Annotated in this window: 74 protein-coding genes and 1 other RNA gene (2 of these 75 running past the window's edge); 34 read left to right on the top strand and 41 right to left on the bottom strand. The window is 57.7% G+C overall.

Going from position 1 to position 47,961, the window contains the following annotated elements:
- The 3 genes from FZX13_RS03805 to FZX13_RS03795 form a co-directional block, all read left to right on the top strand.
- A protein-coding gene (locus tag FZX13_RS03805) for a DUF3303 domain-containing protein (RefSeq protein ID WP_115022096.1) crosses the window boundary here: on the top strand, positions 1–6 show its 3' end. The gene continues 312 nt to the left of window position 1, outside the view; only the last 6 of its 318 coding nucleotides appear in the window; its start codon lies beyond the left edge, outside the window; the stop codon is at positions 4–6.
- A 30-nt stretch (positions 7–36) separates the two neighbouring features.
- Positions 37–1,230: a glycosyltransferase family 2 protein gene (locus FZX13_RS03800; protein WP_226407405.1), complete on the top strand. Its 1,194-nt coding sequence runs from the start codon at positions 37–39 to the stop codon at positions 1,228–1,230.
- Positions 1,231–1,671: 441 nt separating this feature from the next.
- The gene (locus FZX13_RS03795) at positions 1,672–1,917 is read left to right on the top strand and encodes an RNA-binding protein (RefSeq protein ID WP_115022097.1); all 246 of its coding nucleotides are present in this window, start codon (positions 1,672–1,674) and stop codon (positions 1,915–1,917) included.
- 96 nt (positions 1,918–2,013) lie between these two features.
- On the opposite strand, the gene FZX13_RS03790 is transcribed toward FZX13_RS03795, so the two are convergent.
- Positions 2,014–2,271 (bottom strand): hypothetical protein, encoded by a 258-nt coding sequence (locus FZX13_RS03790; RefSeq protein ID WP_226398552.1) that lies wholly within the window; start codon positions 2,269–2,271, stop codon positions 2,014–2,016.
- A gap of 111 nt (positions 2,272–2,382) precedes the next feature.
- Here FZX13_RS03790 and FZX13_RS03785 point away from each other — a divergent pair, with 111 nt between their 5' ends.
- On the top strand, positions 2,383–2,553 hold the full coding sequence (locus FZX13_RS03785) for a hypothetical protein (protein WP_170951181.1): 171 nt from the start codon (positions 2,383–2,385) through the stop codon (positions 2,551–2,553).
- A 221-nt stretch (positions 2,554–2,774) separates the two neighbouring features.
- Here the strand turns inward: FZX13_RS03785 and sodC are convergent, their stop codons facing one another.
- Positions 2,775–3,311: a superoxide dismutase family protein gene (sodC, locus tag FZX13_RS03780; RefSeq protein ID WP_226407403.1), complete on the bottom strand. Its 537-nt coding sequence runs from the start codon at positions 3,309–3,311 to the stop codon at positions 2,775–2,777.
- An 85-nt stretch (positions 3,312–3,396) separates the two neighbouring features.
- On the opposite strand from sodC, the gene FZX13_RS03775 reads away from it, so the two are divergent.
- Positions 3,397–3,633, top strand: coding sequence for a hypothetical protein (locus FZX13_RS03775; protein ID WP_115021878.1), 237 nt, complete (start codon positions 3,397–3,399; stop codon positions 3,631–3,633).
- Positions 3,634–4,098: 465 nt separating this feature from the next.
- Positions 4,099–4,452 carry a hypothetical protein gene (locus FZX13_RS03770; protein ID WP_226407401.1) on the top strand — a complete coding sequence of 118 codons (354 nt, stop codon included), beginning with the start codon at positions 4,099–4,101 and terminating at the stop codon, positions 4,450–4,452.
- Here the strand turns inward: FZX13_RS03770 and FZX13_RS03765 are convergent, their stop codons facing one another.
- On the bottom strand, positions 4,453–4,863 hold the full coding sequence (locus tag FZX13_RS03765) for a YccF domain-containing protein (RefSeq protein WP_226407399.1): 411 nt from the start codon (positions 4,861–4,863) through the stop codon (positions 4,453–4,455).
- A gap of 65 nt (positions 4,864–4,928) precedes the next feature.
- Here FZX13_RS03765 and FZX13_RS03760 point away from each other — a divergent pair, with 65 nt between their 5' ends.
- Both FZX13_RS03760 and FZX13_RS03755 read left to right on the top strand, forming a co-directional pair.
- On the top strand, positions 4,929–5,789 hold the full coding sequence (locus FZX13_RS03760) for an SDR family oxidoreductase (protein ID WP_226398548.1): 861 nt from the start codon (positions 4,929–4,931) through the stop codon (positions 5,787–5,789).
- A 313-nt stretch (positions 5,790–6,102) separates the two neighbouring features.
- Complete coding sequence (locus FZX13_RS03755; RefSeq protein ID WP_115021885.1) at positions 6,103–6,396, top strand: hypothetical protein; 294 nt, start codon at positions 6,103–6,105, stop codon at positions 6,394–6,396.
- Here FZX13_RS03755 and FZX13_RS03750 read toward each other — a convergent pair.
- Positions 6,381–6,746 carry a hypothetical protein gene (locus FZX13_RS03750; protein ID WP_226398547.1) on the bottom strand — a complete coding sequence of 122 codons (366 nt, stop codon included), beginning with the start codon at positions 6,744–6,746 and terminating at the stop codon, positions 6,381–6,383. The genes FZX13_RS03755 and FZX13_RS03750 overlap by 16 nt on opposite strands.
- A gap of 4 nt (positions 6,747–6,750) precedes the next feature.
- A complete protein-coding gene (locus tag FZX13_RS03745; protein ID WP_226407397.1) occupies positions 6,751–7,137 on the bottom strand; it encodes a DUF393 domain-containing protein in 387 nt (128 codons plus the stop codon).
- On the opposite strand from FZX13_RS03745, the gene FZX13_RS03740 reads away from it, so the two are divergent.
- Positions 7,137–7,505, top strand: coding sequence for a hypothetical protein (locus FZX13_RS03740; protein ID WP_226398545.1), 369 nt, complete (start codon positions 7,137–7,139; stop codon positions 7,503–7,505). The two genes, FZX13_RS03745 and FZX13_RS03740, sit on opposite strands and share 1 nt — an antisense overlap.
- A gap of 488 nt (positions 7,506–7,993) precedes the next feature.
- On the opposite strand, the gene FZX13_RS03735 is transcribed toward FZX13_RS03740, so the two are convergent.
- On the bottom strand, positions 7,994–8,281 hold the full coding sequence (locus tag FZX13_RS03735) for a hypothetical protein (protein WP_226407395.1): 288 nt from the start codon (positions 8,279–8,281) through the stop codon (positions 7,994–7,996).
- 286 nt (positions 8,282–8,567) lie between these two features.
- Here FZX13_RS03735 and FZX13_RS03730 point away from each other — a divergent pair, with 286 nt between their 5' ends.
- Positions 8,568–8,783 (top strand): hypothetical protein, encoded by a 216-nt coding sequence (locus tag FZX13_RS03730; RefSeq protein WP_136987689.1) that lies wholly within the window; start codon positions 8,568–8,570, stop codon positions 8,781–8,783.
- 16 nt (positions 8,784–8,799) lie between these two features.
- Here the strand turns inward: FZX13_RS03730 and FZX13_RS03725 are convergent, their stop codons facing one another.
- Together FZX13_RS03725 and FZX13_RS03720 are read right to left on the bottom strand one after the other, a co-directional pair.
- A complete protein-coding gene (locus FZX13_RS03725; RefSeq protein ID WP_226407393.1) occupies positions 8,800–10,185 on the bottom strand; it encodes a serine hydrolase in 1,386 nt (461 codons plus the stop codon).
- A 63-nt stretch (positions 10,186–10,248) separates the two neighbouring features.
- Positions 10,249–10,491 (bottom strand): hypothetical protein, encoded by a 243-nt coding sequence (locus FZX13_RS03720; protein ID WP_170951180.1) that lies wholly within the window; start codon positions 10,489–10,491, stop codon positions 10,249–10,251.
- 170 nt (positions 10,492–10,661) lie between these two features.
- On the opposite strand from FZX13_RS03720, the gene FZX13_RS03715 reads away from it, so the two are divergent.
- Positions 10,662–11,252, top strand: coding sequence for a uridine kinase (locus FZX13_RS03715; RefSeq protein WP_226407391.1), 591 nt, complete (start codon positions 10,662–10,664; stop codon positions 11,250–11,252).
- Complete coding sequence (locus FZX13_RS03710; protein WP_226407389.1) at positions 11,245–11,613, top strand: hypothetical protein; 369 nt, start codon at positions 11,245–11,247, stop codon at positions 11,611–11,613. The genes FZX13_RS03715 and FZX13_RS03710 overlap by 8 nt, the downstream gene beginning before the upstream one ends.
- A 657-nt stretch (positions 11,614–12,270) precedes the next feature.
- Here FZX13_RS03710 and FZX13_RS03705 read toward each other — a convergent pair.
- The 8 genes from FZX13_RS03705 to FZX13_RS03675 form a co-directional block, all read right to left on the bottom strand.
- Entirely contained in the window at positions 12,271–12,438 is a 168-nt protein-coding gene (locus FZX13_RS03705) for a DUF4278 domain-containing protein (RefSeq protein ID WP_226407377.1), read from the bottom strand.
- A gap of 182 nt (positions 12,439–12,620) precedes the next feature.
- Positions 12,621–12,767 carry a hypothetical protein gene (locus FZX13_RS03700; protein WP_166017001.1) on the bottom strand — a complete coding sequence of 49 codons (147 nt, stop codon included), beginning with the start codon at positions 12,765–12,767 and terminating at the stop codon, positions 12,621–12,623.
- Between the two features lie 54 nt (positions 12,768–12,821).
- On the bottom strand, positions 12,822–13,124 hold the full coding sequence (locus FZX13_RS03695) for a hypothetical protein (protein WP_226407375.1): 303 nt from the start codon (positions 13,122–13,124) through the stop codon (positions 12,822–12,824).
- Between the two features lie 327 nt (positions 13,125–13,451).
- Entirely contained in the window at positions 13,452–13,685 is a 234-nt protein-coding gene (locus FZX13_RS03690) for a DUF1651 domain-containing protein (protein WP_255617929.1), read from the bottom strand.
- 263 nt (positions 13,686–13,948) lie between these two features.
- Positions 13,949–14,149 carry a hypothetical protein gene (locus FZX13_RS03685; RefSeq protein WP_226407373.1) on the bottom strand — a complete coding sequence of 67 codons (201 nt, stop codon included), beginning with the start codon at positions 14,147–14,149 and terminating at the stop codon, positions 13,949–13,951.
- A 2-nt stretch (positions 14,150–14,151) separates the two neighbouring features.
- The gene (locus FZX13_RS12895) at positions 14,152–14,280 is read right to left on the bottom strand and encodes a hypothetical protein (protein ID WP_370630774.1); all 129 of its coding nucleotides are present in this window, start codon (positions 14,278–14,280) and stop codon (positions 14,152–14,154) included.
- A 90-nt stretch (positions 14,281–14,370) separates the two neighbouring features.
- On the bottom strand, positions 14,371–14,631 hold the full coding sequence (locus FZX13_RS03680; RefSeq protein WP_226407372.1) for a hypothetical protein: 261 nt from the start codon (positions 14,629–14,631) through the stop codon (positions 14,371–14,373).
- 77 nt (positions 14,632–14,708) lie between these two features.
- Positions 14,709–14,969 carry a DUF3104 domain-containing protein gene (locus FZX13_RS03675; protein WP_226407370.1) on the bottom strand — a complete coding sequence of 87 codons (261 nt, stop codon included), beginning with the start codon at positions 14,967–14,969 and terminating at the stop codon, positions 14,709–14,711.
- Positions 14,970–15,119: 150 nt separating this feature from the next.
- Here FZX13_RS03675 and FZX13_RS03670 point away from each other — a divergent pair, with 150 nt between their 5' ends.
- Positions 15,120–15,404, top strand: coding sequence for a 2Fe-2S iron-sulfur cluster-binding protein (locus tag FZX13_RS03670; protein WP_115094102.1), 285 nt, complete (start codon positions 15,120–15,122; stop codon positions 15,402–15,404).
- Here FZX13_RS03670 and nth read toward each other — a convergent pair whose 3' ends face one another.
- Positions 15,405–16,058 carry an endonuclease III gene (nth, locus tag FZX13_RS03665; RefSeq protein WP_226407368.1) on the bottom strand — a complete coding sequence of 218 codons (654 nt, stop codon included), beginning with the start codon at positions 16,056–16,058 and terminating at the stop codon, positions 15,405–15,407.
- Positions 16,059–16,257: 199 nt separating this feature from the next.
- On the opposite strand from nth, the gene FZX13_RS03660 reads away from it, so the two are divergent.
- Positions 16,258–17,148, top strand: a complete 891-nt coding sequence (locus FZX13_RS03660; protein WP_226408242.1) for a metal ABC transporter substrate-binding protein — start codon at positions 16,258–16,260, stop codon at positions 17,146–17,148.
- Positions 17,148–17,903 carry a metal ABC transporter ATP-binding protein gene (locus FZX13_RS03655; RefSeq protein ID WP_115094097.1) on the top strand — a complete coding sequence of 252 codons (756 nt, stop codon included), beginning with the start codon at positions 17,148–17,150 and terminating at the stop codon, positions 17,901–17,903. Before FZX13_RS03660 ends, FZX13_RS03655 begins: the two co-directional genes overlap by 1 nt.
- A 45-nt stretch (positions 17,904–17,948) precedes the next feature.
- Here FZX13_RS03655 and FZX13_RS03650 read toward each other — a convergent pair whose 3' ends face one another.
- The gene (locus FZX13_RS03650; RefSeq protein ID WP_226407366.1) at positions 17,949–19,286 is read right to left on the bottom strand and encodes a 1-acyl-sn-glycerol-3-phosphate acyltransferase; all 1,338 of its coding nucleotides are present in this window, start codon (positions 19,284–19,286) and stop codon (positions 17,949–17,951) included.
- Between the two features lie 32 nt (positions 19,287–19,318).
- Between FZX13_RS03650 and FZX13_RS03645 the strand changes: the two genes are divergently transcribed.
- On the top strand, positions 19,319–20,143 hold the full coding sequence (locus FZX13_RS03645; RefSeq protein ID WP_115021916.1) for a metal ABC transporter permease: 825 nt from the start codon (positions 19,319–19,321) through the stop codon (positions 20,141–20,143).
- 8 nt (positions 20,144–20,151) lie between these two features.
- Here FZX13_RS03645 and FZX13_RS03640 read toward each other — a convergent pair whose 3' ends face one another.
- The 5 genes from FZX13_RS03640 to FZX13_RS03620 are packed head-to-tail and all read right to left on the bottom strand — an operon-like array spanning position 20,152 to position 22,268.
- A complete protein-coding gene (locus FZX13_RS03640; RefSeq protein ID WP_226407364.1) occupies positions 20,152–20,340 on the bottom strand; it encodes a hypothetical protein in 189 nt (62 codons plus the stop codon).
- Positions 20,321–20,521, bottom strand: a complete 201-nt coding sequence (locus FZX13_RS03635; RefSeq protein WP_115021918.1) for a hypothetical protein — start codon at positions 20,519–20,521, stop codon at positions 20,321–20,323. Before FZX13_RS03635 ends, FZX13_RS03640 begins: the two co-directional genes overlap by 20 nt.
- 55 nt (positions 20,522–20,576) lie before the next feature.
- Positions 20,577–21,365 carry an ABC transporter ATP-binding protein gene (locus FZX13_RS03630; RefSeq protein ID WP_226407360.1) on the bottom strand — a complete coding sequence of 263 codons (789 nt, stop codon included), beginning with the start codon at positions 21,363–21,365 and terminating at the stop codon, positions 20,577–20,579.
- On the bottom strand, positions 21,355–21,786 hold the full coding sequence (locus tag FZX13_RS03625; protein ID WP_226407358.1) for an NUDIX hydrolase: 432 nt from the start codon (positions 21,784–21,786) through the stop codon (positions 21,355–21,357). The genes FZX13_RS03630 and FZX13_RS03625 overlap by 11 nt, the downstream gene beginning before the upstream one ends.
- Complete coding sequence (locus FZX13_RS03620) at positions 21,783–22,268, bottom strand: hypothetical protein (protein WP_226407356.1); 486 nt, start codon at positions 22,266–22,268, stop codon at positions 21,783–21,785. Before FZX13_RS03620 ends, FZX13_RS03625 begins: the two co-directional genes overlap by 4 nt.
- Before the next feature lie 50 nt (positions 22,269–22,318).
- Here FZX13_RS03620 and FZX13_RS03615 point away from each other — a divergent pair, with 50 nt between their 5' ends.
- The gene (locus FZX13_RS03615; RefSeq protein ID WP_115094066.1) at positions 22,319–22,510 is read left to right on the top strand and encodes a hypothetical protein; all 192 of its coding nucleotides are present in this window, start codon (positions 22,319–22,321) and stop codon (positions 22,508–22,510) included.
- Here the strand turns inward: FZX13_RS03615 and FZX13_RS03610 are convergent.
- Positions 22,494–22,679 (bottom strand): hypothetical protein, encoded by a 186-nt coding sequence (locus FZX13_RS03610; protein ID WP_114989374.1) that lies wholly within the window; start codon positions 22,677–22,679, stop codon positions 22,494–22,496. The two genes, FZX13_RS03615 and FZX13_RS03610, sit on opposite strands and share 17 nt — an antisense overlap.
- Before the next feature lie 65 nt (positions 22,680–22,744).
- Between FZX13_RS03610 and FZX13_RS03605 the strand changes: the two genes are divergently transcribed.
- The 6 genes from FZX13_RS03605 (at position 22,745) to FZX13_RS03580 (ending at position 25,476) form a co-directional block, all read left to right on the top strand.
- Complete coding sequence (locus FZX13_RS03605; RefSeq protein WP_226407354.1) at positions 22,745–23,239, top strand: hypothetical protein; 495 nt, start codon at positions 22,745–22,747, stop codon at positions 23,237–23,239.
- A complete protein-coding gene (locus FZX13_RS03600) occupies positions 23,236–23,457 on the top strand; it encodes a chlorophyll a/b-binding protein (protein ID WP_226398529.1) in 222 nt (73 codons plus the stop codon). The genes FZX13_RS03605 and FZX13_RS03600 overlap by 4 nt, the downstream gene beginning before the upstream one ends.
- Before the next feature lie 3 nt (positions 23,458–23,460).
- Entirely contained in the window at positions 23,461–24,117 is a 657-nt protein-coding gene (locus FZX13_RS03595; RefSeq protein WP_226407352.1) for a methyltransferase domain-containing protein, read from the top strand.
- 77 nt (positions 24,118–24,194) lie between these two features.
- Positions 24,195–24,377: a hypothetical protein gene (locus FZX13_RS03590; RefSeq protein ID WP_226407350.1), complete on the top strand. Its 183-nt coding sequence runs from the start codon at positions 24,195–24,197 to the stop codon at positions 24,375–24,377.
- Positions 24,378–24,393: 16 nt separating this feature from the next.
- Positions 24,394–25,101 (top strand): triacylglycerol lipase, encoded by a 708-nt coding sequence (locus FZX13_RS03585; RefSeq protein ID WP_226407338.1) that lies wholly within the window; start codon positions 24,394–24,396, stop codon positions 25,099–25,101.
- 159 nt (positions 25,102–25,260) lie between these two features.
- Complete coding sequence (locus FZX13_RS03580) at positions 25,261–25,476, top strand: hypothetical protein (protein WP_370630773.1); 216 nt, start codon at positions 25,261–25,263, stop codon at positions 25,474–25,476.
- 6 nt (positions 25,477–25,482) lie between these two features.
- Here FZX13_RS03580 and FZX13_RS12890 read toward each other — a convergent pair whose 3' ends face one another.
- The 7 genes from FZX13_RS12890 to FZX13_RS03550 all read right to left on the bottom strand — a co-directional run bounded on the left by FZX13_RS12890 (position 25,483) and on the right by FZX13_RS03550 (position 29,227).
- The gene (locus FZX13_RS12890; protein ID WP_255613912.1) at positions 25,483–25,605 is read right to left on the bottom strand and encodes a hypothetical protein; all 123 of its coding nucleotides are present in this window, start codon (positions 25,603–25,605) and stop codon (positions 25,483–25,485) included.
- A gap of 787 nt (positions 25,606–26,392) precedes the next feature.
- Positions 26,393–26,647: a hypothetical protein gene (locus FZX13_RS03575; RefSeq protein ID WP_226407335.1), complete on the bottom strand. Its 255-nt coding sequence runs from the start codon at positions 26,645–26,647 to the stop codon at positions 26,393–26,395.
- A gap of 17 nt (positions 26,648–26,664) precedes the next feature.
- Positions 26,665–27,000: a hypothetical protein gene (locus tag FZX13_RS03570; RefSeq protein WP_226407333.1), complete on the bottom strand. Its 336-nt coding sequence runs from the start codon at positions 26,998–27,000 to the stop codon at positions 26,665–26,667.
- Positions 27,001–27,372: 372 nt separating this feature from the next.
- Positions 27,373–27,921, bottom strand: coding sequence for a DUF1543 domain-containing protein (locus tag FZX13_RS03565; RefSeq protein ID WP_115094052.1), 549 nt, complete (start codon positions 27,919–27,921; stop codon positions 27,373–27,375).
- Positions 27,921–28,301: a hypothetical protein gene (locus tag FZX13_RS03560; RefSeq protein ID WP_226407331.1), complete on the bottom strand. Its 381-nt coding sequence runs from the start codon at positions 28,299–28,301 to the stop codon at positions 27,921–27,923. Before FZX13_RS03560 ends, FZX13_RS03565 begins: the two co-directional genes overlap by 1 nt.
- Before the next feature lie 40 nt (positions 28,302–28,341).
- The gene (locus FZX13_RS03555; protein ID WP_115022121.1) at positions 28,342–28,542 is read right to left on the bottom strand and encodes a hypothetical protein; all 201 of its coding nucleotides are present in this window, start codon (positions 28,540–28,542) and stop codon (positions 28,342–28,344) included.
- A gap of 484 nt (positions 28,543–29,026) precedes the next feature.
- Entirely contained in the window at positions 29,027–29,227 is a 201-nt protein-coding gene (locus tag FZX13_RS03550) for a hypothetical protein (protein ID WP_115021953.1), read from the bottom strand.
- Between the two features lie 596 nt (positions 29,228–29,823).
- Here FZX13_RS03550 and FZX13_RS03545 point away from each other — a divergent pair.
- Positions 29,824–30,006 carry a hypothetical protein gene (locus FZX13_RS03545; protein WP_226407329.1) on the top strand — a complete coding sequence of 61 codons (183 nt, stop codon included), beginning with the start codon at positions 29,824–29,826 and terminating at the stop codon, positions 30,004–30,006.
- A gap of 409 nt (positions 30,007–30,415) precedes the next feature.
- On the opposite strand, the gene FZX13_RS03540 is transcribed toward FZX13_RS03545, so the two are convergent.
- The 3 genes from FZX13_RS03540 to FZX13_RS03530 form a co-directional block, all read right to left on the bottom strand.
- Positions 30,416–30,628, bottom strand: a complete 213-nt coding sequence (locus FZX13_RS03540) for a hypothetical protein (RefSeq protein ID WP_115021957.1) — start codon at positions 30,626–30,628, stop codon at positions 30,416–30,418.
- A gap of 608 nt (positions 30,629–31,236) precedes the next feature.
- Complete coding sequence (locus FZX13_RS03535) at positions 31,237–33,714, bottom strand: ligase-associated DNA damage response DEXH box helicase (protein WP_226407319.1); 2,478 nt, start codon at positions 33,712–33,714, stop codon at positions 31,237–31,239.
- Positions 33,714–35,369 (bottom strand): ATP-dependent DNA ligase, encoded by a 1,656-nt coding sequence (locus FZX13_RS03530; RefSeq protein WP_226407317.1) that lies wholly within the window; start codon positions 35,367–35,369, stop codon positions 33,714–33,716. Before FZX13_RS03530 ends, FZX13_RS03535 begins: the two co-directional genes overlap by 1 nt.
- Before the next feature lie 119 nt (positions 35,370–35,488).
- Here FZX13_RS03530 and FZX13_RS03525 point away from each other — a divergent pair, with 119 nt between their 5' ends.
- Positions 35,489–35,749: a hypothetical protein gene (locus FZX13_RS03525; protein WP_226407315.1), complete on the top strand. Its 261-nt coding sequence runs from the start codon at positions 35,489–35,491 to the stop codon at positions 35,747–35,749.
- Here FZX13_RS03525 and FZX13_RS03520 read toward each other — a convergent pair.
- Positions 35,746–36,732: a ligase-associated DNA damage response exonuclease gene (locus FZX13_RS03520; RefSeq protein WP_226407313.1), complete on the bottom strand. Its 987-nt coding sequence runs from the start codon at positions 36,730–36,732 to the stop codon at positions 35,746–35,748. The two genes, FZX13_RS03525 and FZX13_RS03520, sit on opposite strands and share 4 nt — an antisense overlap.
- A gap of 66 nt (positions 36,733–36,798) precedes the next feature.
- On the opposite strand from FZX13_RS03520, the gene FZX13_RS03515 reads away from it, so the two are divergent.
- Positions 36,799–37,032 (top strand): hypothetical protein, encoded by a 234-nt coding sequence (locus FZX13_RS03515; protein WP_115021967.1) that lies wholly within the window; start codon positions 36,799–36,801, stop codon positions 37,030–37,032.
- On the opposite strand, the gene FZX13_RS03510 is transcribed toward FZX13_RS03515, so the two are convergent.
- The 3 genes from FZX13_RS03510 to nadA are packed head-to-tail and all read right to left on the bottom strand — an operon-like array spanning position 37,033 to position 38,728.
- Positions 37,033–37,455, bottom strand: coding sequence for a hypothetical protein (locus FZX13_RS03510; RefSeq protein ID WP_226407311.1), 423 nt, complete (start codon positions 37,453–37,455; stop codon positions 37,033–37,035).
- Positions 37,456–37,493: 38 nt separating this feature from the next.
- The gene (locus FZX13_RS03505; protein ID WP_226407309.1) at positions 37,494–37,799 is read right to left on the bottom strand and encodes a hypothetical protein; all 306 of its coding nucleotides are present in this window, start codon (positions 37,797–37,799) and stop codon (positions 37,494–37,496) included.
- Positions 37,796–38,728, bottom strand: a complete 933-nt coding sequence (gene nadA, locus FZX13_RS03500; RefSeq protein WP_255617926.1) for a quinolinate synthase NadA — start codon at positions 38,726–38,728, stop codon at positions 37,796–37,798. Before nadA ends, FZX13_RS03505 begins: the two co-directional genes overlap by 4 nt.
- 113 nt (positions 38,729–38,841) lie before the next feature.
- Between nadA and FZX13_RS03495 the strand changes: the two genes are divergently transcribed.
- From FZX13_RS03495 to FZX13_RS03485, 3 genes are all read left to right on the top strand, one after another.
- Positions 38,842–39,630 carry a TIGR04168 family protein gene (locus FZX13_RS03495; RefSeq protein ID WP_370630789.1) on the top strand — a complete coding sequence of 263 codons (789 nt, stop codon included), beginning with the start codon at positions 38,842–38,844 and terminating at the stop codon, positions 39,628–39,630.
- Positions 39,624–40,721 (top strand): hypothetical protein, encoded by a 1,098-nt coding sequence (locus tag FZX13_RS03490; RefSeq protein ID WP_226407305.1) that lies wholly within the window; start codon positions 39,624–39,626, stop codon positions 40,719–40,721. The genes FZX13_RS03495 and FZX13_RS03490 overlap by 7 nt, the downstream gene beginning before the upstream one ends.
- A gap of 194 nt (positions 40,722–40,915) precedes the next feature.
- On the top strand, positions 40,916–41,632 hold the full coding sequence (locus FZX13_RS03485) for a glycoside hydrolase family 104 protein (protein WP_226407303.1): 717 nt from the start codon (positions 40,916–40,918) through the stop codon (positions 41,630–41,632).
- A gap of 16 nt (positions 41,633–41,648) precedes the next feature.
- On the opposite strand, the gene FZX13_RS03480 is transcribed toward FZX13_RS03485, so the two are convergent.
- Positions 41,649–42,458, bottom strand: a complete 810-nt coding sequence (locus tag FZX13_RS03480) for a TPM domain-containing protein (RefSeq protein WP_115021980.1) — start codon at positions 42,456–42,458, stop codon at positions 41,649–41,651.
- Here FZX13_RS03480 and FZX13_RS03475 point away from each other — a divergent pair.
- Complete coding sequence (locus tag FZX13_RS03475) at positions 42,457–43,689, top strand: class I SAM-dependent methyltransferase (RefSeq protein WP_226407301.1); 1,233 nt, start codon at positions 42,457–42,459, stop codon at positions 43,687–43,689. The genes FZX13_RS03480 and FZX13_RS03475 overlap by 2 nt on opposite strands.
- Here the strand turns inward: FZX13_RS03475 and aroB are convergent.
- The gene (aroB, locus tag FZX13_RS03470) at positions 43,643–44,758 is read right to left on the bottom strand and encodes a 3-dehydroquinate synthase (protein WP_226407299.1); all 1,116 of its coding nucleotides are present in this window, start codon (positions 44,756–44,758) and stop codon (positions 43,643–43,645) included. The genes FZX13_RS03475 and aroB overlap by 47 nt on opposite strands.
- 61 nt (positions 44,759–44,819) lie before the next feature.
- Between aroB and FZX13_RS03465 the strand changes: the two genes are divergently transcribed.
- The 3 genes from FZX13_RS03465 to ssrS all read left to right on the top strand — a co-directional run bounded on the left by FZX13_RS03465 (position 44,820) and on the right by ssrS (position 47,096).
- Entirely contained in the window at positions 44,820–45,692 is an 873-nt protein-coding gene (locus tag FZX13_RS03465) for a carbohydrate ABC transporter permease (protein ID WP_226408238.1), read from the top strand.
- 52 nt (positions 45,693–45,744) lie between these two features.
- On the top strand, positions 45,745–46,905 hold the full coding sequence (locus FZX13_RS03460) for a 5-(carboxyamino)imidazole ribonucleotide synthase (protein ID WP_226407288.1): 1,161 nt from the start codon (positions 45,745–45,747) through the stop codon (positions 46,903–46,905).
- A gap of 7 nt (positions 46,906–46,912) precedes the next feature.
- Positions 46,913–47,096, top strand: a non-coding RNA gene (gene ssrS, locus FZX13_RS03455) — 6S RNA.
- Positions 47,097–47,494: 398 nt separating this feature from the next.
- On the opposite strand, the gene FZX13_RS03450 is transcribed toward ssrS, so the two are convergent.
- Positions 47,495–47,707, bottom strand: coding sequence for a hypothetical protein (locus FZX13_RS03450; protein WP_226407286.1), 213 nt, complete (start codon positions 47,705–47,707; stop codon positions 47,495–47,497).
- 127 nt (positions 47,708–47,834) lie between these two features.
- On the opposite strand from FZX13_RS03450, the gene FZX13_RS03445 reads away from it, so the two are divergent.
- A protein-coding gene (locus FZX13_RS03445) for a hypothetical protein (RefSeq protein WP_226407284.1) crosses the window boundary here: on the top strand, positions 47,835–47,961 show its 5' portion. The gene runs 26 nt beyond the window's last position; 127 of the gene's 153 nt are visible here — the first part of the coding sequence; its start codon is at positions 47,835–47,837; the stop codon falls past the right edge of the window.

Here is a 47,961-nt window from a genome sequence, read left to right as displayed (position 1 = left end):
GACTGAGACGGCTCTCCTTCACACCGTTGTCTGGCCGTGACGCTCGCCTTGCTTGAGCCTGTGCTGCTCCTCGTTACGGCCACAGCAGCTTCAGCGGGATTGTTGATCCTTCAGTTGGGTCTGCGACGGGTGTTTGCTGTTGCACCGCGATTAAAGCCGGCCCAGGAGGCTCCCGCCCCAGACATGTCTCTGACGGTGGTCATCCCCGCCTTCAACGAAGCCCACAACATCGCTGACTGCCTGGGCAGCGTGCTGGCCAGTGCGCCCCCTTGCCGGGATTGGTCGGTGGTGGTGGTGGACGACGAGTCAACAGATGCGACCGTCGAGAACGCCATCCGGGCCGGTTCCACCGCTTCACGGTTCCGCCTGATCAAGGCGGGCCCCCGACCTGCCGACGAGCGCTGGGTCGGCAAGAACTGGGCCTGCAGCAGGGCCGTCGAGCAGGTCTCCAGCGATTGGCTCTTGTTTATTGATGCAGACGTTCGACTGAAGCCGGATGCTCTTCAGCGGTCCCTGGCGCAAGCTGTTGATGAGCATGCCGATCTGCTGAGCCTGGCCCCTCGACTGAGCTGCGGATGCCTGGCGGAGTGGATGGTGCAGCCGATCATGGCCAGCCTGCTGGGCCTTGGCTTCCCCATCCTTGAAACCAACGATCCGGAATCGCCGGTGGCGTTTGCGGCAGGTCCGTTCATGTTGTTTAAGGCATCCACCTACGAGTGCATCGGCGGTCACCGGGCTCTCGCGGGCGAAGTGGTGGAGGATCTCGCCCTCGCCCGGGCCATCAAGGCCGGCGGCTATCGACTTAGCTATTTGCTGGGTCTTGATGCGGTCGACCTTCGGATGTATGCCGACCTCGCTGCCCTCTGGGAGGGGTGGACCAAGAATTGGTTTATCGGGTTGGACAGGGATCCAGGCAAAGCCATCGGTGCCGCCTTGGTGGTGGTCCTGATGTTCACAGCCCCGTGGCTGTTGTTGCCGACATCGCTTGTTCTGCTTTGGCTTCAGCCCGTGCTGTCGGTCGCTTGGTTGTGGCTCATGGCTTTGGCGGGTCTAGCCATCGTTCAGCAGCTGCTGCTGCGGCTCTGGACGCGCAGCACCTTTGATGTGCCCATCAAGTACTGGTACCTGATGGGTGTGGGTGGTTTGCTGGTGGGTGCGATCGGTCCTGTTTCGATCTGGCGCACACGCACGGGTCGTGGCTGGACCTGGAAAGGACGCGCTCTCGGTTAAGGGAGTTTGGTCCGATCAGACCATCACGAGTGGCGAGCCTGTTTCCGTGCATCTTCAGCCCGACGCCGCAGCGCTGCATGCCGGAATGCCGTTTCCAGCTTGGTCAATCTGGGCTGTTTGTCTTTTAAAGCAGCCTCTCCGCGTGCCTTGGCTGCGTTGATGAAATCGTCTGATTTTGTGCCGCTGAGTCCAGTCATCTCAAGGCCCTAACTGCCTCAAGCCTGCTTTCGTTAAGGCTCAACTTGGCTCGAACAAAAGGCCTTCTATGGAATTCATGCTTGAACGATGCTTTCTGGTCTCTCTGGACCACGCCATTGCGCTGACCCATCCAGAGCGCCTTTTGGGCCCCGCTGAGCCGATGCTGTTCGATGCGAAAAAGGAACGTTGAACGGCTTCGGTTCGCTGTGTGCGAAGGTAATCAGTGTTGAGCCAGTCTTTTTTTTGACGATCTTTATTGGAAATCTCTCCTGGGACGCTGAGCGGGAGGATTTGGTACACCTGTTCGGCCAGTACGGCGAAGTGAGCAAATGCTCCTTACCGCTGGACCGGGAGACAGGCCGCAAGCGTGGTTTCGCTTTTGTGGATCTCAGCAATGAAGCCGATGAGCAATCGGCGATTGATGATCTTCAGAACGTCGAGTGGATGGGGCGTGCCATCTCGGTTCGTAAGGCCGAACCTCGCCGCTGATCCTCGGGATCAATCAACGGGTGGTGGGGCGGTGATTGATCACCGCCCCACCACTCTTTCGTTCGCCAAGGCGTTCTTTTGATGAGATTGCTTGGCTCAACTTCCGAAGCCTCGCTCGGTCGATGAGGGTGATCCCTCCTTTTGTGCTGCGCTTGTGTTGATCTGTTGGTTTTGAGAGGCCTGGTTGAACCGGCTATCGATCCAACGCGAGAGCACATAAATCCCAATGAACATGGGGATATAGATCTGGTAGGCACTCTGCTGCTCAAGCTGCAGCTGATTGACGACGGTGACGGCGGCTGTGCTGAGCACGAGGTAAATCCCGACGCGGCGAAATAGGGGGGACTTGAACAACGATTTGGAAAGCCGGGGTCTTCATCATGCTCACTCCGTTGAAATCCCTCAGCTGGGGGATGTGCCAAACGAGCTCTGGCACCTGAATGGAGAGGCCATGCAACGAATCCGATGCCACCCGCCTATGACCTGATCATTGAGCGTGGAGGCTCGATTCTGGTGGAGACCATTGAGGCTTGCAATGAGGATGCTGCCTGGCGCGTTGGTCTGATGTTGCACATTGATTCCCTCATGGCCGTGGTCTGTCGGAACGAAGACGATGCACAATCAACGCAGGCTTAAGATTCTCGTAAGAGTTGGACCAGTGCTGTGATCGGTTTGATCGCCTCAGGTTTGTTCCTCATGTTTCCATCGATCCCCGGGGCAGATCTCTCCCTGTTCCGTCAGCTGAACAGTGAGCTCGGAGCCCTCTGTCAGGAACCTCCCGTTCAGGCGCTCAGGGTTTGTCGCCTGCACTCGAGGTTGGTGAACCGTTAATCGGGCGGGGCTAGCGCTCTGATCGTTTAGCGATCGTCCTGCACCACGCCGCAGGCAACCCGTGCTCCACCTCCGCCGAGGGGTGGTTCGTCTCTGTAGGTGTCGCCACCAGCGTGAACAATCAGTGCCTTGCCCCGGAGATCGGCTGTGCTGAGCCGTGGTGCAACAACGCTCGTGTTTGTGTTGCCGTCGTCATCCACGATCAACTTGCTCAGGTCGCCTCGGTGGCCGTTGCCGAAGGGGCCGAGGTGCTGGCCTGATCCGTCAGGATCCCAATGCCCACCCGCGGCAAGGCCGGCAACTGCGGTGCCATTCTCGGTTTCGCCTGCATCACAGCTGCCAATGCTGTGGAGGTGAAAGCCATGCTCCCCTGGTGTCAGCCCCGACAGATCGGGATAGATCACCAGGCCTTGATCGGTGTCCTGCGCTGTGATGCTGCCGATTGACTCGCCAGTGCCGTTGCCATCAATGCGTTGCAGTGTCACCTCCAAGGCTCCGCACCAGCCGGGTGTGATGGTGATCAGGCTGATGAGTACAAGGAGCTGAGCGAGCAGGCGACGCATCACAGAACAGCATGTTCTTGAATTGTGCACCCCAGTCGGTGCCTTCTGCGGCGAAGATGGTGCATCGTTCGGTTGATGCTTGGTAATGCGGTGGGAATACACCCAGTTGCGCTTCGTACCCCGTGGTAAGACATGGACCGGCGAAATTGAGGAGCTCTGGCTGGATGATCGCCAGCTGATTTCCAGAAACCATCCGCAGCGTGATGTCAGTCTGGTGGGATTGATGAATGAGTTGGGTGAGCAGGGTTGGGAGCTGGTGACCTATGCCCAACCCTTCACCGGATACCACGGTGGTTGCTACACCTTTAAGCGTCAGAAGTAACCAGATCGTTCAGAGCACGCTGGCATTGATGTGTTGAGCCATTCCCATAAAACCAATGACGAGAAGGGCGACAGCAATTGTTGAAACCAGGGATGCAACACCGATTTGTCTTTGATGATTCAAGGTTCTCATGCCTCATCCTCACTTTTTAGATGTACAAGAATGCATTGTTCGTAGCAGCTGCCATCGTCAAGATTGCAGAGGGTTAGGCATTCAAAATAGGCATTGACTTGGGATTCAGTTACACAGGCTTGAGCTGCGTTTGGCGATTCAAGAGTTCTACTTAGCATGTCTTTCATCGGTTCGCTAGGCGACACTATGCTGGTTTTTCTTTTAAGGCAATTATTTTATTTCGGCGGGTAAATACCTAGATAAGATTACCTATAACCATGTTGATGGATTTGTTGGCACGCCTTGAATCCAAAGTCGATGTGATTGCCAGTCCAGCCTGTTTAAGGTGATTGGATGAACAACCGGAATCCCACTGAGCGGCTTGAGGACGAGCTTGATCGTGCCAAGGGTCTTGGGCGCTGGCTCAGTGAAGATGAGCAGGCTGAGCTTGATCGTGCCGCTGACGCCGTGGCCGCGCGAGTGGAAACAAGGAAACGGCGTGATCGAAAGCTGGTGATTTTGACGGGCGTCTGTCTGTTGATTCCGCCGCTCTGGCCTTTGGCTTTGGGGCTGACCTTGTTTCTTCTTTATCCAGACACCATGGCCAGGATCGGACTGGCCGCTGGTATCGCTTTCCTGGTCGGCGGACTGTTGCTGGCTGGCGTGCTGGGTTTAGCCATGGTCTGGCTGGTTCAATTGTTGTTCTGATCAGTCCAAGCCCTTGGATTTCACAACTGTCATGCCGACGGGGGCCAGAGCAATCAACGCCAGTTTGATGTGCTGAATGCCGAAGGGAATGCCGATGATCGTGACAAAGCAGGCCAATGCACTGCTGAGGTGACCGAGGGCCAACCACCACCCAGCCACAAGGAACCAAATCACATTTCCGATCAGGCCGAGGGGCCCCGTTCCCAGGTCGCCTCTACCCCTGAGATCACGGCGGTTGACCGCTTCTGAACCGAAGGGCCACAGAGAGAAAAGCCCCATCACCCAGCACGACCGTGCCCACGGCAGCCCCACGATGGTGATGGCGCAGATCAATGCTGCAACCCACCAGGCCAGAGCCATGGGTAGGCCGCCGAGAACAACCCAGAGAAGGTTGAGGGCCATAGAAATCATGTCTCCATTGTCACGGCAAAGCTGATCTCCGTTCGTTAAATTCTGTAAAAGGTGTTTGACCAGGCATGCCCGGCAGTTTCGGAATTATCGGTTGTGGATACGTCGGATCTGCTGTCGCCGTCCATCTAGGACGTCAGGGTCATGAGGTCGTTGGAACCACCACCAACCCCGGACGGTTGGCTGAACTTTGCGATGTGGTCGACCATCCCCGCATTTACAACGCTTGCGACTCCATGGCCGATGCCAGCTTTCTGGATCGTCTTGATGGTGTTCTGATCGCTATGGCCCCAACCACCTCCACTTTTGAGGAGGATCAATACGAAAAGGTCTATGGCCAGGCTGTTCCAGCCCTCGTTGAATCCCTGCGTCAGCGCCAAGGTCGCAGGCCGCTGCATGTCTCGTATCTGAGCAGTGCAGGGGTTTATGGGGATCAGTCCGGTGCCGTTTGCAATGAGCTGACGCCCTTGGATTGTTCCAACAGTGCCAACGCTCTTCTTGCCAGTGCCGAGACAGCTGTTCTCGCCTTGAACGATGCTTCAACCCAGGCCTGTGTTCTCCGGCTCGGTGGCATTTATGGCCCTGGGAAGGACATCCCGTCCTACATCCGCAGTGCTGCGGGCCAGTCGGTTCGTAAAAACGGCAATCACATCAATGCCTGGGTCCATCTGCAGGACATCATCCGGGGCGTTGACTTCGCTTTCGGGAAACGGCTTCAAGGGATTTACAACCTTGTGGATGATCTCCAGTTCACCCGTCGTCAGCTTTCCAATGCACTGTGTGACGACCAAGGCCTCCCCCCCGTGATCTGGGACAACCACGACCGTCCGGGCGCTCGCATCTTCAATGCCCGTGTCAGCAACGCACGTCTGCGTGAAATCGGTTTCCAGCCCAGCATTTCGTCCATGCTTGAGCCAGTGGCGGCCTGAAACTCATCGAGAATTAGCGATTCCGCTTGAGCGCCGCGACTGTATTGATCTTTTGAGACGTGTTGATCTTTGAAGACCGACTGTGCGTGTTTGTGTAAAGCCAGATTGCGAGATCCACGGTCGGCTCGTTGCATTGTTTAGACCTTGCTCATTCAAGTTGATGTGTTGTGAAAGAAGACTCATTTTGTATCCAATTCGCTTCGTCTCTGGCACTCATGCTGCTTGAGCTCAATGCAGAATTGCTTGATCTTGCAGAACAAGAGTCCTGCATCATTGCTGAGTCTTCCGTTGTTGAACTTGAGAACGTCTGCTGATGTTGAGCCGCATCCGTGCCGTCTTTGCTGAGGCACAAGTGGAAGGTTTGGATCAGCTCTATGACGTGATCAATGCGGCCCGCGACCTTGCGCCCGATTCAGATTTCCAAGCCTGTTATGACCTTGTGATGGCGTCAGGTGGTCCGGAAGTGGAAGCATGGATCAACTTCACAGTGATCACGGCCACACAGTTCGACATCGATGATCAACCGGATCCTGAGCAGTTTCTTTCTGTTCTTGAGGAATGTTGTGATGCCCGACGTCTAAAAGAGCTGTCTCAGCCTTCGGAGTAGCGCAGTGCTTTGAGACCCATCACCAAATGGGTTCGGAAGCTACCAAGAGCCATCACTTGCTTTGGCGTCCTCGTATCGCTGACTGCATCCCCCTGGCCTTCAATCCAACGCAGTAATTCCTGGGTTTGATCAGCCCAGGCTGTGAGGGCTGCCCGAAGCAGTTCGTCATCGCTGAGCTTTCCCTCAGGGAGGACGGATGTGTCCATCGCCGCTCTCAGCAAGGCACTGAGTTGCTGATGGCTTAACGCGTCAGGAACGAAGGGATCAGAGTCGATGCTTAAGAAAACCTTTAGCCGGTCCTTTGACGGTAGTTCAGCGGTGTCGATGGCGATACCCGTTTTTTGACCCATTCCTTCAGTTATGGAGCCCTTGATCCGGGTCAACGCTCAGCCCGCGTGTCGCCAGAGCGATCCGCCGGGCGGCCAAAAGTGCCGGGTAGGCCAGTGCTGAGCGTTGCCCATCGCAGAACAGCGTTGACAGCAACCTCAGCAAAGGATCACTGGGCTTCATGCGACGGCTGAGTTCCGCAATGGCTTCACTTCCATGCCAACGATGCTCACCTTGGATCAGAACGGCGCCGTCCCTGAGAGGCAGCCCAAGGGCGTTGAGCTCATGGCGGATGCTGTGATCAGCGCGCCCGTCAATAATTCGCAGGTTTGGAATGCCAGCCTTGAGTTCACTGCGTAAGGCGAATTGCCGACAGAATGGGCATCCGCCGTCGTAGATGAGGGTTAACAGCATTGCTGAATTCTGTCGCGAAGGGCCTTGGTCTGGCGATGCTTCTGGCCTGTTGGTTGTTGGTTTCCCCTCAGCCATCGTGGGCCGATTGGATGTGTGACGGGGATCGCCTCAGCGTCGAGATCACCCGGGGAGCCGTTGATGTCACCGGTTTGGCGGATGGCATTCCCAATTCCGCTGCGGGAACCCTCCCTGGGGATGGTGTTCTGGTGCGCTGGGGGGATCTTGTTTTGCAGCTTCCGCGCACCAACAATGCTGGAGCCCCCAGTTACACCGATGGCCGTTGGTGGTGGCGTGTGGTTGACGCTTCTGAGCCGGAATTCTTTGAACGTCGCGGCACGGTGATTCACCATCAGTGCGAGCCGGTCTGAGCGTGAACTCAGTTAGTCCCTTCGACGTTTGCGCCGGTTCGACTTGCGTGTTCCTCCATAGCGGTAACCAGCCTGTTTTCGAAATTTCGGCCAGCAGGTTTCGCACACCAAGATCCAGCTCGTCTGGAGAGACGTGGTGACGCGGAAATGCACGTGTCCTGGCCGTCTGCAGTCGTCACAACAAAAGTGTTGGTTTTTCCACAATTTGATAGGTGATTGTTGCGTCTGATCACCGTCTCGTTGGATCTGCTGAGGATTCTGCTCTTGGTTCACAGCACAGAGCGCTTGGCTTCGCATCGATGGGGTTCAGGGATTTCTGACACTGCAAACCAGGCAAATGGACTGCCAGCACAGCATTCTGAAGACCTGATCAGAGGATTCTGTCTGTGCTCGCAAGGCAATGGGAGCTGTTTTCCACGCCGATTCCCAAAACCATTGGCCTGGTCGGGATTGTTTGCAGAGCCCTTGTGGAAAAGCTGTGTATAACCCTACGAATCGCTCGGCGCTTGGGCGTTGATGGAGGCTTTCAGGGCTGCCGTTTCATGGACGCTGAGGTGAGCCTCGACGGCCTCTGGGTTGTTGTTCAGGTAGTGGATCCATTCGTCGTAACACTGCTTCTGTCGCTGATCGGTAATGGAATCAGCGTCTGCAAGAAAGGTGGCGATTGTCTCCCGTTCTTTGTCTGCCCTGGTGCTGAATAGGACCTCCTCGATTTTGGAAAGCCGCGCTTCGATGCGGCTCAGACGGTTGTCGAGGGAGGCATCCTCTTGCGTCATGTCCCTGAGGAACGGATGGAGCCGTGATTGTTGCGGAGAGCCCCAGGGTTGACGCAATAGTACATGCGCACTAAAACAGATGTACTGCTCTGTTGTTCATGTCTGCAAGTTCCCCCTACGCCACATTTCGCGCTGATGAGTGGATGCGTCACTCCTTGATCCGTCCGCGCAAGGCGTTCCCGACAGCGGCGTCAGGGATGTCGCAGCCTCGTGCAAGGTCCTCCACTTCTGTTCGCTGCTGCGATGCCGTCCAGGGAGAGCTGTTTCTCTTCCCCGTTGTGATGTGTTGAACGAAGGTCTCTGCGACAAACGTTTGCAGGAGTCGCTCTTTGTCTCCTGTTCTGCCAGTGTGCTCTTTGGTTTTTGTTGCCAGACCATGCTGTTGTTCGCCTCTCAGACGGCTCAAGGCGGTCCCACTGTCATCCTTCCGGCCTTGCTGATCACCGGTCTCCTCGTCGCAGCATCACAAGCTTTCGTACCCAAGGGCGGCGATCAGGATTGAGCATTGGCGTTTTCACTCAGCGAAGGGCTGAGAGAACGTCAGCTCCAAAGCCATTGGCATCAAATCCTGGCTTTTTAGGGGTTTGACCTAGGCGCACGACGACAGCTCGCTGAGATGGGGCTATCAGGAGCAGCTGTCCCTGATAGCCCTCCGCTGAAAAGCTGTCATTGGGAAGAGCATGTCGAGATTTGCGCCGACTGAGCCACCAGTGCGCTCCGTACCCCTTCTTGGATCCTCGTGTTGCTGTACGGGCGTGCCTCACCCAGTTCTGGGGTAAGAGCTGCTCTCCGTTCCAGCTCCCGTCATCCAAGTAGAGCTGACCAAACCGAGCCCAATCTCGTGCGCTGGCCCAGACCAGCGATGAGCCAACCAATGTTCCACTGTTGTCGGTTTCAAGAACCGCCGTCGTCATGCCGAGGGGGCGGAACAATTGCTGTGAGGGATAGCTCCAATAGCGCTGGTCGTCGTCGATAGCGTGTCTCAGGATCCGGCTGAGAATGTTGGTCGTTCCGGATGAATACCTCCACTTTTTGCCCGGTGTCTTTGCTAGCCGCTTGCTGGCGGCGAACTGTGCCATGTCTGCTTCCTGGGTCAGCATCCGCACCAGATCCGAGTTCAGCGCTCCCGTCGATTCCTCGAAGGCCAGTCCGCTGTTCATTCTCAGGAGCTGATCCAGGGTGATGTCTTGTCGAGGGTCCTCCGGGTCGCTCCACTCGGGCACGGTCGGCGCGCGTTTCAGATCCAGATGTCCATCTCGGATGGCCAGTCCGATCAGGGCATGGGTGATGCTTTTGCTCATCGACCAGCCGATCAGCGGCATCTCGGGAGGGATTCCTCTGGCGTAGCGCTCAGCGATCACCCATCCGTTCTGCACCACCACCACAGCTCGCGTTCGTTTTGGAGTGAGTGGATCGTCTTCGCGAAATGCGCGATTCAGTGCCTTGCTCAGCGCCTTGCTGTCGATCGCCGGTGGCTCGGGACTGGCCGTGGAAACGAGGGGCCACGGCTCACCTGTTGCGGTGGGATCCTTTGAAACAGTGACTGCTTGGCTTGGTGGCTGCGGGATGGGCCTGCCGTTGATCCGTTGGCTGCAGCCATGTCCATCGTTTTGAACCGCTTCAGCGCGAACCATTCCGAACAGGGCACTGGCTTCAACGCGTCCACCGGTCTGGTCGATCTTGGTTTGAATCAACCCCTTGCCTGCAGCCAGGTCTTCGCTGAGCATCCGATCCGGATCCATCCCAGCCATCAGCACGCCGCTGCACAGCTGTTTTGCGCTGAAGCTTGTTCCGGCTTTCGCGAAGATGATCAAGTGCCGCACGGGTCGTTCCAGACCAGCCGCTGTGCTGAAGGCCACTGCTGCAGTGGAGATCAGTACATAGCGCCAATGGTTTTTCGTCACCCAGAACGGCCATGAAAAAAGCGGGGGATCTTCCCCGCTTCAATCATGGGTGGAAAGTTGGCATCAGTACACGTCGTAGCTGACGCCGCGGTAGCGCAGTTCTCGCCCACCGCTTGGGTGTTGCTGTGGATCGATCGGTTGGTAGGTCACGCCGCGATAGCGCAGCACCTTGGCTTTGACTCCCACCGGCGTGTGCACCCTGTCGATATGGCCCTGATGGCGAAAGGCCCTGGCCATCTGTGTTCTGGCCGTCTCGATGGCTTGATTGCGCACAGTCCGTGCCTTGATCAATTGAAGTGTGTTCATCTCTCTCTTGCGCGGTGTCCACGCCCCCGTTGCCTGGCGTGAATCTGACTGCGGCCTGCCGAAGAGGCCCAACGTGTATTCACTATAGGCCCGTTCTGTAACAACGGCTACCGTTCTTGCCGTTGCTTCGTGAGATTCGTTGCCAGCATGGGGATGGATTTGGACTTCGTTTGTCCGGAGCGGTTCCCCTGTTTTGCATTTGCGGTCCATCCGCGGCTGGTAAGACAACCTTTGCTGAACATCTGGCGGAGCAGCTGCGAGCTAAGGGGCGTCATCCACTTCTGATCGCCTGCGATGACTACTACCGCAGTGGCTGGTCCCCCGTCTCTCGCTATGGGTTCGACACGGTTGATGCCATCGATGCTGATCAGCTTCGACTCCAGGTGAGCGCTGTTCGCTATCGACAGCTTGATTCCTTGCGCAGTTATGACATGCGCGCCCGCAAGGTTGGCTCCAGGCCCTTGAACCAGCCCTACGACCTGATTCTTGTTGAAGGCTCCTACGGACCGCAACTGCTTCTGGAGTCTGTGCCGATTTCGCTTGTTGTGTATATCGAGACCCCAGTTGTGCAGAGGCTGATCAGGCGGCTTTGGCGTGATGTACGCGATCGCCATCGGCCAGTGATTTATGTGATTCGCCAGATGCTGCGGGAGATGCTCCCGGCTGAGCGGCGCTTCATCTATCCCTTGAAGCGCCGTGCCGACGTCATTATTCAAGGTATGAACAAGGGTTTGGAGGATGTTCTGGAGAGAATTGAATGATCGTGCTTCACCCATCAACCTGAGAGAGCACCTGATCTGCAGGGTCAGCTTCAATCAACTTCTTTTTGGAAGTTGCCTGATGCAGGTGAAGGGCGGCGGCCCCCTCTCTGTTCATCTCATGCTCTGCGCAGCCCCGGTGTTTAGGGAGGATGGTTCGGGCCTGAAGTGCAATTTCACTGTTCCTTATGGGCCGGCAACCTGCATCTCTGAGCAGAAGCAAAAGATTCACTCGAATCTGACCAAACCCCATCGCCGTGGAGCATTAAGTGGTTTTGGCTTAAGGGGGGATTTGCAGAGTGGTCACTCTGGGTTTTCTTTCTTTTTGACCAAATCCATTCCATTCACTTCGGCGACCACCTGATTGGCCCAACTCGCATGGACCACGCGATATGTCCCCAATGTCGCCATTGACTTGGTGCGAGCGTTGACAAAAGCCTTGAACTCAGTCTTAAAGCAAATTTCACGCCTCCATTGACAGTCATTGTCTTGGCGTTCAATGCAATACATGCTGAGAAACTCGTTCAGCACATACAAGCCATGCAATGTTCAAACACCGTAAATATGCGGAGTGGCTTCGGGATCGTTTCTTTGATTCCACACAGTGGTGTTTGTTAGAAGTCGGTTTTGCTTCCGGTCTCTTCAGCTCTCCGAACGTGTGACTTCACTTTCCATACCAGAAACTATAGAAGTCGCAGGGAATTTGTTGATATCTGAATAGTGCTCGCCACGGCACTACAGACTCGGAACTTTCGCCCCATCATCGTCGAGTCAGGTCGCGAAGCGGGCCTGAAAGTCGGGTAGAGCGATGTCCGACGAGTTCTGTGATTTGACCTCGACTTCGTCTGGGGTCAAGTCCGTTCCTCTCTTAAGAAATATGGTTGTGTCTAGGAAGACGCGGGTCGGCTGATCAATCTATTTTTGTGGTCGAATCGCTCCGGTGGTGCATCACCGTCGGCCATCCAAAATTGCAAAAAGAAACCCCTGCCAAAGGCAGGGGCAAGGTCTCAGAGATTTCGAACTACTTGGTGTAAGAAACGCCTCGGTAGGTGAGAGTGGGGTGGTTGTCGTGGACGATTTCCTGCCGGCAAGTGTTGTAGTGCTCGCGGCGGTAGGTGAGTTCCACGCAGGCCTTGGGAGCAGATGCCTCTCCTGCGTAGGTGTGACCTCGATAGAGAAGTGCAGTCATGGATGTTCCTCGAAGAAATCCAAGTCCCCGTTCCGTGGCTTGGAGTGTCTGCGCCCCACAGGAGTGGGGTGAACGTTTGTAGCTGTTGCTACAGAAATTATTGGTGTCTCCTTGGCGGCTGTCAAGACCTGCTGGCAAAAAGAAACCCCCGCCATAGGCAGGGGTTCCAGCGTCAGGAGGCCTTATTTGTGAATCTGCCCTCGCGTGGGCTCTGCAGACTTGTCTCTTGAGCAACCGTCAGCATTGGCGACGTTGGCAAAAGCCGCCATGACCATCACGGCGATAACGATGGTGCCACCGATAAAAGCAAGGTTCGGGGAGCGCTTCATCTGGGGTGTGGCTTAGAGCCCGCGAACCCTATCCACCCTGTTGCCCTTATCGCTTTAAGGCCTGAGTCGGCCGATGCCATATCCAGTCAACAGGCCAACGGCTGCACCAATGGAACCAGCCGTTAGTTGCATTCTTTCTTTTGGGCTGATTCGGCCCGCAAGCACCAATGCTGCTGAGACGACGAACAGCAACAGAGCGGTGACCAGAACTGCATCCAGTGAATTAATGCCCGGCTTCCCAGGTGGGCCACCACTTCTTTTGCCCGGTTTCGCAGGGGGATGTCCTCCTGGAGGGTTGGTCGCATCAAGTTCCCTCTCGATGCGGTTGATTTCCTTTTCCGGCGAGGTCGGATCCATGCGCAAATTTTGTCAGGGATCAGAAGTGGCGAAACGCTTGAGGTAACTGCTCAGCGTGCCAAAAAGAAACCCCCGCCGAAGGCAGGGGTTTCGAAACGCTTCTCGGGAGTGTGACCTTGTTTCCACCCCGTGAGGCGTTTTTCCTCACAAAGCAACGATGCCAACTGGAAGCGTGTAGTGGGATCGCTAATGGACACCCTCAAGGTTGGCCACAAGTGGATCTAGGTGATATCTACTTCGAGGCTGTTGCGTTTTGGAGGAGAGGGCCTGGGACTTCCCTTTGGTGCATGTGGGGTGTGGTTGTCGCTCTGATTTGATGAGATCGAATCAGAGCTCAAACGCGTCGCCCCAGGCCGGCGATGCGAGACGTTTCCATCCCTGGGTCTGCAATGACGCCCAGAGCTGTTCTGCCTCTGCCTTCCGAAGGTGGCGGCGCTCCTTCAGCAGCGGTGGGCCCTCCGGCATCCGTCGACCTCTGTCGATGAAAACCTTTGGCTCGTTAATCCATGCCTTCTGATCACGGTGGAAGCGCCAGATCCAGTAACCGTCGCTGTCGATCAACCAGCCTTCTCCTATCACCGTTTTGCTAGTACGTCAGTACTAATCGCGACGAGAAGTGGTTGTCAAGTGTTCCACTGTCACAAGGAGCGTTCAAAATGGGGGCTGGCTCCTCAGTCCGCCACATCGGTGATGCATAGAACAACACCTTTGATGAAGCGCTGTTGGTGATCGCGATGCGCTGAGGGAAGTGGAACGATCGCGAGTTCCACTCCCCAAATCTCCCCTCTTTTTTCAGCCTTCAGTTCAAGCAGGTAGACCGTTATTCATTGGTTTGTTTCCAGGGCCAGTGCGCTGGCCATTCTTTTTTCTTCAGCCGATAGGAAATCAGCCCACATCCCGACGAGGAAGCTCAGGGTGGTTAGAGCACGCAACTGCTCTTTAGAGCCAGGTGCGGTGTATTTGAAGTCCATAAACATCCGATCGGCCGTTTGTTGCTGTTCCTTGCACCGGGCATCGATGGACATCGTCAGATCCGGGACTGGGACTTTTTGATGACTGGTAGGTCTGTTGGCTGGGCCAGGACGTAAACGACAGCTGCCGAGAGGACTGCTGTTACGACAACAACTGCGGCGATGGCGGACGTGTAATCGGTCACAGGAGCTCAGGTGGCTTATGTAACGATCTTAGGAGTTTTGTAACGGAGTATGAATGAGTGTTTGTGCTCCCTGCTCTGGGCCTATGCGGCCTAACTTTTCGAAGTTGCTTGCTTGTGGATGGCCATCATCGTGCCGTCCAGTTCCCCGACATCCCGCAAGCCTTCGGCACTGAACCAAGCTGCGTTCTCCCAGCTAAACCCTTCTCCGAAGGTGTTGTCTGGCGCCGTGATGTACCAGTGACAATCCACGTCCGGGGTGTCGACAGAGCATTGGGACCAATCTGGTTGCCATTGCGGCACCTGCACCCACATCACAGCCGCAAAAACCAGTGAGAACAAGGCTTTCAGCATGAGGTTCCTGAGACTGGTGTGAGACCCTAGGCGAATTCGCGTGACGGGCTCGATCCGGTTGAGGCTCTCGGCTTTACTCAGCTGTCGGGAACGATGTGGGTGACCAGGTCGGCGCAGACCCAGCGGATCGCCCCTGAATCCACGTCAGCCACCTGGAACAAGGTCGGAATCCTTGGATCCCTAGCGCCGCCGTCGACGTGAATCACGTCGGCCATCCACCAGTCGTCGGAGTCGGTGCTGCCGCAGATCACGGTCATTCCTGCTCTGACGGATAAAAAGATTGGCTCCTGGGCTGCGGAGCTGTGGCGCGTCGGAGAAGTTGAGCCCTCAGCAGGCATTGGTCTTGATTAGTTTATTTGTACTATCACGATAGTGCTGGTCTCTGGGTTGATGCAACACGTCGTGGAGCATCTCGAGTTGAGCGGAGCCGCTGTCTTTTGGCACGGATCGTCTGATCCAGCTATCAAGCAATCAGGACCTTCAGAGTCATGGCCTCTTACAACATCAGCATCGAGGGTGGCACCAGCTTTTCGTGCCCTGATGACGTCTACATCCTCGATGCGGCAGAAGAAGCTGGTGTCGATCTGCCCTATTCCTGCCGTGCCGGAGCCTGTTCAACATGTGCCGGTCGCCTGGTGAGTGGCTCGGTTGATCAGACCGATCAGAGTTTTCTGGATGATGAACAGATCGGCCAGGGCTTTGCTTTGCTTTGCGTGAGCTATCCCACCGCTGATTGTGTGATCAAGGCCAACGCCGAAGAGCATCTGTCTTGATCAGGGTTTGCGGGTGATTACTGGACGGCGCCGCTTCGGATAGAGCTCACGGCACATCGAGCAGACAGTTCCGTCGCAGCCCCGTGCTGTACAGAACTCCCGTCCCCAGAAGATGATCTGAAGGTGTAAGCGGTTCCAGTGCTCCTTCGGAAAGAGGCGCTTGAGATCCTGTTCTGTGCGAGTCACATTGCTTCCGTCGCTCAAGCCCCATCGCTGGGCCAGCCGGTGTATGTGGGTATCGACGGGGAATGCGGGTACGCCAAAGGCTTGGGCCATCACCACACTGGCTGTTTTATGTCCCACCCCAGGTAACGCCTCAAGCTCCTCAAAACTTCGGGGGACATCGCCGTCATAGGCCGTGACCAGAATCTGCGCGAGGCGACGCACATTTTTGGCCTTGGTCTTGGCCAGCCCGAGCTGACGGATGAAACCGAGGATCTGTTGCTCCTCAAGTGCCGCCATGGCTGCTGGGGTGGGGCCCGCGGCAAAAAGCGCCGGTGTGACCTCATTCACTTTTTTGTCGGTGCACTGTGCACTCAGCAGCACAGCAATCAGCAGCGTGAATGGATCACTGTGATCCAGGGGAATCGGTGTTTCCGGGTACTGCTCGTTGAGGCGTCGCAAGATCACCTCCACTCGCTCGGGCCTGCGCAAGGTTTCACCGTGGTTTCTGTGATCCTGGCGCGGTTTTCTGCCTGCAGCGTTCCCTGTGGCGATTGCATCGCTTCGTTGCAGCGTTTTACGGCCACTGCACCAGCTGCTTTAAGACCGGCCAATGCGATTCTTGAGCAAGCAAGGTCAGTCTTCGTTGAAGCTGTTCGACTTGAAGCGTTCGGTGGTGGTGCTGCTGGTCATGGTGAGCGTTCTGCTTGCGTCCTGCCGCAACCAAGACCAGGAGCGCGAAACCGATTCGCGGCCGCAGGTGCTCACCACCTTCACGGTGCTGGCAGATCTGGCCAGGAATGTGGCTGGTGATCGGTTGCAGGTGGCCTCAATCGTCAAGCCTGGCGCTGAAATTCACGGCTACCAACCCACCCCCAGTGATATCGAGCGAGCCAGTAAGGCCCATCTGATTGTGGAGAACGGACTGGGTCTGGAGTTGTGGGCCCGGCGCTTCACCGCCGCAGCTGGGGATGTGCCCACGATCACACTCTCGGACGGCATGGATCCTCTGCTCATTGCAGAAGATGCCTATGCGGGGAAACCCAATCCCCATGCCTGGATGTCACCCCAGCGCGCCATGCTCTATGTGGATCATCTGCAGCGGGCTTTTACACAACTCGATCCAGCTGGTGCGGAGGTCTACGCCGCCAACGCAACGGCTTACAAAGCCAAGCTTCAGGCTCTTGATGGCGAATTGCGGACGATGATTGCTGCGCTTCCTTCACAACAACGTTTGCTGGTGAGTTGCGAAGGGGCCTTCACGTATCTGGCAGCGGACTATGGGCTTGAGGAGGCGTATCTCTGGCCGGTCAATGCTGAAAGCCAGATCACCCCAAAACGCATGGCACGGTTGATCAACACCGTGCGAGAGCGACAGGTTCCGACCATCTTTTGTGAAAGCACCGTGAGCGATAAAGCCCAACGGGAAGTGGCGGCTGCTGCAGGTGCCCGATTCGGCGGAACTTTTTATGTGGATTCACTCTCATCCCCGGACGGGCCAGCGCCCACCCTGTTGGACCTGCAACGGCACAATGTGGGTCTAATTCGCAAGGGCCTGGACCTGTCCGAGAGCAACCGCTGATGCGTATCGAGGCCGATCAGCTGTGTGTTGACTACAACGGCACTGTTGCCCTGTACGACGCCAGCCTGCATCTCCCCGCGGGTTGCATCTGTGGTCTGGTGGGGATGAATGGTGCGGGGAAGTCGACGTTCTTCAAAGCTCTGACTGGGTTTGTTCGCCCCTCGCGTGGCCGGATTCGGATCAACGGCAGCAGTGTCGCTGATGCTCAGCGCCATCAATCGGTGGCCTACGTCCCCCAGAGTGAGGGTGTGGATGCCCAGTTCCCAGTATCGGTTTGGGACGTGGTGATGATGGGCCGTTACGGCTCGATGAATCTGCTGCGGATTCCCCGCAGCTCGGATCGCGTGGCCGTACGGGATGCCCTGACTCGGGTCGATCTGCTCGATCTGGCGGAGCGTCCTCTCGGCACCCTTTCGGGTGGACAGCGCAAGCGTACGTTTCTGGCGCGTGCGATCGCCCAGCGCGCTGATGTGCTGCTGCTGGACGAGCCGTTCAATGGGGTTGATGTTCGAACCGAGCAGCTGATGGCTCAGCTGTTTCTTCAGTTCCGGGATGAAGGCCGCACGATTTTGATCTCCACCCATGACCTGGGCCACGTCCGTGATTTTTGCGACCTGGTCGTTTTGATCAATAAGACCGTCCTCGCCTATGGGGAAACCTCGGAAGTGTTCACTCCTGAGAACCTCGCCTTGACCTTCGGGGGAGTGCCGCCGGATCTGCTCACTGGAAACAGCTCCCCCGAAGAGACGTTCTGATTGAAGACCTCGCGGTTTAGTCGGTGGTGAGCACGGTGAGCACTTTCAGAGAGCAGTGTCGGGCATGACCTCGATGAGTGCCTGCTCCAGGTCCTGCATGAACAGCTGCATGGACTCGCGTCGGTTCCTGAGGTACCCGTTCAGTCTTGGTCTGACCGGTAAGGCTCGCCCAAGACGCAGTTCCACGCGCTGTGGTCCGAGGCTCGGCTGCCCTTTCCAAGGCTTGTCTTCGATCCAGCCAATCGCCTCTTCCACCAGAAGCAACATTTCAGCAAAGCGGTCAAAGTCGGAGCGATCGCTGATGTAGTGACCACTCACGCTGGTGAAATGCTCCACCAGTCGCATGCGTGTGAGTTGGAGATCGGCTTCCCGAGCCTCCCAGTCCGCCAGACTTCGCTCCAGGGGAGGGAGCTGATCAACACCGTCCCTGTAGATCCGATCCCATGCGGCTTGTTCGATCCGACGGCAACGCTCCTGCAGATTGCCGACGGCACGCAAACCGAAATGGGCTTCGGCTTTGGCCAGGCCATGCAGGCGATAGGCCCCAATCCGTTCGCTGAAAGACTTTTCTGGATCTGGCTTCAGCCGCTCAAGTTGCTCAAGGGCTTTGAGCAGATTCATACCGATCTGAATCAGCCGTTCTCGTCGGGTTGTCTCGGGATTCCCTTGGTAGGCGGCGGCGGTGGGAATGCCCAGGTGGCGTTCCAGGGCATTCAACCGAGCATCGAGGGCCCCCCAGTTGTGCTTCCTCCAGCTGTACTGAATCCCCACAGGCAACACCTCCAGTTGCCTTGCGTCGCCTGCTTTCTCCAGATCCTCAGCAGCCCAGAAGGCCAGTTGGGCGACCCCCGGTTCCAAGGGAGCCATCTCACCGGAGAGATTGTTCGTCGCTCCTTCCGGCGCCACCACCAGGGGGTAGCGCCCCTGAACGAGAGCCGCACGCGCCTGGGCGAGGGCCGGGCGGTCCAACCGGCCGCGATGGATCGCGATGCCGCCACTGCGTTGCAGCAGCCAACCGATCACCGGGCCAGCCCAGATCGGAATGCCACGGTCGTAGAGAAACCGCAGCTGGATGGGGCGTGCCAGTTGCAGATGGTGCTGTTGTGCCGCTCTGGGAACACGGTTCCAGAACAGATCCGCCAGCACCAGCGGATCGCGGGTGCTGGGATGGCGGAATGCAATCAGCAGATTGCAGGCTCCCGACTGCTGTGCTGCAAAGGCTCTTGCCAGTGCCTCTGACGCATCGCTACTGCTGATTTCCAGCCCCTGACTGCGGAAGAGCAAGGGCAGCACCCAGCTGACCACGTCCTGAACGATCCGGCTGGCGCGGGTGGGCAGCCGGCGCAAAGCAGGACGGGCGTTCTGGGTGGAGGCGCGGGGCATCGAACCGGCTGCAGCGCGCCCATACTGATCCGATGGAGCTCTTGCTGGAACCCCTCAGTCACGCCTTCATGGTCAAGGCGCTAATGATCAGTGCCCTGGTTGGGGGCGTTTGCGGGCTGTTGTCCTGCTTCATGACTCTGAAGGGATGGGCGCTGATGGGCGATGCCGTCTCCCATGCCGTCCTTCCCGGCGTTGTTGTTGCCTACGCCCTTGGCCTGCCCTTTTCACTGGGGGCGTTCGTCTTCGGTGTCGGTTCTGTTGCTGCCATCGGCTTTGTCAAGCAAAAGTCGCGGGTGAAGGAAGACACCGTCATCGGCCTTGTCTTCACCGGTTTCTTCGCCCTGGGTCTGGTGCTCATTTCGAAGACCCGCAGCAACATCGATCTCACCCACATCCTGTTCGGCAATGTCTTGGGCATCTCGGCGGGGGATGTGCGCCAGACCCTTGTGATTTCCGCTCTAGTTCTGGGGTTATTGCTGCTGTTCCGGCGGGATCTCATGCTCTTCTGCTTTGACCCCACCCATGCCCGATCCATTGGGATCAACACCGGGCTCCTGCACTACATGCTGCTGGGGCTTCTTTCCCTGGCCGCTGTCGCCGGCTTACAGACCGTAGGCATCATCTTGGTGGTGGCCATGCTGGTGACCCCCGGTGCCACGGCTTACCTGCTCACCGATCGCTTTGACCGGATGACGCTTCTGGCGGTGAGCAGCAGCATTCTCTCCAGCGTTCTGGGGGTGTTCATCAGCTACTGGACCGACAGTTCCACCGCCGGTTGCATCGTGCTGGTGCAGACCGCACAGTTCATTCTTGCCTTCCTCCTGGCCCCTGGGCAGGGGGTGCTCCGGCGTCTCTGATCTGTTGATCAGTGGCCGTCGTCGTCCCAGTCGTAGATGTCGTTGAACCGCTGGACGCCGGCTTCACGGAAGTGAAACTCCTCCATGGCAGGCCCCTGCCTGGAGGTCGCTTCCGTTGAACCAGCCTGGTCCCACGGCTCGCGGTAATCCTGATCGTCCTGCATCGTGCGGGACGATTCAGGAGGCTTCGGCGTCATCCCATTTGGCTTTGCCATCCAGCAGTTCGATCAGCTCCTGCAGCCTGCCCATGGTGACGCGTACATCTGCACCGTCGGGAAGGACACCATCGGCCACCACGTTGTAGTGGTCACGGCACTGGTTGCGCAGCTCCTGGAGGCGTTTTTTGGTGATGGTCTTTTTCTGTTCTGCCGTTGCCATGGCGGGTGCAGGTACTGGCACTCATCACTAGCAGAGCAGGGTGCTGCTTTTGGGGCTACCCGGGAAGCACCTGGCGAAACCCATTGGCTTCGACCACGTTGAGCGGGGTCTTGAACAGCTCACTCAACGCGGTCGGCCGCAGCATTTCACGGGGACTGCCGTCGCCCACGATGGTTCCCTGGCTCAGAAACAGCACGCGTTGCATCTCCGGAACGATGGTGTCCACCCGGTGGGTGACTTGAACCACGGTCGTTCCCGCTTTGATCAAGCCTTGGAGAATCGCCAGCAGTTGATGACAGGCCCTTAGATCAAGGGCGCGGCTGGGCTCATCCAGCACCAGCACCTCTGGTTTGTGGACCAGGGCTCGAGCGATCAGAAGGCGGCGCCGCTGTCCGTCCGACAGTTCTCCGTAACAGCGTTCATGGATGCCGTTGAGCTGCAATTGATCGAGCAGAGCACGCGCTTGCTCCCATTGCTCAGGGTTTGGCTGCTGATCACGACCGAGCCGCGTTGCACCGAAGAAACTGCTCACCACAACCTCGTCAACAGCTGTCTTTGGATGAAGCCGCTGCTCCAGCTCGCTCGACACCACACCCAGGCGGCTGCGCAGCGACCAGAGGTTCACCGTTTTACTGCCGAACAGATGCAGATGGGAGTCGGGTCGAACGATCGGGTAGAGGCTGCGGTCAATCAGTTTCACCAGACTGCTCTTGCCCGCACCATTGGGGCCCAGCACCGTTGTCGATTGCCGCAGCGTCAGTTGCAGATTGATGTTGTGCAAGACCGGGCGACCGCCCAGCCAGGCCTCGATGTTGCGGAGATCCAGCCAGGTTTCAGTGGTCATGGCCCTCCTGAAGCAGCCGTTCAATCACGATCGATAGGCGTGGAGCGACGGGCCGCAGCTCCTGCTGCCGCTCACTCCATATGGACTCACTCAGCAGTTCGCTTAGGGAGACCAGCTTCATCTCCTGACCCTCCTTCAACTGCAGCTTGTTCAACGGCACGCTGAGGGGTCCGCGGAACACATGGGCCACTCGGTTGCCGCTGTCATCGCTGAACCAGGGCTCGAGCGCCACGCTGGGTGACCAGTGGATCTCCTCTTGAAGTTCCCGATGCACGGCTTCGATGGCTGTTTCGCCCGGCTCGAGGTGGCCGCCAAACAGCCCCCAGTGACCTGGATAGATGATCGTGTCGATGTCGTCACGCAGCTGGAGCAGCCACCGACCCTCCCGCTGCAGCATGGCCAGGGCGACGGCGGGCTTCATGGGGAGTCCTGCTTGAGGCGCGACCACTGAGCCAGTCCCCCACCCCGGCCACGCGCCGTCAGCGTTCCCTGCTTTTCGTTCAGCTCGATCAGCGCAAAGAAGGGCAGACGTTGCGGTGGCGGTGGTGGCAGGCTTCGCCGATGCAGCACCTGACCAGACCAGGAGAGCTCCAACGTCGCGAAGCTAAACACCAGGAGTGGCCTTGAACCTTTCAGATGGGCACTGCCACTGAACTGCAACTTAAAACCGGCCAAACAGACCTGATTGATGATTGTTAGGTCTTGATCGCAGCGTTTGAGAATCAGGCTGGCCTGCAGCCAACGCAGCAGTGTTGCGGTGCCAGGAGCCGGTGCATCGCCGCGGCGACTCCAGGTCTGCTGCAACATCCAGCAGCCTGGTAAAGCCTCGATCTGAATGTCGCTGCCCCCGCGGCGAATCTGGCGCTCCCTGGCCAGGAGAGCTGCGGCAGTCTGATCAGGCACGGCTGAGATCATGGGGCTCTGCAACCTCACCATCTTTTCGGAGCCGACCAATGGAGCGCGACAAGCGCCGGACACCTCCCCTAACGGACCTGCTTCTGCGGGGTCTACGCATCGGCTCCAGCACCATCGCCATTGTCGAACTGCTCCGCAGCGATTGGATTGGAGGTGGTCTTGCCAGCCTGGCCTGGCTGGTCTTCGTTCAGGTGGAGCGGCGCCGTGCCCCCCTCAAGCCTCCGTCCTGAGAATCGAATCAATGCAGTTCGGATGTTGACGGATGTAAGCGTTGAACTCCATGGCCAGCAGGCGCGCCTCAAAGGCGTCGGTGGCGTAGAAGCACGATTCCAGCTTTTCTCCGTTGGATGTCTTGTGGCGCACTGTGTAAGCAGCCCGTCCCTGAGCAATGCTGGCCATGGATGAATCGAGCAACGGTTTCAAGCTGGCACTCCTGCCATGTGGAATTCCATAACCATTCATTCATGTTTGCGTTTCAACGCTTCGTGAAGCTGTTTGAAGCATTCGCCAGTCGTTCCGATCCCTCTGTCCTCATTGTTTTGCCCATGGTCTCTTCCTCTCTGGCGTTCAGACTCGCTCTGGCGTCTCTGCTGTCCTTGGGGACCGTTCCGGCCCTGGCCGATTGGCAACCTGTGGAGGAACCGGCGGTCTGGCAGTTGCGTCGGAGCCGCCTGCTGCCGGGTATCGGTTGGATCTTCATGGAAGCACTGGAGACCCCATCTCTCAAAGCGGCTGAATACATTCGCTCTCCCCAAGCCGTGGATGGTGCTGTCGAAGTGGAGGCGGGATTGTTGATCCAGCGTGGAGGACAAGACCGGTGGACCCACCGAGTTCTGCCGATGCGTGCCAACTGCGCCAGCGGTCAGCTTGAGCAACGTGATTCCGACGGTGCGTGGAGTGTCTACCCCGGTCGCGACGGAACTGTGGTTAAGGTCCGCTGGATTTGTGCGTTGCGATGAGTCGGCCTGCTTTTCGTTATGAAAAACCTGAGCGCTTCGGCGAGTCGCTGACCACAGCACGTCCCTGGAACCGTTCCGCTCTGACCGATGTGGAACGCCTTAACGGCCGTGTAGCCATGCTTGGTTTCGTCGCTGCGGTGGTGCTTGAAAAGCTGACCGGATTGGGAATCTCAGGTCAGCTCGGCGCTGCTTTGCGTTGGTACCTGCAGTTGGGTTGATCGATGGCGGTTGTTTCTGTTCTTGAGGACTCCCAACGGTTCAAGTTGGATTCCTCGGATGACGCGATCTTCTATAGCGAGCCCCGCTTTGTTCATCATCTGGATGTCGGTTTTCGGGCTCGACTGACGACCCTCTATCGCGAGCGCATTCCCCCCTGCGCCCAGGTGTTGGATCTGATGAGCAGTTGGGTGAGCCATCTCCCGGAGGATGTCAGTTACGACAAGGTCATCGGCCATGGCCTCAATGGAGATGAATTGAAAGCCAATCCCCGTTTGGATCAGCACTGGGTTCAGAACCTGAACCAGGAACAGACCCTTCCGGTGGAGGCTGATTCAATCGATGCCACCCTCATCGTTGCCGGTTGGCAGTACCTGCAGCAGCCGGAGCCGATCGCCGCAGAGCTGTTGAGGATTACCCGCCCCCGTGGTCAGGTGATCGTCGCATTTTCCAATCGGATGTTCTTCACGAAGGCTCCACAGGTTTGGACCGATGGTGATGACGGCGATCACCTGCGTTACATCGCTGATGTGCTGATGGCACAGGGCTGGCCCCAGCCGGAAATAATTGCTGAAGACACCCGAGCCGAAGGCGTGATGGGATTGTTCGGTGGCAAGGGTGATCCCTTTTTCGCTGTCGTGGCTCAGAAACCTCTCCACTAATCCCTTCACTTGTCTCGGAATTGAGTGATGGACGTTGGCCTGAATTGCGGCAGCTTGAGGCGAGAACCACAATCACCATGAGCTTCACCCTTCCGGGTCTTCTCCCCTGGCGGTTCAGGATCGTGTTGATCGGTCAGCAGATTGTTCTTGAGGCTTCTGCAGAGGGTCAACAACTGAGCACTTTTCTTGAACCTGGTGGAAGCCGAATCCAGTGTGGGTACGACCTCATCGATGCCCCGCAATGTGCGTTGATCAATTGATCAGCACGATCTGATCTTGTCCGGCACGTCTCGCCTGTCTCAGCCTGTTGTCATCCTCGGTGGTTTTCTGATTACCGATGAGGCGTATCGCCCCCTCGCCGATTGGATTCATCAAGCCACCGGCGCTCCAGTGCGCATCGTGGCTGCATCCAGATTGGATTGGCTGGCAACGAGTTGGGGCTTTGGCTGGTGTCGCCTGTTGGACCGTGTCGATTCCTATGTGCGCGAGCTTCAGCGCCAGTCTCGGAACGAGCGCGTCACCTTGATTGGTCACAGTTCCGGTGGGGTGATGTTGCGGCCGTATTTGGTCGATCAGACCTTTCTGGGACGCTGCTTCAACGGCGCAACCCGGTGCAACCGCCTGATCACCCTGGGCAGTCCCCATCAGGCTATGCGTGCCACACCGCTACGGGCGCGTGTGGATCGTGCGTTTCCCGGTTGCCCTGAAGCTGATCAGGTGGATTACGTGGCTGTTGCGGGTCGGCTTGATCCTCTGGGATCAAATGCATCAGCCTTCTCAACCCGCACCTCTGCCCGTAGCTATCGCCAGATCATGGGCGACCCGGATTTGGAGGGCGATGGCCTGGTTCCGGTTGAATCGGCTCTGCTGCGCGATGCCCGTTGGATCGAGCTTTCCGATACGGCCCATGGTGGCTTGTTCGGTCAAAGTTGGTATGGCTCGACGGATCGAATCGACCATTGGTGGTCGCAGCTGGGTGATTGAGCTCCCCGCGGCGTCACGCGATCGGGCATTGTGGCGTGCTTCGGGGATCAAGTTGTGCAGGAATTGAAAGGCTTTGGCGGACAGGCCAGCACGTCCAAGCGGAAATCAAGCAAAAAGCGCAAACCAGGAACGTCGAACCATCGACGTGACCAATGCCCGATGGGGCGCGATCCCGGTCTCGAAGCCATTCAGGCCCGACAGTGCCTTGCCTTGCCGTTGACCGGTCGCTTGACCCTTTTACAGGTGAAGCGGGCCCACAAACTGCTGGCCGTTCAACATCACCCAGACAAAGGGGGGGATCCCGCGCTGATGACACGGTTCAACACAGCCCGCGATGTGTTGCTTCAGCCAGAGATGGAGTTGCTTGCTGCGTGAGGTCGGTCAGTTGCTACTGCTTCGGCCGAGCACCAACCAGGTGATCAGCATGAGACCACTCAGGCTGACAACGGTGTAAATCCAATCGGCGTACGGCGTCCAGAAGAGTCCCGCAACGGGGGCTGTCATCTGTCCCATACCAGCAGTAGGACGACAAACAACGCACCGAAGACGAGGAAGGGGGTGAGCAGAGTCAGCAGAGACTGTGTTTCGATCGTTCAAGCTGCAGCAAGCGGATCATCCGGCCGTCTGTTTTGATCTGTCAAATCTCTGTCATTCACTGAGATTCAGGGCCAGAGCTCGATGCCAACCAACATTCAACGGGATGGAGATGTGGGATGAACAATCGTCAGCGTCAACTTCTGGTTGTTTTCCTGGCTTCGATGGGTTTTGGTTTGTTGGGTGGCCTGGCTTATCGCGTCACGTCCCAATTGATCAGGCCGGGCAAGATTGATCTGAATCGGGCGTCGCCTGATCAACAGATCAGGCCCGCTGTGAAGAGTGCTCCGTTGCCTGAGCAAAACAGACGCCCCCAAGGATCCGACTGTGTCGTTCCTCCTGGTGGTGGTCCGCCTGTCACGAAGGACTTCCAGCCTTGTTGATTCCAGCCCTGTTGATTCCATCCTTGGTGCGGGATTTCTGGACAATCTTCAAAAGAAAAAATAAAAAAGTGCCTCCTGGATGCCCGGAATTGTTTCAGTTGTTCTCTCTGATACCGAAATCAATGTGGCTTGCAGAGAATGTTCACTCTCTTGTTAACCATGTATGAAGAGCGACCAGCGACTCAGCTATCTGCACCTGATGAACAAAGCCGCTGAATCTGAAGACAGGCAGAGCTACTTCTACTATCTGAAGCTTGCTGAGGAAACGCTGCAGCGCCAGGATCCTGAAGCTCTCTGGAAGCCTGCAAGCTGATTCATCGAATGATGTTGGCCTTGAAAAACCCGAATCCAAGGCCAAATGATGATGATTTATCGCGATGCAGTGTGACCGCGACATCGAAATCGAGCAGATCGGAGTCTTCGATATCCTCACGCTTCAGGTGATGAGCGTTGTCGGCTTCGAATCGATCGATGATGGAATCGCGATTGGTCTCCAGATAATCCACGACCTGTTTCAGCACATGCTCACGCCAAGCCTCGCTGGCTTCGTTGCTGACACGCTCAGACATGGATAGTTGGAACCTGTCTACAGATTGAACCCAAGCCCGACGTTGACGCGAGTGCCGTAGTTGTAGGGACGAACAGGAGCAAGCCAGGGCGCTGGAGCAACAACGACTCTTCGGCGTAAGGGTGCATACCTCCGGCGTAACGGTGCATAGACCGGGGCATATGTGCGGTAGTAGGGGCGATAGGTCTGTTTAACCGCCTTGTTGTAGCCCTTCCGGTATCCCTTGTTGTAGGCCTTCTGCTTCTTGTGGGAGTGGTGATGGTGATCGTTGTGGGCCTGGGCAGCGGGGCTGACACCGATGCCTGCGACGGCAATCAGAAGGGCAGCTGTACTGAGACGTTGGGCGAGCGACATGGCCGATCGTTTGACTGATCCGACGCTATCCAGCGTGGATGGGAAAACCATTTCAGCTTTCCGCTCAAATGTGACGGGATGCTCCTCGTCGACGGATTTTCACTCCGTGTCTGTGCGTTGCTCCAGCACAAAGCGCAAAGCCCACAGTCCGGCATAGGAGCCAGTCAGGAGGAGGAGGATCAGAATCAACACGACGCATCCTCATTGGGAGATTGTTTTAGCTGAACTGCGTTTGTTCTGTGGATGTAGCAGTTCAATTCAATCCAACCAAGTTGTTTTGCCATCGGAAGCAGCCTCGGTTCCCCTTTGCTCGCTTGGTTCAAAGCAGCGATTCAGGGCTCAATCTTGTTGTCGTTTTAATGGCTTTTTTGTTCATATCTTCCAGTACCCGTACCAGTCGGGATGTGGTGGTGCTTCTTCGATATCTGGGTCAGCTGTCAGTTTCAAATGCCACTGACCATTGCCTTGAATCGGCAGCAGATCATCCAGTGCGCTGTCCATCTGAACACCGTGCAGATCATCCTTGTGAACCTGTTCCAGTCCCCTTAGCCAACGCTGGCGAGCCCGCGCTTTTGCGGATGCGGATGAATGCGCCACGATCACTCCGAACGAGTGCTGTTCCGCCATAGACGTGGGGTCATAGGCCCCAAGGTTGATGAACCACAGACGCTGTGCTTGATCAGCAGTGGATGAATCCTGAGCCTGCTCAACAACCTCTACGCAGTGTCCATCGACGTGGTCGATGCAGCGATAGCTGTCGATGTGCAAGCCACGGCGGAGACCGATCCATTCCTGACGCAGGGTCGGCAGCGTGGCGTCGATGGTCTCACCCACCACCCAGCGCACATCGTGTTGCTCGATATGGCACCCCTTGCAACGCCCGCCCAACACCACCAAGAACAGTTTCTTTCCGGTGGTCATCACTTTGCTGTTGACGTTGTTTCTGCATGGGCCACGACGGCGCGGCAGTGGGTGATGAATTCCTCGGCGTTCATCGTGCCCTTGGCCTCTTTGGTCTGGTGGCTGAGGATCTCAAATTGGGCGATGGTTTCGTTGCCAACTGGGCAGACCGTCGGACACCGGCTGCCTTCCAGACGTTCACCGTCCAAGGGCAGTCCGTCGTAGGGATCTCTTCCGTTACAACGGTGAAAGGCTGCATGGATGGCATCAATAGCCTCCTTCACCTGATAGGTCGCTCCTCGTTTCTTGGCGCGCTTGGTGATTGTTACCGCTGTGCGGTTCAGCAGCCGCTTGTAGGTGTCTGCGTCGATGTTGAGCCAGGTGGGTGGCGCAAACGTCATCGGATGGCTCCTCATGCCAGCCCTCAGCCGTTCCTGGTGCTCAGACTTTTTCAAGCCAGTCCATAAACAACCGCTTGATCTCCTCTTCGTTCGTTACCCGCTCACTCAGAGAGGCGGTCACAGCGCCTGGATATTCACGCTGAACAATCTGTTCAGCCTCATAGGCATCTCTTGCTTCCACAGGCTTGAACCCAGCTCCAACGCCCACTGGAGAGCAATAAAAGACGGGGAAACGACTCATCAGCTCGGTGGTTGAAACCTCCAACCGATAGCAACGATCTTGCGATGAGAGTCTCAGCCAATAAAAAAGGAGCAGGCCCCTCAGCTCGCCCCTCCACGACGCATGAGAGGGACCACTGCCAACGCTTTGCACCGCCCACGCTTTGCACCGCCCACGCTTTGCACCGCCCACGCTTTGCACCGCCCACGCTTTGCACCGCCCACGCTTTGCACCGCCCACGCTTGGGTTCCCTAGCCTGCATCACCATTGTCCAGGGTTTTTTCTTAAGTCCTGAGCATCAACTCCTTCAGATCAATAGGTTGAGTGCACTCTGCTAAGAAGATTTGGCTTTTGACTCTGGAGATAAGACAGACAGGTTCATTGCAGCAGCCAAGTCACGTGCGGAAGCTGCGCTGAATGAGCCTGCACCCAAACTCACGGCCCTAGAGAAAGGCATGCTCGAGTCCATGCGACAGGGAGGTAGGCCCGTAAGGCACCGCTGATCTCAGCGCATCAGCAGCCAAACGGCCAAACCTCCTAATCCAAACCCTTTGAAGAACTGAGCCCAAGTCAGGCCGTAGGTGTCGAGTGAGAAGGTTCTCATCATCAGGTTCAGAACCTCTTTGTGCTTCCGGATCAGAAGCGAGCTGTTTGCAGTGTTCAGCTGCGGAACTTGCTTGAGTTTGATCTCCCCGAGCTTTTGCACCTTTGGTGATCCGGTTTGACGCGGACTTTAGGGACTTTATTCAAGCTTCACTGCCTCACCCCAGGCCGGATCCTTCAAGCGCCTGCAGCATTGGCTCTGGGATAAGGCGCTAGGTACGCCGCCTCCACAATCGGACAAATAGCCCCAGGAGGCAATGAGCACGACAGCTGATTGCCTGATGCTCCACGGCTGCCGAGAGTGTGTGCATCGAGATCGGAGGAGCCCATGACGGCCGACACTCCACCTGAGCAAACCGCAGAAGCAGCCTGACTTTTTTGGCCCCTGCTCCAACTTTTCAACCCAAACGTGAGCACTTCGTCTGTGACGACACTGTTGGTCGTCTGATCAGTCGACACTCCTCTGCACCGTGCGTAGGTGCCCCGTAGGAGTTCCGCTTCACACCTGGTTCAAATGGCCCCAGGGTTGCTACAAGCCAGACGCTTCGACCTTCTTTTTTCAGTTCACTGTCGTTCGACTGAGCATCTCGCTTCACGGAACCAGCATCACTGATTAGGTCGACTGCAATGCATAAACGAGCGAGTTAGGCCGTCTTTCCATCGGGGAGGGCGGCCTTCCTCTTTGTGCTCGCTGATGGCTTGGAGTTTTCTGCTCAGGGAGTGATGGATCAACAGAACAAGGACAAGGACTATTGGATTGACGAGATCGCTTTTCTCGAATCGCGTTTAAACGGCAGCCAAGGTGACATTGATAACGATGATCGTGCTGCTTGCGAGGAAGCCTTAAAAGCTGCAAGCGAAAAGCTGGCCTCTTTTCGTTAGGTCAGCTCCCCTGTGCCCCATGGCCATGAATGCCTGTGAAGTTCATCAATCTGGCGACCTTCCTGTGATCAGCACGAGTTGCTTCAAACGATTTTTCAAAGCATCAGGTGAGGGCTCACTGACCTCGTGATTCATCACCGCTCCTTAGGCACAACATGTGTGGACACTTCATTTGAACCTCCCCTTCCAGGGAGGTTTTTTCTTAGGGACGAACAATGAAGCTGATGCTGCTGCTTGTACTGGGAACGATCGCTCTAGGCACAGCCCTGGGAATGTCGTACCCGGTGATGTGATCGAGACAGGGGTGATGGAAGCGAGCCATAGGAGTGTTCAACCCATTCCTGTCCTGGTGGGCTTGCCTCTCAACCCTTCATCACATCAAGGGTTCAATCATGAACAAACAAATGCGCTATGCCCTTTTTTCTTCAGGAAGGGAGGCGTCCCTCTTTGGCGTTGCGCTGTCCTTAAGGGCTCGTTCCAAGTGATCGACATGACGTTCCAGGGCGACGACCTTCTTCTCCAGCTCTTGCTCGCGGATATGTTCAGCATCATCCAGGTGCTGACGGCCCCCGTTCATCATTTCCGTATAGGTCAGGGCTCTGGGCTTCGTTGGTTCAGTCATCAGTTTTGTAGTGCCAGGGCTCGCTCTTCCAATGCATTGGGCTGCAGCTTGATCATGCTGATGGGCTGAGCCTCACGGCGTAGGCAGCCGTAATCGTTTGCAGCTCATCGTTATTCCACATCCCGGTTATTCCACATCCCGTTCACTTGTACGCAAAATGCCTGCCCTTGGTCACCCTTCGATCAAGCCGCTGAGTGGTCTGCGGTTTCTTGGAAAGCTTTCTCCTGCAGTTGTTGGACTGCACAGATGGCTTCGTGAGCAGGCCACCCATGGCGTTTCATCAGCTCCTCAACCAGGTAGTCAGGCGAGTTTGAGATTCGTGCATTTAATTCAGCCACTGCCCTGTTATCACGCGCTAAAGCAGAGAGCCGAAGTGATCGGAGTTGTCGAGCGTTCGGCTGTTCCATGCCTTCACTCTGCACGTTGGGGGTTCGATGCCGGGGGTGTCTCGACCTGGGATGTTTGTTATAGGGGCTCAGAACAGCTGCAGTGACTTCGTTCTGCCCGCTTCCAGGTGCTGCGATCCATCGATACAGCCCTTCACTGCAACTGCAGAAGCAGTCTTCAAAGCACCGATTCAGACACCCCAGCGCATTGCTCGTTGATCACTATCCCTCCTTGCGGAGTGCCTCCTCTCTCATCCGCTGAACCCGCTCTAAAACGGATTCATTGCTCATCCTGTTGTTGAGGCGTTCCACAAGCAGTGGAAATGCCAGCGGGCTGGGCCTCGGGGTTTCAACGTGCAGCCATTCCTGGCTCGCAGCACGCTCCAAGGCTGCCTCCAGTCGAGAGATCTCTAACTGGTCGTTGAGCACCTCATGTTGTGCTTGCAGCAGCAACCTGTTTTGTGGTTCATGGCGGGTGAACACATCGAAGAGCAGTGACGCACTGATTTGAAGCTGCCCCGTGCTCTTGCTTGATCCGGGGAATCCTCGGTTCATCAGGCCAGCGATTTGGGCAATGGCTCGGAAGCGTCGCCGTTGCAGCTCGGAAAGATTCAGGGCGTTTTTCAGATCGTGCTCCAGCTTTTGTCGATCGAGTAGCAGATCGATGTGGTCTTCCAGCAGCTCCGCCATGGGGTAGCTCTTCGGTGCCAACAGTTCAAAGCCGTAGTCGTTGACCGACACCGTGATGGTGCCGCGTTCCAGACGGGTCAGCCGCGAAGCCCAGAGAAAGCCGATGCCTTCATGCACGAACCGACCTTCAAAGGGGTAAGCGAAGAGATGCGTTCCCTCCCGGGTGCGACAGGTTTCGATCAATAGTTGTCCAACCGTTGGGAGCACGGAGAGGTCCTGTTGCCGTTCAAACAGTGGCTTTAAAGCCTGTAGTTCAGCGTTGTCGAGATCCCCGCGGCTGGCGCGGTCCACCTCCAGCCGCAGGTGATGGGTGAGCAGATCGGAGAGCGCCATCTGCCCCCCAGCCCAGGCGGGAACCGTGCGCGTTTTCTTCGTGCTCACCTTCACGTAGGCGGTCATGTCCCGCAGGCGAACAAATTCCAGTTGGCGTCCGGAGAAGAAGAACACATCTTTCGGTTTCAGCTGGCTGATGAAGGTCTCCTCCACATGGCCGAGCACGGCACCACGCACAAACCGCACTGTGATCGCCGGTGCAGCCGTGATCGTTCCGACGTTGAGACGGTGCAGGCGTGCGATGGCACTTTCTCGAACCCGGTATCGCTGGCTGGTCGCCTCCCACTCGAGCTTGCGGTACCGGGGATAGGCCCCGAGGCACTCCCCGCCCTGCTCCAGAAACAACATGCACCAGTCCCAGTCGTGTTGGCTCAGATCGGCGTAGGCCGCACAGCTCCGCACGGCTTGCAAGGTCTGATCGGGATTGAAGCCAGGGCCGCAGGCCAGCCCTGTGAGGTGCTGCAGCAGCACATCTAGAGGAGCTTTGGGAGGTTTGCGTTGTTCCACCAGACCTTCCGCGAGTCCCCGACGCACAGCACTGAGCTCAAGTAGTTCCAGGGCATTGGTGGGCATGAACAGCACCTGGGATGTTCCGCCGGGCAAGTGGGCTGATCGCCCCGCACGCTGCAGCAGTCGCGCCAGATTCTTGGGGCTTCCGATCTGCACCACCTGTTCGACGGGTTGGAAGTCCACCCCCAGATCAAGAGAGCTGGTGCACACCACCCAACGGATGCTGCCCGCTTTCACGGAGGCCTCGATGGCTTCACGTTCGCTGCGATCGATGGCGCTGTGGTGAAGGGCCAACCCCTCTTCCATCTCCGGACAGGCAAAGCGCAGACACTGGTGCCAACGCTCTGACTGATTGCGGGTATTGGTGAACAGCAAGGTGCTGATCCCGGGATTGAGGCGGGCCACCAGCTCTTCGTACATCCGCAACCCGAGGTGCCCGGCCCAGGGGAAGCCATCGATCGTTTCCGGGAGGATGCTCTGAATCTCCGTACCGCGGGCCGGGGCTCCTCCGATCAGCTGCGGTTCAGCTGTCGTTCCCAGCGCGTGGCGAGCAGCCTGATCGATGTTGCCGATGGTGGCACTGATCGCCCAGGTCTGGAGCTGAGGGCGGAGCTGCCGCAACCAGCTCAGATTTAGCTCCGTCTGGCTGCCCCGTTTGCTGCCCATCAATTCGTGCCATTCGTCGAGGATCACCGTCTGGAGCTGACCGAAAAGCTCTTCAGCTTTGGCATTACTGAGCAGGAGAGCCAGGGATTCCGGTGTTGTGACCAGAATCTGTGGTGGGGCCTTGAGTTGTTTGGTGCGTTCGCTGCTGCTGCTGTCGCCGTTGCGGATGCCCACTCGAATCGGCCAACCCATCGCCTCGATCGGTTCGCGGATCGCCAGAGACAAGTCGCGGCTTAAGGCGCGCAAGGGCGTGATGTACAGCAGACGTATTCCCTTCAATGGCTGCTCGTCTGCCAACATCCGCGCGATGGGTCCCATGACGGCGGCGAAGGTTTTGCCGGACCCTGTGGGCACTTGAATCAACCCATTCCGCCCCGCTAGATAGGCGCTCCAGGTCTCTTGCTGGAACGGGAGAGGGGTCCAGTTTTTGTGGGCGAACCAGGCCTTGATTGGGCTCAACCGTGGGTCGCAGGCTTTTGGCTTGCTCTCGGAACGTGCCATCAGCGGTTCTGGATCAAAGCCATCGCGGTTTGCAGCGAATCCGCTTCCTCTGCGGGTTTGTCGCGGCGCCAGCGCAGGATTCGCGGGAACCGCACAGCGATTCCCGATTTGTGGCGTTTTGACGGGTGGATGCCCTCAAAGCCGATTTCAAACACCAATGCTGTTTTGAGCGATCGCGCCGGGCCGAAGCGTTGCACTGTGTTCCGACGGATCCACCGGTCGAGCTCAAGGATTTCGGCATCGTTCAGGCCGGAATAGGCCTTGGCGAAGGTCACCAGCTGCGGCTCAGCCGTGTTGGTCCAGAGGCCGAAGGTGTAATCGGTAAACAGATTGGCCCGACGCCCACTCCCTGCCTGGGCATAGATGAGCACAGCGTCGAGCGTCATCGGCTCGAGTTTGTGTTTCCACCAATGGCCGCGTTTTCTTCCGCTCAGATAAGGCGACTCCGCGTGTTTGAGCATCAGCCCTTCGGCGTTGTGCTGACGGGCCTGGTTGCGTTGTTGATCCAGCTCCTCCCAGGTGTCGATCGACCAGGACTGGCTCTGCTGCAACCGCCACGATTCGGGATGCTCGATGTTGCCGAGCAAGTCAGCCAGCTGATTCTGGCGCTGCCTCAATGCCTGCTGGCGAATGTCGATGCCCTGATGTTCCAGTAGGTCGTAGGCGATGAATCGCATCGGACATTCCCTTCTCAACCCCGCTCCAACGGTTTTGCGGCCGAGACGTCGTTGCAGCTGATCAAAGCCAAGCGGTGTTGCCTCGTTCTGCTGCCAGCAGATCAGTTCACCGTCCAGAACGCTTCCGGAGGGCAAGGCCTGGGCGACATCCACTAGTTCAGGGAAGCTGTCGTTAACCAACTCTTCCCCACGACTCCAGAGATAGATCCCTGACCCGCGATGAATCAGTTGACCGCGGATCCCATCCCATTTCCACTCCAGTTTCCAATCGTTCACCGATGTCTCCCGAAGCCGTTCGGGCTCCAGTGGACTGGCGAGATAAAAGGGGTATGGCGTGCCACTGGAGCGGTGCTCATCCGGCGTCGCAGGGGCGGTGAGTTGAACGAATCGCTCAGCGGAGGGCTCAAACCCGCCCATCAGCCGTTGCACTACCAGTGTTTCTTCGAGATCAAACGCCTCGGCAATGGCGCGGCTGATCAGTCCCGTCGACACGCCGACACGGAACCCCCCTGTGAGCAACTTATTAACGATGAAGTGCTGGTCGAGCGGGATCCTGTGCCAGAGCCAGATCACCGCATTGGCCTGATCGTCGTCGCTTCTGGTGCTGATGGCCGGCAGCAGGGTCTCCATCCACCAGCTGAGGGGCATATCCCCCTCAGCGCTGGGCAGGCCTGGATCCGTGGCTTCAACGCGCTGTTGCACGGCGGGCCAGAGCAGGCTGATGGTTTCAGCTGAGTCGCCCACTTGGCCGTAGCAGTCGTCGATCAGCCAATCCGGAAGACCGCCCCGGTCACGCAGGATGTCGCGGAGGCGGCGACCGGTGATCAAGCGGCGGCGGCGTTTGCCCAACAGGAGCGTCAACGCCCAAGCCGCTTCCCCTGGATCGACCTCCTGAAAGTGATCCACCAGCGCCTGCACCTTGGCCTTGGTGCCCGTGACCTGATCCAGCTGATTGAACAGGTCCTGAAAGGCACGCATGCGCGCTTGAACGGGGTGCGTCAACAGTCCCGCCATCCTGACAAGACATTTTGTGATCAGAGCTGGAAATCCGGTGGAGACCTGTGTTGATCTGAGCGACAGCTTTTTGGATCAGCCGGATGGCACTCCTCTGGGACAACCTGGCGCAACAACTCAGCAACGTGCGCGCTAGCGCCTCAGCGACGGCCGTCGTGACTCCCGTGAACGGCTCTGGCACCTCGGATGATCCTTCCGACCGTCGTCGTCGTCTTCAGCAGGCGCTTGAGGCCGTTAAAGACAGCGGCAACGCCATGATGATCGAGTCGCTCAATGCCGCGATCGAAGGCCGTGAAGCGAACCTGAACCTTCCCGAGCTCCCCGACGGCGTCGCCAAGTTTTAGTCCGCTTCCCCTTCAAACAGGGTCTCCAGCGCTTCTGCATCCAATCCCTCGATCTCACGCAGGTAACGGGCCAGAACATCACTCTGCCCATGGGTGACGTACACCTTGCGGGCACCACTGTCCCGAACGGTCTGGAGCAATCCAGGCCAGTCGGCATGGTCACTGAGCACGAACCCTCGCTCGTAACCCCGGCGTCTCCGGGCTCCGCGCACGGCCATCCAGCCGGAGGCAAAGGCGGTTTGGGGTGACTTGAAGCGGCGCATCCAGCTGGAGCGATGGGCCGATGGCGGCGCCAGGATCAATCGCCCATGGAGAGGATCCTTGCGGGGCAGTTCACTGACGGGACGACTGGGGGTCATCGGAACCCCCGCCTCGCGGTAGTGACGGGTCACGGTCTCCACGGCGCCGTGCAGCAGCACTTCCTCCTCCACGCCAATGGCCTTGAGTTCGGCCAGCAAGCGTTGGGCCTTGCCGAAGGCGTAGCAGAACAGCAGTGATGGCCTGCTGCGATCACTGGTCCACCAGGCATGGATGTCCTGGGCCACCTCGGCACCGCTCTGCCAGCGATAGATCGGCATCCCGAAGGTCGCTTCGGTGATCAGCACATCGCAGCGCACCGGTTCAAAGGGATCGCAGCTGGGGTCGTCATCGCGCTTGTAATCACCGCTGACCAGCCACACTTCACCCTCCGATTCCAGGCGGATCTGCGCTGAGCCGAGCACGTGTCCGGCACTGTGAAACGACACCTTGCACTGTCCGAGCCAAAGTTCTTCGCCGAAGGCCACCGGGTGAAGCGTGATGTCTTGTCCGAGCCTCTGGCGAAGAACCCCTTCACTGGACGCTACAGCCCAATACTCTCCGCATCCGGGCCTTGCATGATCGGCATGGGCGTGGGTGATCAGAGCCCTAGGGACTGGGCGCCATGGGTCGACCCAGGCCTTTGCTGCTCGGCAGTACAACCCTTCGGGAGTGCGTTCGATCAAGCCCAGCTGCTGATCGCTGCAGACAGTCTGAAAGCCCCGTAGCTTGATCGCGTTGTTGTCATCGCGATGAAACTGCTCGTTGCCGCTCTCTTTGCCTCGGCTTTGGCTGTTCCCAGTTCCGCCCTGGCCCAGAAGAAGATTCCGAAAGCGCAGGGTCACAACCAATGCCCTTTGGGTTACGTCAACACCTTGGGCACCACCTGTGTGTCACCGATCTATTACGAGATGATGCCCACCAATGGTGAAGCCTGCCCTTCCGGATGGATGAATGTTGGCGCTGGTTATTGCCGTAAGAAGTAATCAATTCTGTTGGAGTGGTTTCAGACCACTCCAGCGTTCGAGGGTGTTGATCGACTGAACACCCTCGAGCCGCGTTGATCCAGGTCGTGTCCAGGTAGGTATCGATTGAATTCCGGCATCCCGGCATTGGCTCACCTGCTTTGGATACTTGTCGGGCAGACCGCACTCCACGTAATTCAGTCGTCCTCCAGCATGTTTGCCGAAGAGTTTCATCTGCTCCTTGCAGGCTGGGCACCAATGCGCCCCAAAAAACTTGGCGCCAACCGTATTGAGGTGGTCGGCCAATTCAATTGTTTGTGGTGTGGATTCCGTAGCGGGTTGAGGGATTGGTTGATTCCAGGGTTGTGCAGTCACCTTCAGGCTCGAACCCCCCGCGACGAGAGCCAGACCGGCCAAGACGTCGATGCCCCATACACGGCTCACAGGACGCTCCTCAACACAATGTTTTACGGCTCGAAAATCTATTCCAATCCCATGGATTGGACGTCGCAGGCTGTGTCAACCTCCCGGGCAAGCTGCTTGAGATCACCGTCGATGTAGCTGACTCCAGTCCGAGGTCCGCCCGATCGGAGTTTCAACTGCTTGCCTGTGGCGATGGAGTAGGTCGCCTTGAGTTGATCCACATTTTTTGTGCCTCGTGCCCATTCCTCACAGAGGAACGCCTTCCTCTCTTGCTCGCTCATGGTTGAGCAGGCTGCGAGGAGCACCGCCGTGCCCAGTGCACACCATTGCTGAAAACCATGGATGGTCGCCTGATCCGGTTTCACCGGCTCATCTCAAGCATGCGCTGCATGGGTTTCAGGGCCTTCAGGCGCACGGTTTCATCCATGTCGATTGCAGGCGTGAGGGTTTCCAGGCAGGCCTTCAGTTTTTCAAGGGTGTTGAGCCGCATGTAAGGGCAGGCATTGCAGCTGCAGCCATCCAGCCCAGGGACGTCGAGCAGCGTCTTCTCGGGCACCCGTTGCTGCATCTGATGCAGGATCCCCGGTTCCGTCAGAACGATGAAACTGTCTGAGGCACTTTGTTCTGTGTAGTTCAAGAGTTTGCTGGTGGAGCCAATGAAGTCCGCCAGGTCCAGCAGGTTCTGCTGGCATTCAGGGTGGGCGATGACTTCTGCCGAGGGATGTTCGTGCTTGAGCGCAAGCACGGCTTCTTCGCTGAATGTTTCGTGGACGATGCAGCGTCCAGGCCAGAGGGTCAGCTCGCGACCGCTCTGTTGCTGCACCCAGCGCCCCAGGTTTTGATCTGGTGCGAACAGAACCGACTGATCCGGTGGCAGTTGATTGACCAGATCCACGGCATTGCTGCTGGTGCAGATCAGATCGCTCTGCGCTTTCACTGCTGCCGTGCAGTTGATGTAACTCACCACGAAGTGATCGGGGTGATTCGAACGAAACCGGGCGAAGTCGTCTGCTGGGCAGTCATCCGCCAGGGAGCAACCAGCATCCAAATCCGGCAGAACCACCGTTTTTTCTGGGCTGAGAATCTTGGCGGTCTCTGCCATGAAATGCACACCACAGAACACGATCACATCTGCATCGGTGCTGGCAGCTTGTCGTGATAGTTCCAGTGAGTCGCCAACGAAATCGGCGATGTCTTGAATCTCCGGTTCCTGGTAGTAATGCGCCAGGATCACGGCATTGCGGTCTTCGCGAAGCCGGTTGATCGCCGCAACAAGGGCGGTGTCAGCGCTCATCAGGACCGGTTCGGGGCAGGATGAACACAGCCTAGGCATCCGCTCTGACGCACCTGCGACTTGCCATTGCTGGTGATCTGCATGGCGCCTGGGGCGATGCGGATGAGCAGCTTCTGCAGATCCTCAAGCCCGACGCTGTTCTCTTCGTTGGTGATCTCTCCGATGGCGACCTGCGTCTGACGCGCAGGATCACGCGTCTTCCGTTTCCCGTGGCCGTGATCCTGGGGAATCACGATCGTGGGCGGGATCGCAGTGGCGGCATCCTTGAGCAGCAATTGGCTGTACTCGGTGATCTTCACTGTGCTTGGCGGGCCATCCAATGGCCGGAGCTCCCCTTGACGATTGTCGGTGCACGTCCCTGTAGTGCTGGAGGTGGTTTTCATCTCTCAAATGCCGTGGAGGCGGTGTACGGACCGGTGTCGCTTGAGGCGTCCGCCGATCGGATCGTTCAGGCCGCGGCAGATGTGCCCGCCGATCAGCCCTTGATCGTGATGGCCCATTGCGGTCCCACGGGGCTGGGATCGGATGCAGCCAGTCCCTGTGGTCGGGATTGGAAAACGCCAGCTGTTGACTGGGGTGATCAGGATCTTGCCCTCGCCTTGGATCGCATGGCCCGGAATCGACCTGCAGATCTGGTGATTTTCGGCCACATGCACCATGCCCTCAAACGGGGCTCCGGTCTCCGGCAGAACCTGCTGCGCCACCGCCACGGAACGGCACTGATCAATGCTGCCTGCGTGCCGCGCTCCGGGCTTGATGGCCAAGATCGGCCCCTTATGCATCTCTCCTGGGCTGAATTCCAGGGCCCCCAGCTGACTCAGCTGGCCCATCGTTGGTACACCTCAGACGCTGAGTTGATCCATCAGGAGCAGTTGCCGATGGATGCTCCCTCGTCGTGCTGATCTACACCTGCAGCAGCAGCCATGGCTTTGGCCACGCGGCTCGGGATGCGGCAGTGCTGCAGGAGCTTCGACGCCTGCGGCCCGAGTGGACTCTGGTCATGAGTTCGGGGCTCCCACCCCCTGTGCTGAAGCGTCTGCTGGGGGATTCGTCCATTCAGCAACGTTCCTGTCAGTGGGATGTGGGCATGGTGCAAGCGGATGCTCTCGGTGTGAAGCGTGCGGCCACGCTCACCGCCTTGGATCTGCTCGAGCAAAGGCTGCCGGCCTTGATTGAGGTCGAAGCCAGCTGGTTGGCGGCGCAGGAGCAGCCGGTGCTGGTCCTCGGGGACATCCCCCCCGCTGCGGCCGCGTTGTCCAAGCGGGTGGATGCACCTCTGGTCTGGATGAGCAATTTCGGATGGGATGACATCTATGCCCCCTTGGGGCCTGCGTTTCAACGGCGTGCTGAGGCCGCGGCCATGGCCTATCGCCGTGGTGATCTGTTGCTGCGCTGTCCGTTTGATCTACCCATGAACTGGGGCTTACCCGACCGCAGACTCGGGTTGGTGTGTGCCGCGCCGCGGCCCATTCCGGCGGATCTGGAGGCTTGCTTGGATGCCCTCCACGTTCCACTGGTTCTTGTCGGGTTCGGTGGCATCGGTCTGTCCCTTCGCAGTGATCTGTTTCAGCTTTGGCCCAACCACCATTTCTTACTTCCGGCCTCAGCCACGGCCTCGCAACAGCCTGAGCTGGCTGAACTCCCCAATCTCACAGTTCTGCCGGAGGGGGTGCGTCCTGTCGATGTGCTCGGCCGCTGTTCCCGTTCTCTGGGGAAGCCGGGATTTAGCAGCTTTTGTGAGGCGATGGCCCAGGGTGTTGGGCTTCACGTGGTTGCGCGCAGCGGATTTGCTGAAGCGTCTGTGCTGATGGATGGCCTGCAACGGCACGGTCAGCACCGATTCCTCAGCCGGCTGGAGCTGGACGCAGGGGCATGGCAGTTGGACCAGCCTTTGTTGGCGCCCACGGAGGAACCTCTTTCTGCATTAGGGGCTCAAGAAGCCGCTTTGGCACTGGTGAGCTGGGTTGAAAGCATTTTTAATTTTCAGCGTTAAAACAATCTTTTTCGCGCCAATTCGCGCCCACGCTGATGGCTTGTCCAATTGTTTGACTGGCATATATACCTATTGCTTTGAACCTTTGGTTCGACAAAGTCACCGCGAGTGGAAATTTTTTCCGCCTGAGCACCTCATCCGCTTCTGATGTGCTTCTCGTCCTCTTTTGAGGGCATGCTCTTTGAACGCTTTTTATGGCTATCTCTGCATTCATCGGTCGTCAGACGCTTTCGGCGGCCGTGATCGTCGGAGTTCTGCCTGCCGTTTGTTCCGTTCTGCCCGCGCAAGCCAGCTTGCTGCCCCCTGCCTCGCGGGCGCAGTTGGTTCACACCCCCGAAGTCCAGCCCAGCCTGGCAATTCCCTACGTGATTACGCCCGAACGTCGGGCAATGCTCAACACGATTCGCTTCGCTGAAGGCACCTGGAAAGGTGGTCTGGATGTTGGTTATCGGGTGATGTTCGGTGGTGGCTTGATGTCCTCTCTCGACCGTCATCCCAATCGCGTGATCTACAGCTCCCGCTACGCCAGTGCGGCTGCCGGGGCCTACCAGTTCATGCCGTTCACCTGGAATCTGGTCCAACGCAGCATCGGTGTACGGGGGTTTGGTCCTGAGGCTCAAGATCAGGGAGCTTTGTTTTTGATTCAGCGCCGTAAAGCACTTGTTCTGACCGACAGCGGCGTCCTCAGCCCAATCCTCGCTGCCAAGCTGGCTCCTGAGTGGGCGTCATTTCCCACCCTTGCTGGTAGGAGCTACTACGGCCAGCCCGTCAAAAAATATGCGCGGCTGCGCTCGTTTTACGACGTGAATCTTGCTGAGCTCCGACGCCTCCGCGATCTGAAGCGTCAGGCTCTCATTGCCCCTCCTGCGATCTGCACCGGGTCGCGCATCGCTTGCGCAACCCAGCTCTGAGGGGCATCAATTCTCCTCAACCTTCTGTGTCGCTCTGTAGGCGACGCCCCACTGTCACCTGGGCGATCAGATAGGCAGCAATGCCGCCTCCGAGGAAGCCAACGGTGTTTCTCAGAATGGGCAAATACTCAGATGTTCGCGTGATCACGGGCGCGATGCCGAAGACGCCAAACAACATCACCCAAAGTGGTGACAGCAAAAGCATCCAGCCCCAGGCAATCGTTTCATCGTCCTTGCGGGGGTAGGCCGCAAAGCCTGCAATTAAGCCTCCAAAAACCGATGTGGTTAGCGTCCACAGCCACTGTTCTTGCGGAAGTCCTGGCACAACCTGACAGCCGCCCCGGTCAAGACAGATCTCCACAGCATTGAGCGCATCGAGCACAGCTCCGTCTTCACCGTGCTCCTTGACGTAGTACTGGTTGCCGTAACGGGTCTGCAGCTCGACCCAGTAGGTGCGCGGCATCATCGCGAAATAGGCATCGCCGACGTTGAAGTTCAGCAGATTCCCCCCCCGTGGGTCTGCCACCAGCAGCAGGCTGCTTTCATCCAGCCCCCAGAACTCGCGAATGGCTAGTCCTGGCGTGCGTTCGTACTGCGTCAACACTCGCATTTTCCAGCCTGTGCGCTCTTCCACATCACCAAGGGATGCCTCCAACTGGGCCCTTTGGGTATCACTGAAAACCTTGGCGAGGTCGATCACCGGGGTGGGGTGATCTGGCAGCAGCTCGGGGTTGTCGTAGGCATCAGCGGGAGTCACCAGAACACCCAGGCTGACCAGAGCCACCACGACGAAGCTCCACAGATGTTGGATGCGATGTGTTCCCATGGAACTGCTGCAGCGACCGGCATTCTCTCCAATGAAACCGATGGCTGCGGCCTGTCCCGACTGGTTGGCAACGCATCTGCAACAGGCGGGGGGTGCCGTTCCGTTTTCACGGTTCATGGATCTGGCTCTCAACGAGCAAGAGCATGGCTACTACGGAGCAGGCCGTGCCCGCATCGGAACCCAGGGTGATTTCGTCACGTCTCCATCCCTGGGCAGCGACTTCACTGCCCTGCTGGCGCCCCAACTCCTGACCTGGCTCGCTTCCCTGTCCAGAACGGATACTGATCAGCGCCTTTCGATTGTTGAAATCGGGCCTGGGGAAGGCCATCTTGCCCATGATCTAATCGCCCAACTTTGCTCTTCCGACTCAGCGCTACTGCCTCATATCGAGATGGTGTTGGTTGAGGTCAACCCCGGCATGCGTCAGCGACAGCAGGCCCGGCTTCAGCAGGTGGATGGTTTGTCGGTGCGGTGGTGCTCCCTTGAGCAGCTGCGGAGTGATCCGGTGCGTGGGGTGGTGATCGCCCATGAGTTGCTGGATGCCCTCCCGGTGGAGCGATTGGTGTGGCGTGATGGATCACTCCAACAGGAGTGGGTTGAACTTGATCAAACCCATGGGCTGCGGACGACCCATCGGCCCCTGCCAGTTGCATTGCAGGACGAGATCAAGCGTGTGTGCATCAATCGCGGCATCCAGCTGCCTCCCCCCGATGCAGAGGAGGGTTGGACCACGGAGTGGAACAGTGCACTCCCCGATTGGTTCGCCACGGTGGGCGCCGCTTTGGATGCAGGAGTGCTCCTCGTGATTGATTACGCCCTGGAAGCCCATCGCTACTACACGGCTCGGCGCTCGGAGGGCACCCTCATGGCTGTTCGAGCCCAAGCGGCGGGCCTGTCGCCGTTGCATCAGCCCGGCGAGCAGGACCTGACGGCACATCTCTGCATCGATGTTGTTGCTGAGGCCGCCAAGCGCAGCGGCTGGTTGGTGGGTGATCAGGCCAAGCAGGGTGAGGCACTCCTTGCACTGGGACTCGCGGAGCGTCTCCATGACCTTCAACAGCTGCCTGGCCAACGTTTGGCGGAAGCCTTGCAGCGCCGTGAAACCCTGCTTCGGCTGGTGGACCCTTCGGGTCTTGGTGCCTTCCGCTGGCTCACCTATCTCTGGGGATTGCCCGAGGGGGGCTTCAGCCTTGCAGCTGCTCCAGGCAACTCAGAATCTCCTCGCGACTGACGTCATCGCGAATTTCGACGGAACCGATCCCTGTTGGGAGCACGAAGCGCAATCGACCATCGCGCACCTTTTTGTCGCCCTGCAAGCTGTTCAGTACAGCTTCTGCGGAGAGATCGGGCCAGGCGGTGGGTAGTCCGCTGCTGTCGATCAGCCGGCGTTGCCGATCCGCTTCATTGCGACTCCAGCTTCCCCGCAGCACGGCGAGTTCGCCCACAGCCACCATGCCGATGGCGACTGCCTCGCCATGCAGCCAGGTGCCATAGCCGCAGAGGGTCTCCACCACGTGGCCGAAGGTGTGGCCGTAATTCAGAATTGCTCGCAAACCTCCTTCCCGTTCATCAGCCTCCACCACTCGTGCCTTTGCAGCAGCGGATCGACCCAGGATTGAGCTCAAGCGCTCGGCTCCAAGCCCCGAGGGCGTGCTCGGGTCATTGCAGGCCTCCAGCTCATCAAACAATTCAGTATCTCCGAGAATTCCGTATTTGATGACCTCCGCCATGCCGGCACGGAATTCCCGTTCGGGCAGGGTGTTGAGGGTTGAAGGATCGATCAGCACCAGGCGCGGCTGGTGAAAGGCTCCGATCAGGTTCTTGCCGCGGGGATGGTTGACGCCGGTCTTGCCACCGATGGATGCATCCACCATCGCCAGCAGGGTGGTTGGAACCTGCACAACCTGAATGCCCCGCAGCCAGGTGGCTGCCGCAAAACCGGTCATGTCTCCGACAACGCCGCCGCCGAGGGCCACCATCAGCGAGCTGCGTTCGAGCTTGGCGCCATAAGCGGCATCGTGAATTGATGCCACCGTTGCGGGGGTTTTCTGGTGTTCGCCGGCGTCGATCACCAGAAGTTCAGTGCTGAAGCCTGCATCCTTGAGGCTGTTCAGGCAGCCGTCTCCATAGGGCGTTGCGACATCCGGGTTGCTCACCACCAGCACACGCCGACCGGGTTGGACCCCCGCGTCCAGCATCTGCTGGCCGAGGCTGGCCAGGCTGCCGGCACCGATCACAACGTCGTAGGGATTGCGCTCCAGCGCAACGCGGATGTGATGCAACGGGGTGATTGTGGTCATGAAACCGTTGGAACCCACCTACTCTCGCAACAGTGTCGCTGGTTCAGTGCGCGAGAGAGCAGTGCGCAACTCCCTTTCGGCCTGGGCATTTCTCCTGCCGGCGGTGATCCTGATCAGCTTGTCGGTGCTGCTGCCGGCGTTGATGGCTCTGGTGATGAGTTTCACCGCAACGGGTCTGGATGTCAGTGAACCGCTGCGATTCGTGGGCCTGGCCAACCTGCAGCGGTTGGTGTCGGATCCCATGGCGCGTCAGGTGCTGGTCACCACATTTCTGTATCTGATCGGTGTGGTGCCCCCCATTGTTCTGGGGGCATTGGCACTAGCTGTTCTGGTCAACCAGGGTTTGCCAGGTCGTTCCTTGCTGCGGGGTGCCTTCTACACCCCTGTGCTGGTATCAATCGTGGTTGCTGCCATCGCCTTTCGCTGGCTTTACGCCGAGAACGGTCTGATCAACGGATGGTTGAGCGTGCTGCTCGGAGATGCCTTTAGCCCGATCGGTTTTCTCACAACCCCGCAGCTGGCGCTTCCAGCGGTGATGTTGGTGACCCTCTGGAAGGGTCTCGGTTACTACATGGTCATTTTTCTGGCGGGTCTCCAGGGGATCCCCAAGGAGCTCTACGAAGCAGCTGAGCTTGATGGCAGCGAGGGATGGAGAAAGCATCTCGACATCACCTTGCCCTTGATGGGCCCCTACGTGACCCTGGTTGCTGTCGTGTCATCGATTGCTGCCACGAAGGTCTTTGAGGAGGTGTTTCTGATGACCCAGGGAGGTCCGGCCGATGCCACGCGAACCATCGTTTACTACGTCTACGACCAGGCCTTTGCTGAATTGGAGATCAGCTACGCCTGCACCTTGGGCTTGGCCCTGTTCCTAGTGGTCATTTTGTTCACCATGATTCGTCTGGTCTTTGCCGGCGATCGTCCGTTGATTTGACGCTGTCATCGGCCCCGCTAGGTGGCAAGCTGCGAGAGACGGCTCGGACACGATGATCGGTGTTGTGGGAGGTGGTCAGCTGGCACGGATGCTTGTGCAGGCCGCCACGCAACGAGAGGTTCCGATCGCGGTGCAAACCTCCAATGCAGCGGATCCTGCCGCCGGCTTGGCGGCGCGTCATGTTGAGGCGGATCCCCGGGACGTGGCTGGAACCCGTGAACTGGTGGTGGGTTGTGACGGTGTCACCTTCGAGAACGAGTGGGTCAACATCGACGCCCTTCTTCCGCTTGAGCAGCAGGGGGTTCGCTTCCGCCCGTCGTTGGCCGCTCTGTCGCCACTTGTCGACAAACTCTCGCAGCGTCAGCTGCTCGACGACCTGGCGATTCCAAGTTCACCCTGGTGTCCGCTCAGTTTGATTTCTCCGGCCCAACCTGCTCTTCCCCAGGGTTGGACCTTTCCTGTGATGGCGAAGGCGTCCCGTGGGGGATACGACGGCAAGGGCACTGTGGTGCTGCGCGATATCGAAGCCCTTGCGCAGTTGTTGCGGGCCGTCACAGCAGACCACTGGCTCCTGGAATCGTGGGTGGATTACGAGCTGGAGCTGGCTCTCGTCGTCAGCCGAGATCAAAAAGGAAGGATCCGCCACTTCCCACTGGTGCAAACCCACCAGCATCAACAAGTCTGTGACTGGGTTCTGGCACCTGCGCCGGTGGACCCGTCGGTGGCGGCTTTGGCTTACAACGTTGCGGCATCGCTGATGACGAAGCTCAGTTACGTCGGCGTGCTGGCTTTGGAATTCTTTTACGGGCCAGCAGGTCTGCAAGTGAATGAAATTGCCCCTCGCACCCACAATTCAGGCCATTTCTCCATCGAGGCTTGCACCAGCAGTCAGTTTGATCAGCAGCTCTGCATCGCTGCCGGCCTCCCCGTGCCGGAGCCAGAGCTGAGCAGCTGCGGTGCCTTGATGGTCAACCTGCTGGGCCTGGATCCAGCCCGCCACGCTCCTTTGGATCAGCGGCTTCAGGCGCTTGAGGCCATACAGGGTCTTCATCTGCACTGGTACGGCAAGTCGCCGGAGACACCGGGTCGCAAGTTGGGGCATGTGACGCTGCTTCTCGAGGGCGACACGGTTCTGAAGCGGCGCGATGAGGCCGACTCAGCACTCGCGGCCATTCGCAGGATCTGGCCTCTTCAGAGCGAGAGTCCCGATTAATGTTGTGGATGAACTGCTGTGTTGGTGACGGCCTTTCTTTAGTGCTCTGATCTGACTCTCTTTCGACTTGGGGAGACTGTCGTGACGGTGACGTAGACCGGCCTTGCAGCCGGAAACGAAGCCCCACTTTGTCGCCCCTTCTGGTTCTTCCAGGTCGATCACTGGGGCTCGCACGGCATGGTGGTTCACCCTCTTCAACCTCTGCCTGGCGAGAGGAATTTCTCGAAACGTTGTGAAAAATGACTCTTATGTATTTAATGAATGGCTTGAATGCGTTTGGATCTGAAAACTATTTTCATAACGCTGTCTTTGGTGAATGAGTTTTTGGGGTTCTAACTGATTGTCTAGTTGCTTTTGTTGTCTGACTTCCGGTGAGGAGGGATGTTCTTGTTAGTGGGGTAATCCTCTCATCATCCAAGACTCTGCAAGAAAGAACAAAAGGAAGAATGTGCTGATGCAAATGACCAGGGTCTTGCCGTTCACTCTGTAATCGTTAGCTCTTGTGGAGTCTAAATTCTTTGCGTTGAGGCTGCACTAACCGATGTTCGAGCAAAGGTGTAATGGTTGATTCAATCAAGCTTTTCGTGATCTAGCTTTCGGAGTGGTTGAACTCTTGGAGTGCATATTGGGCGAGGCATTTGTTTTTTTCTGTATCGGTCAGCGAGATGGTGGTCACGCTTTGATGCCAGTTTCGACGGTTGATCAGTTCATTGAATTCGGTCAGCGCGTCTTCAAGATCGTCGAAGACTCCTATGATCTCGGTGCTTTGTGGTCCTTGCCTGACTGCAACTTCAAGGGGCATGGGAGATCTTTGGAGCTTTCGAAGGTTAGCCGCGAAGGGATGTGTAGTCGATGATGCTTACTGCTGTGTGAACATGGCTTGTCAATGACTTGATCGTCTTTAAGGTCTGGATGGTTGCAGTGCTGTGATGCGCGATCCTCGGCTTGACGAACTAATTCAAATGGAAACCTGGGATTGGTGGAAGGCTCAGGTTTTTTATCTGCGGGAAAAGAAGGATTATGCGGGTGCCGAAGCCTTGTTTTTAGAATTCAAGT

It is taken from the genome of Synechococcus sp. MU1625 (genome assembly GCF_020514205.1).
Classification (GTDB): Bacteria; Cyanobacteriota; Cyanobacteriia; order PCC-6307; family Cyanobiaceae; genus Parasynechococcus.
The sequence above is the reverse complement of the archived record's forward strand: the minus strand, read 5'-3'. Positions and strand labels throughout refer to the sequence as shown.

Excerpts from the sequence above, each read along its gene's own strand:
- FZX13_RS03785 (WP_170951181.1), top strand. The coding sequence starts at position 2,383 with ATGCCACCCGCCTATGACCTGATCATTGAGCGTGGAGGCTCGATTCTG.
- sodC (WP_226407403.1), bottom strand. The coding sequence starts at position 3,311 with ATGCGTCGCCTGCTCGCTCAGCTCCTTGTACTCATCAGCCTGATCACC.
- FZX13_RS03775 (WP_115021878.1), top strand. The coding sequence starts at position 3,397 with ATGCGGTGGGAATACACCCAGTTGCGCTTCGTACCCCGTGGTAAGACA.
- FZX13_RS03770 (WP_226407401.1), top strand. The coding sequence starts at position 4,099 with ATGAACAACCGGAATCCCACTGAGCGGCTTGAGGACGAGCTTGATCGT.
- FZX13_RS03765 (WP_226407399.1), bottom strand. The coding sequence starts at position 4,863 with ATGATTTCTATGGCCCTCAACCTTCTCTGGGTTGTTCTCGGCGGCCTA.
- FZX13_RS03760 (WP_226398548.1), top strand. The coding sequence starts at position 4,929 with ATGCCCGGCAGTTTCGGAATTATCGGTTGTGGATACGTCGGATCTGCT.
- FZX13_RS03755 (WP_115021885.1), top strand. The coding sequence starts at position 6,103 with ATGTTGAGCCGCATCCGTGCCGTCTTTGCTGAGGCACAAGTGGAAGGT.
- FZX13_RS03750 (WP_226398547.1), bottom strand. The coding sequence starts at position 6,746 with ATGGGTCAAAAAACGGGTATCGCCATCGACACCGCTGAACTACCGTCA.
- FZX13_RS03745 (WP_226407397.1), bottom strand. The coding sequence starts at position 7,137 with ATGCTGTTAACCCTCATCTACGACGGCGGATGCCCATTCTGTCGGCAA.
- FZX13_RS03735 (WP_226407395.1), bottom strand. The coding sequence starts at position 8,281 with ATGACGCAAGAGGATGCCTCCCTCGACAACCGTCTGAGCCGCATCGAA.
- FZX13_RS03720 (WP_170951180.1), bottom strand. The coding sequence starts at position 10,491 with ATGAACACACTTCAATTGATCAAGGCACGGACTGTGCGCAATCAAGCC.
- FZX13_RS03705 (WP_226407377.1), bottom strand. The coding sequence starts at position 12,438 with ATGACTGCACTTCTCTATCGAGGTCACACCTACGCAGGAGAGGCATCT.
- FZX13_RS03700 (WP_166017001.1), bottom strand. The coding sequence starts at position 12,767 with ATGAAGCGCTCCCCGAACCTTGCTTTTATCGGTGGCACCATCGTTATC.
- FZX13_RS03695 (WP_226407375.1), bottom strand. The coding sequence starts at position 13,124 with ATGGATCCGACCTCGCCGGAAAAGGAAATCAACCGCATCGAGAGGGAA.
- FZX13_RS03685 (WP_226407373.1), bottom strand. The coding sequence starts at position 14,149 with ATGTCCATCGATGCCCGGTGCAAGGAACAGCAACAAACGGCCGATCGG.
- FZX13_RS03680 (WP_226407372.1), bottom strand. The coding sequence starts at position 14,631 with ATGCTGAAAGCCTTGTTCTCACTGGTTTTTGCGGCTGTGATGTGGGTG.
- FZX13_RS03675 (WP_226407370.1), bottom strand. The coding sequence starts at position 14,969 with ATGCCTGCTGAGGGCTCAACTTCTCCGACGCGCCACAGCTCCGCAGCC.
- FZX13_RS03670 (WP_115094102.1), top strand. The coding sequence starts at position 15,120 with ATGGCCTCTTACAACATCAGCATCGAGGGTGGCACCAGCTTTTCGTGC.
- FZX13_RS03660 (WP_226408242.1), top strand. The coding sequence starts at position 16,258 with ATGGTGAGCGTTCTGCTTGCGTCCTGCCGCAACCAAGACCAGGAGCGC.
- FZX13_RS03655 (WP_115094097.1), top strand. The coding sequence starts at position 17,148 with ATGCGTATCGAGGCCGATCAGCTGTGTGTTGACTACAACGGCACTGTT.
- FZX13_RS03650 (WP_226407366.1), bottom strand. The coding sequence starts at position 19,286 with ATGCCCCGCGCCTCCACCCAGAACGCCCGTCCTGCTTTGCGCCGGCTG.
- FZX13_RS03645 (WP_115021916.1), top strand. The coding sequence starts at position 19,319 with ATGGAGCTCTTGCTGGAACCCCTCAGTCACGCCTTCATGGTCAAGGCG.
- FZX13_RS03640 (WP_226407364.1), bottom strand. The coding sequence starts at position 20,340 with ATGACGCCGAAGCCTCCTGAATCGTCCCGCACGATGCAGGACGATCAG.
- FZX13_RS03635 (WP_115021918.1), bottom strand. The coding sequence starts at position 20,521 with ATGGCAACGGCAGAACAGAAAAAGACCATCACCAAAAAACGCCTCCAG.
- FZX13_RS03630 (WP_226407360.1), bottom strand. The coding sequence starts at position 21,365 with ATGACCACTGAAACCTGGCTGGATCTCCGCAACATCGAGGCCTGGCTG.
- FZX13_RS03625 (WP_226407358.1), bottom strand. The coding sequence starts at position 21,786 with ATGAAGCCCGCCGTCGCCCTGGCCATGCTGCAGCGGGAGGGTCGGTGG.
- FZX13_RS03615 (WP_115094066.1), top strand. The coding sequence starts at position 22,319 with ATGGAGCGCGACAAGCGCCGGACACCTCCCCTAACGGACCTGCTTCTG.
- FZX13_RS03610 (WP_114989374.1), bottom strand. The coding sequence starts at position 22,679 with ATGGCCAGCATTGCTCAGGGACGGGCTGCTTACACAGTGCGCCACAAG.
- FZX13_RS03605 (WP_226407354.1), top strand. The coding sequence starts at position 22,745 with ATGTTTGCGTTTCAACGCTTCGTGAAGCTGTTTGAAGCATTCGCCAGT.
- FZX13_RS03600 (WP_226398529.1), top strand. The coding sequence starts at position 23,236 with ATGAGTCGGCCTGCTTTTCGTTATGAAAAACCTGAGCGCTTCGGCGAG.
- FZX13_RS03595 (WP_226407352.1), top strand. The coding sequence starts at position 23,461 with ATGGCGGTTGTTTCTGTTCTTGAGGACTCCCAACGGTTCAAGTTGGAT.
- FZX13_RS03590 (WP_226407350.1), top strand. The coding sequence starts at position 24,195 with ATGAGCTTCACCCTTCCGGGTCTTCTCCCCTGGCGGTTCAGGATCGTG.
- FZX13_RS03580 (WP_370630773.1), top strand. The coding sequence starts at position 25,261 with ATGGGGCGCGATCCCGGTCTCGAAGCCATTCAGGCCCGACAGTGCCTT.
- FZX13_RS12890 (WP_255613912.1), bottom strand. The coding sequence starts at position 25,605 with ATGACAGCCCCCGTTGCGGGACTCTTCTGGACGCCGTACGCCGATTGG.
- FZX13_RS03575 (WP_226407335.1), bottom strand. The coding sequence starts at position 26,647 with ATGTCTGAGCGTGTCAGCAACGAAGCCAGCGAGGCTTGGCGTGAGCAT.
- FZX13_RS03570 (WP_226407333.1), bottom strand. The coding sequence starts at position 27,000 with ATGTCGCTCGCCCAACGTCTCAGTACAGCTGCCCTTCTGATTGCCGTC.
- FZX13_RS03565 (WP_115094052.1), bottom strand. The coding sequence starts at position 27,921 with ATGACCACCGGAAAGAAACTGTTCTTGGTGGTGTTGGGCGGGCGTTGC.
- FZX13_RS03560 (WP_226407331.1), bottom strand. The coding sequence starts at position 28,301 with ATGACGTTTGCGCCACCCACCTGGCTCAACATCGACGCAGACACCTAC.
- FZX13_RS03555 (WP_115022121.1), bottom strand. The coding sequence starts at position 28,542 with ATGAGTCGTTTCCCCGTCTTTTATTGCTCTCCAGTGGGCGTTGGAGCT.
- FZX13_RS03540 (WP_115021957.1), bottom strand. The coding sequence starts at position 30,628 with ATGACTGAACCAACGAAGCCCAGAGCCCTGACCTATACGGAAATGATG.
- FZX13_RS03535 (WP_226407319.1), bottom strand. The coding sequence starts at position 33,714 with ATGGCACGTTCCGAGAGCAAGCCAAAAGCCTGCGACCCACGGTTGAGC.
- FZX13_RS03530 (WP_226407317.1), bottom strand. The coding sequence starts at position 35,369 with ATGCGTGCCTTTCAGGACCTGTTCAATCAGCTGGATCAGGTCACGGGC.
- FZX13_RS03525 (WP_226407315.1), top strand. The coding sequence starts at position 35,489 with ATGGCACTCCTCTGGGACAACCTGGCGCAACAACTCAGCAACGTGCGC.
- FZX13_RS03515 (WP_115021967.1), top strand. The coding sequence starts at position 36,799 with ATGAAACTGCTCGTTGCCGCTCTCTTTGCCTCGGCTTTGGCTGTTCCC.
- nadA (WP_255617926.1), bottom strand. The coding sequence starts at position 38,728 with ATGAGCGCTGACACCGCCCTTGTTGCGGCGATCAACCGGCTTCGCGAA.
- FZX13_RS03485 (WP_226407303.1), top strand. The coding sequence starts at position 40,916 with ATGGCTATCTCTGCATTCATCGGTCGTCAGACGCTTTCGGCGGCCGTG.
- FZX13_RS03475 (WP_226407301.1), top strand. The coding sequence starts at position 42,457 with ATGGAACTGCTGCAGCGACCGGCATTCTCTCCAATGAAACCGATGGCT.
- FZX13_RS03480 (WP_115021980.1), bottom strand. The coding sequence starts at position 42,458 with ATGGGAACACATCGCATCCAACATCTGTGGAGCTTCGTCGTGGTGGCT.
- aroB (WP_226407299.1), bottom strand. The coding sequence starts at position 44,758 with ATGACCACAATCACCCCGTTGCATCACATCCGCGTTGCGCTGGAGCGC.
- FZX13_RS03460 (WP_226407288.1), top strand. The coding sequence starts at position 45,745 with ATGATCGGTGTTGTGGGAGGTGGTCAGCTGGCACGGATGCTTGTGCAG.
- FZX13_RS03450 (WP_226407286.1), bottom strand. The coding sequence starts at position 47,707 with ATGCCCCTTGAAGTTGCAGTCAGGCAAGGACCACAAAGCACCGAGATC.